Raw genomic sequence first — 53,548 nt, 5'->3', positions numbered from 1 at the left:
TGCGCGCCGCACCGGCCGGGGCCAGCAGCACGACGCTGTTGCCGGCAAGCAGCGTGTTTCGCCGGTCGGGGCGCTCATTGCCGATATCGACAGGGAAGCGGATGGTGAATTCGCTGCCTTTGCCCTTTTCGCTGGCAACCGTCAGCGCGCCGTTAAATTCGCGCATGATACGGGCGGAGATGGCAAGGCCGAGCCCGGTCCCGCTGCTCTTGTCGGCTACGCCCCCACCCTGCTCGAACTCGCCGAAGACGCGCGCCTGCTCCTCCGTCGTCATGCCGGGGCCGCTATCGGTGACGGTGATCGAAATATCGTCGGCGTCGAGCGATACGCGGATGAAGACACCACCGACCTGGGTGAACTTCACGGCATTGCCGATGACGTTGAAGAGAACCTGGCGCAGCCGCGCCGGGTCGAAGCTCATATTTTCGGGCACGTCGGACGACACTGTGGCGCCGATCTCGATACCCTTTTCATGCGCCCGGTGGGCGAGCATCTCGACGACGCTTTCCAGAAGCTTGCGCAGCGATTCCGAGCGCGGGTGCAGCGCGAAGCGGCCGACCTCGATGGTGGAGAAGTCGAGCAGGTCCTCGACGAGTTGCGTCAGCGCATGGCCGGACTGGCGGATGTTCGCGAGATAGTTCTGCTGTTCCTGCGTCAGCCGTGTCTCGGCGATCAGATGCGTCATGCCGAGGATACCGGAAAGCGGTGTGCGCACCTCGTGGCTGACGGTGGCAAGCAGTCTCGATTTGGCGGCGCTGTTATATTCGGCCTTCTGCCGGGCCTCTTCGCGACCCTGCGCGATGAGCCGCTCGTCGGTCACATCGCGGGCAACGCTCTGCAACAGCAGGCGGCCATTTGCCGGGTCGCGGGTGACGACGTCGCGCCAGAGGAAGATGCGCTGGCCCTCCGGTGTCGAGATCTCGACATCGTAGCAGTGCGGTATCGGCCCGGGGCGGAAGGCAAGCCCGATCTCCTCGCAGGTTTTTCCTTCCGGACGCAGCCGCCCGCTCAGGCGGCGAAAAGTATCGTTGGCGGAGATGATGCGCCGGTCCATGGTCCTGCTGACCGTGATGTCGCCGAGCACGTCGTGCACGTCGGCAAACAGCTTTGCGCCAGCGTTCCAATCCTGCAGGGATTTGCCGGGGCCCTGCCCTGTCTTGCGCAGTCGAACCATCAGCAGGGCATAACTGGCGACGACGGCAAGGCCAAGAACGACAAGGCCGCCCGAAAGAAGCAACGGATCGCCGGCATGGGCAAGCAGCATCAAGATCATTGCGGCAAGAAGGCCGGCGCCGCCCAGCCAGTAGAACAGCAGGCGCCTTGTCGGTGCGGTTCCCCTCTGACGATCATCGGCTCCCTGAGCTGTCGATGCGCCGGGTCGTGAGGAAGAGGCCTCCATCCGCTTCTCATGCGGCTTGGCGGCGGGTCCACCGAAGGCGGCGGACAATCTTTCCTGCAACTGTCCCAGGTTCTGCATGCTATCTGGATAACATGAGGCCCGTTCCGAATGCCTTCAGGATTTCGATAAGATTTTAGCGGCCGGCCTTTTTTGGCAGCACCAGCTCGTCGAGAATGACGCAACCGGCGCCGATGGTGATGAAACTGTCGGCGAGATTGAAGACCGCGAAGGACCAGCTCTCGGTGTAGAAAAGAATGTAATCGATCACATGTCCATAGGCGAAGCGGTCGACGAGGTTGCCGATCGCGCCGGCGATGATCAGCGCATAACCGAGATGAGCGATCCAGCGGTCCTTCGCGGTGCGGTGCCACAGCCAGATGACGAAGGCGACGATGACGAGCCGCATGCCGACGATGAACCAGCCGTCCATGCCAGACAGCATCGAAAAGGCGACGCCGAGATTGTAAGTGCGGTAGAGCGCCAGCATCGGAACGACCGGCACCGCCTCCTGCAGCGGCAGAGTGTGATCGACGGCGATCTTGACGACCTGGTCGATCAGAACGGCGACGACGATGAACAAGAGGATCGGTGCCGGGCGCGAAAACAGCGCGGGGCGTGCATGCGTCTGTTCGGTCATTTGCCCTCGGCAAGTGAGAGGAGATGGCGGCGCGCCTCGAAAAGCATGACGGCGGTGGCGACGGCGAGGTTCAGGGAATCGGCGCGGCCCTGCTGCGGTATGCGGGCAAGCGCGTCGGCCTCCCTGGCCAGTTGCTCCGGCAGGCCGGATTGTTCGTTGCCCATCAGGAGCACGACCGGCTTTTTCCGGTAGTCGATCGTCCGGTAATCGACCGCGCCGGCAAGATGCGTCGCGACGACGGAAACGCCGGCCGATTTCCGCCAGGCGATGAATTCCTCAGCTGTCGCCCGCGCGACCGGAACGGCAAAGACCGAGCCCATGGTGGCACGCACGGTTTCGAGCGAAAAGGGGTCGGTCGTTTCTCCGAGCAGAATGATGCCGGAAGCGCCGGCCGCATCGGCCGTGCGGATGATGGTGCCGAGATTGCCGGGGTCACGCACCCGGTCGAGCGCCACCCATGTCTCGCCCTCCTTTGGCCGGATCCCCTTGAGCGGTGTCCAGCGCTGCTCGAAGATGCCGACGACCATTTGCGGATTGTCGCGGCGGGTGATTGAGGCGATCACTTTTTCGCTGACTTCGAGCACCAGCCCGCCCGAGGCGACGGTCCTTGCCGCCATCTGCTCGACCAGCGGCTTGCCTTTGGCGGCCTTGGCATAGACCAGCGTGCGGATCGCCCAGCCGAGTTCGATCGCATCGATGACGAGCTTCAGCCCTTCGGCGAGGAAAGTGCCGCTTTCCTCGCGCGACTTCTTGTTCGTCAGCGCCTTGATGTCCTTGATGATCGGATTGGCAAGCGAGGTGACTTCCTTCACCTGTCCGACCCTGCGCGGTCCCTGATCGTGGAAGTCCTTGCTCATTTCGGTACCCAGCGGGAAAAGAGGGAGGTGGAGAGCGCGCGGCCCTGCGTCTTGCCGTCGGTGCCGGCTTCGCGAATCACCAGCTCGCCGGATTCGACCACGCCGCCGGCGCCGCGCATCGTTTCGCGCATCAGCTCGTGGATCGAATAGAAGCTGGCGCGGATCGAATAGGCCGTCAGCACCAGGCCCACTGCCTTTGGCGACAGGATCTCGCGGCAGACGTCGAGCATCAGGGGCAGATGCTCGAAGAGATGCCAGACTTCGCCATTGGGGCCACGGCCGAATTTCGGCGGATCGGTGAGGATGATGTCGTATTGGCTGCCGCGGCGTTCTTCGCGCAGGATGAATTTCATCGCATCCTCGCAGATCCAGCGGATCGGCAACTTCTCCATGCGCCCAAGCGCCTGGTTTTCCCTTGCCCAGCCGATCGCCTTCTTCGAGGCGTCGACATGGGTAACCTCGGCGCCGGCTGCGGCGGCGACAAGCGAGGCGACGCCGGTATAACCGAAGAGGTTCAGCACCTTCAGCGGTCGGCCGGCCTTTTCGACCTGCTCTTTCATCCAGCTCCAGTGGACGATCTGCTCGGGAAAGACGCCGACATGACGGAAGGAGGTGAAGCGACCGAGGAAATCGACGCCGAGCAGATTGAGCGGCCAGGTCTCGCCGAGCGCCCCTTTCGGGAAGCGCCAGCGGCCGGTGCCTTCCTCGTCGGTGTCGCCGGTGAAGACGGCATCGACCTTTTCCCAGAGTTGGGGCGCCAGCGAAGGCCGCCACAGCGCTTGGGCCTCTGGGCGGATGATGCGGTAGGGGCCGTATTGCTCGAGCTTTTCGCCGTTGCCGCTGTCGATCAGGTGGAAGTCGCCGGCCCCGAGCGATTCGAGGATGACGGGCACGCGCTCAGTCGGACGCTCGCCGCTGCGTGTCATCAGGGGACGCACGACGGCGGCAGGCACAGCAGCCTCGCGCACCGCCTCGCGGGTTGCCGCCGGCCGCGCGACCGGCTTTGGCGGCCGGCCTGCCCGATCGTCCCTGCGGCTTTCACCGGAAGGACCTGATGTTTTCTTCTGGCCCGGCCGGCCTTCTCTTTGTTTCAACGTGCTCTTCCGCATCTCTGTCGGGGTGGCTTATCGGCTTTGCGTCCGCCACAGCGCCGTGCGTCTTTTTGAGACGCGCAAAGGACGCTGCAGCACTTGAATTATGCAGTAGCCCAGAAAACCGTGCCGGATCAACTGCGCAGCCGACCTGACCCGGGCAAACGACAGGGTCTCCCGGCGCGGCGCCTATTTCAAACCCTCGGAGGTCTGTGTGCGAAGCCAGCTTTCCGCCGCATAGAGGGCTGCGACATGCATCGATTGCATGATGACGGCGCCGGACTGCAGGTCGCTCAGGATGGCACCAAGATCCGCAAACAGCAGGTCGACCTTCTCGCCGGGGTCGAAAGATGGTTCGCCGGCCCGGCTGAGACCCAGCGCCAGCCAGCTCGTCACCACGTTGCTGTGGCTGGCGGCATTCGGATAGGAGGTGAGCAGCTTGACGAAGGTCGAGGCTTCATAGCCGGTCTCTTCCCGCAGTTCGCGCCGTGCCGCCGCCATCGCCGCATCGCCGGTCTCGCTATCGCTGGGTTCGACGCCGCCGGCGACGAGACCGGCCACGATCTCGCCGCGGCCGTGCCGGTATTCCCGCGTCAGCAGCACGCGCCCGTCGGGCATCAGCGGAATGACGTTGATCCAGTCAGGATAATCGAGCACATGGAATGGCGCGATGACGGTTCCATCGGCGGTGACGCAATCGTCGCTCCGGACCCGGATCCAGCGATCTTCATAGGTGATGCGGCTTGCCGTCACGCTCCACGGCTTCAGTTCGTCGTTCATCGGCCCATCCCCTATGTGTGTCAAATGTGTGCCAGGTCGGAACCCGGCAGATAACATTCCGTCCCGCCTTGGCAAAGCGCTTTCCCGCTGGGATAAGATGAGCTGACCGGAGATGGGGCTATCGAATGGATTTCACTGGCGAAGAACGCATCGCCGCGCCGCGGGACGTCGTCTGGGCAGCGCTCAACGATCCCGAGATCATGCGCGGCTGCATTCCAGGCTGTCAGAGCATCGAGCGGCTGTCGCCGAGCGCTTTCGAGGCGACGATCAAGGTCAAGTTCAGCCTGCTGTCTGCGACTTTTCATGGGTTGCTGACGCTTTCCAATGTCGATGCGCCGAAGAGCTACACATTGTCGGCCGAAGGCAAGGGCGGTCTTGCCGGCTTCGCCAGGGGCAGCGCCGATATCGTGCTTGAGGAAAGGGGGGCCGAGACCATCCTGCACTACCGGTCGAAGGCCGAACTCGGTGGCAGGCTCGCCCGGCTCGGTGCCCGCCTGCTCGATTCGACCTCGCAGAAGCTCGCCGAAGGGTTCTTTTCGGATTTCAATGCCGCCGTCGTCGCGAAGACGGCGGCCGGTTAGGCTTGGCGCGGGCTGAGGGTTTGTTTAAATCGACGTCATGACGTGGACCATCAGGCCGCCGCGGGCGGAAGACCAGGAAATGCTCGCGGAGATTTATCTTTCCGTGCGCCGCGAAACATTCGTCTGGGTCGATCCCGGCAAGTTCTATCGCGAGGATTTCGCCGTTCATACCAACGGCGAGACGGTCTTCGTCTGCGCGCATGAACGCGGCAGCGTCGCCGGCTTCCTGTCACTCTGGCCGGAGGACGACTTCATCCACATGCTCTATATCAGCCCTGAATTCCAGGGACAGGGCGCTGGCACGGCGCTGCTGTACGCCCTGCCGGAATGGCCGCAACACCGGTACAGGCTGAAATGCCTGGTGAAGAACCGGCGGGCGAAGGCGTTCTACCTTTCCCACGGGTTCCAGGTGACCGGCAACGGCGCCTCGCCGGAGGGTGACTATGAGGAATTGAGCTTTTTTCCGGTTTGAGACGCCGCCAAAGCTGGCCGTCGACATGCCAATCCGGTTTTATCGCGCCGGCAGCTGCCCGGCGATTTCCTCGGCACGGTTTTTGTGGCGGTCGGCCTCGCCTTGCCAGCGAATGGCTTCCTTGGCCTCGGTGCGGGCGCGCTTGCGGTGTTTGCCCTGGCTGAACCAGGTGGCGGCCGCGCCGATCAGCATGCCGGCGATCAGCGCGATGAACAGGAAGACGAAGAAGGGCGCGGAAACTGCAAGCACCTGGTCTTCGGGCCGGAACGGATTGAAGGCGAGCGTGACGATCTGCCGGTTGGCGACGCAAAAGACGATGAGGATGACGCCGAGCGGCAGCAGAATCAACAGGTTGACAATCTTCTTGGCCATTTGAGGTCTCCACGCGGCAGATTGCGCCGGTCTTTTTGCAGGGCGCGTTTCATGCTTGCAGCGCTATGTGTCCTTGATAGGACACGCAAAGCACGATGCGTTACCAGAATAGGAAAACGGCCCTCGAGTTCAAGTGCGGTTTCGCCGCAGGCAGCGACGGTTCAATCCTCTTCGTCGGCCTGGCCGGGATTGAGCCGCTCGCGCAGTTCCTTGCCGGTCTTGAAGAAGGGAACCCACTTCTCCTCGACGAAGACGGTATCGCCGGTCCGCGGGTTGCGGCCGGAGCGGGAAGGGCGGTTCTTGACCGAAAAGGCGCCAAAGCCGCGCAATTCGACACGGTTACCCGCAGCCAGTGCATCCGTGATCTCGTCGAGAACCGCGTTGACGATATTCTCGACGTCGCGATGATAGAGATGCGGGTTGCGTGCCGCAACAATCTGCACCAATTCGGACTTGATCACTTTCGCCCCCTTAAATTATTGATTTCTTATCAATCATGGCCAACCTGCCAAACTGAAAGCAGCCCGTCAAGAAGCAACTTTGGGGGCAGGATTCCATTGATATCCTGGGTTTTCATGAGATCATCATAACCGAAGATCGTAATCAACCGAGAAACAGCCCCAGCGAGCAGAAAGGGCGTATTGCTCTTCTTGTCCCAGTCCACCATTGGCAGATCGCTGTCGACGCCGCGTGACGTCAGATAGGCGCGGATCTCAGCCTCGCCGCCAATTGCATCGACGAGTTTCACCTTCAGCGCCTGGCGGCCGGTATAGATGGTGCCGTCGGCCAGTTTCAGCACCTCGTCGCGCCGCAGCTTGCGCCGGTCGGCAACCAGGTCGACGAACCAGTTATAGCTGTCGACCACCATGCTGCGGATCATCGCCTTGGCCTCTTCGCTCGCCTCGTGGAAGGGCGAGGGCTCGGCCTTCAGCGGCGAAGACTTGATCTCCTGCAGCGACACGCCGATCTTGTCGAGCAGCGGCTGGATCTGCGGATACTGGAAGATGACGCCGATCGAGCCGGTGATCGAGCTGTCGCCGGCAATGATCGTATCGCCGGCGGTGGCGATCATGTATCCGGCGGACGCGGCAAGCGTGCGCACGTCGGAGACGACAGGCTTCTTGGCCGATATCGCACGGATCGCCTTGAAGATTTTTTCGCCGCCATAGGTCGTACCGCCGGGCGAGGAGATCGAAATCACCGCCGCCTTCACCTGGTCGCTGGTCTCGACCTTCTTCAGCCGCTCCAGAAGCTCGTCGTCGTCGACGATCAGTCCGGATATCGTCACATGGGCGATATGCGGGCGCTGCGTCCCGGCATCGCCGAGGGCAAAGCGGTAGAAGGCGAAACCAAGTGCCACGATGAGGGCCACCGCGAAGAGGCGCCAGAAGCCGAGCTTGCGGCGCAGCCGCCGGCGATCCGCAATGATCGAACTGTCCATGGAAACCTCCAGCGCTGGCACCGGCTTCGGCATGCCGCCGATCAATCCGGTGAAATAGGGTGGCAGCGGCCCGTACGAATGCCACTTTTGAATGTTTTTCCGTTTTGTTGCTTGTTGCAGAAAAAATTCCATATTGGCAAGCCAATGTAATAATGCGAAACGAACTGTGATTGGCGGCCGGCTTTGTTATCGAGGCGCGGCGATCACCGCACATGGACGAGGCCTATGCTCGATACCCTGAAGAACAACGGACATGCCGCCTATTCAGGGTCAGGCAGGAGCGCCTATGGCGACGCGTTGTTCCATTCCGCCCGCGTGCGGCGGCTGAAGATATTGCTGCCGGTGGCCGCCCTCATCATCGCGGCGAGCCTCACCGCGGTGGCGTTGGTCAGCATCTATCTGCCCGAGAATGTCAAGATGGAAGGCGCCAAGATCGAGAACGGCAAGGTCGTGATGGAAAAGCCGGCGATATCAGGACGCAATTCCGACGGCATCAACTATTCGATGCTGGCCGAAAGGGCTCTGCAGGATATCCGCAATCCCAATCTCATCACGCTCGAGACGATCAAGGCCGCCGTGCCGATGAATGACGGCCTGATCGCCCGCGTCGTCGCCTCGACCGCCGATTACAACCGCGCCACCGACAACCTGCATATGACGGCCCCCTTCACCCTGGTGCTGAGCAGCGGCCTCAATGCGAATTTCCAGTCCGCGCAGCTCGACATCAAGGGCGGAAACATGCGGAGCGACGACCCCGTTACCATCACCAAGGACAATGCCTCCATTGTTGCGAACACGCTTCAGATAACCGATAAGGGGCGGGTGATCACATTCGAGGGGAATGTTCGAATGAATGTCGATCCGTCCACCATCCATAAACAGGGCACCTAACCAGCCGGGTCATCCATGACAAAAGATTGTCGCATTTCCACTTGCAAGACAGGCATGGCATTCATTGCCGGCGCATTTGCCCTTATTCTGACGGCCTCGGGCGCGGGTGCGCAGTCGACCACGATGTCGGGCATGAAGCTTTCCAACGACCAGCCGATCCAGATCGAAAGCGACAAGCTTGAGATCCATGACCAGGAACACACCGCGCTCTTCACCGGCAAGGTCAAGGTCGTCCAGGGCACGACGACGATGCAGTCCGGCAAGATGACCGTCTATTACAAGGACAAGGCGGCAAAGCCGGCTGCTGACGGCGCGCAACCCGCTGCCCAGCCGGAGCAGTCGGCCTCGCTTGCATCGGGAAGTGCTGATATCGACAAGATCCTGGTGACGGACAAGGTCCTCCTGACCTCTGGCACGCAGACGGCGACCGCCGATGACGGCAATTTCGACATGGCCTCGCAAACATTCACCCTCACGGCAAATGAGGGGAACAAGGTTATTCTGTCGGACGGGCCGAACGTCTTCACCGGCTGCAAACTGACGGTTCACATGCAGACTGGCCAGGCGGAGCTTGAAAGCTGCGGCGGGCGTGTCCAGATTCAGCTCGATCCGAAATCGAAGCCGAATACACCGCAGCAGAAGCAGAACTGAGAAGCCGGCCTCCCACGTGAAATTATCATCGCTATCCACCATGTTCGGCAAGCCCGGGCCACAAGCTGCGGGTGCCGCCGACAAGAGCCGCTATCAGGGAACGCTGATCGCACGCGGTCTGACGAAGACCTATGCGACGCGGCGCGTCGTCAACGGCGTTTCGCTGGTGGTGCGCCGTGGCGAGGCCGTTGGCCTGCTCGGCCCGAACGGCGCCGGCAAGACCACCTGTTTTTATATGATCACCGGCCTTGTGCCGGTGGATGAAGGCACAATCGAGATCGACGGCAACGACGTCACGACCATGCCGATGTACCGCCGGTCGCGCCTTGGCGTCGGTTACCTGCCGCAGGAAGCCTCGATTTTCCGCGGGCTGACGGTGGAAGAGAATATCCGCGCCGTCCTCGAAGTGCATGTGAAGGACAAGGCCGAGCGCGAGCAGAAGCTGAACGAGCTGCTGGAGGAATTCCATATCCAGAAGCTGCGCAAGAGTGCCGCCGTCGCCCTGTCCGGCGGTGAGCGCCGCCGCCTCGAAATCGCGCGTGCGCTTGCGACCGACCCGACCTTCATGCTACTCGACGAGCCCTTCGCCGGCGTCGACCCGATCTCGGTCGCCGACATCCAGAATCTCGTTCACCACCTGACGGCACGCGGCATCGGCGTTCTCATCACCGACCACAATGTGCGCGAGACGCTGGGTCTCATCGACCGCGCCTACATCATCCATGCCGGTGAGGTGCTGACCCATGGCCGGGCGAACGACATCGTCAACAATCCGGAAGTGCGCCGGCTCTACCTCGGCGACAATTTCAGCCTCTGATGCCGGGCCGCCCGCAGAAATTCACCTTGTCGGCATAGTTCCGCTTGACCAAATCCGATAAAAAAGCAATTTTTGGGCCAACTTGGATTTCCGCGGCCTGAAGCCTTGATTGGACGCGGTTTCCCGGAGGAATTGAGGGGAGTTTCGCGTCCGTCATGGCACTGTCCGCCAATCTTTTCCTGCGCCAGACCCAGTCCCTGGTGATGACACCGCAACTGATGCAATCCATCCAGTTGCTGCAGATGACGCATTTTGAACTCACCCAGTTCATCGCCCAGGAAGTCGAGAAGAACCCGCTGCTCGAATTTCCGTCGAATGACGGCGAGGGGGGCGGCGAACGCGGCGAATCCGAAGATGGCGAGTATGCTCATCAGCCGGAGGATGCCGGGTCGGATGACGGTTACGACAACCGGACCGAGGCGCTTTCCAGCGACTGGTATGACAATGGCGGCAGCGCCAGCACGAGCCGGCTGAACGACGAACTCGACGCCAATTACACCAATGTCTTTCCTGATGACGGTGCCCCGCAGCGCCTCGATGCGCCGGAGCTCGTCAGCCAGTGGAAATCGATGCCGGGCAGCGGCGAGGGCGCCGACTACGATCTCGATGATTTCGTCGCCGGCCAGGTGTCGCTGCGTGATCATCTCGCCCAGCAGATCCCCTTCGTCCTGCCTGACATGGCCGACCGGCTGATCGCGCAGAATTTCGTCGACCAGCTCGACGACTGCGGTTATCTGCAGGCCGATATCGTCGAGGCGGGCGAGAGGCTGGGCACGAGCCTTGCACAGGCCGAACGGGTGCTCGCCACCCTCCAGAGCCTCGATCCGCCGGGTGTTTTCGCCCGCAGCCTCGCCGAATGCCTGGCGATCCAGCTCAGGCAGAAGGACCGGTATGACCCCGCCATGCAGGCTCTGGTCGAAAACCTCGAACTCCTGGCGCGGCGTGATTTCGCCACGTTGAAGCGGCTCTGCGGCGTCGACGAGGAAGATCTTCTCGACATGCTCGGCGAGATCCGCCAGCTCAATCCCAAGCCCGGCAGCGGTTTCGAGGCAGGTGTTTCCGAAGCGATCATGCCGGATGTGGTCGTCAGAGCCTCTTCGGACGGCGGCTGGCTGGTCGAGCTCAATCCGGATACGTTGCCGCGCGTGCTGGTCAACCAGTCCTATTTTTCCCGTGTGACGAAGAACGGCGAGGACCACGCGTTCCTCTCCGATTGCCTGCAGAGCGCCAACTGGCTGACGCGCAGCCTCGACCAGCGGGCAAAAACCATCATGAAGGTGGCCAGTGAAATCGTCCGCCAGCAGGACGCCTTCCTGCTGCATGGCGTCGATTGCCTGCGCCCGCTGAACCTGAAAACGGTCGCCGAGGCGATCAAGATGCATGAATCCACCGTCAGCCGCGTCACGTCGAACAAATATATGCTGACGCCGCGCGGCCTCTTCGAACTCAAATATTTCTTCACTGTCTCGATCAGCGCGGTCGCGGGCGGCGACAGTCATTCGGCCGAGGCCGTGCGTCACAAGATCCGTGCGCTGATCCTGCAGGAGAGCCCGGAGGCGGTGCTTTCCGATGACGATATCGTCGACATGCTGAAGAAGGGCGGCGTCGATCTCGCCCGCCGCACGGTTGCGAAATACCGGGAGGCAATGAACATCGCCTCTTCGGTCCAGCGCCGCCGCGAGAAGCGGGCACTCGCCAAGGTCGCGGGCTTCTGACGCAGCAATGCTTCGACCTCGATCGAAGCATCCGGCCTGAAAATCCCGTTATTCCTCTCCGGTGCCCTGCGCCTTTTCAGACGCGCAACGGCGCCGCAACCCTTTGAATTGTCTTCAATGAAGATCGAAATGCCGACGATGACGCCGCAAAATCCGAACCTTGCCAGGGAGCATTTCCTGCTGCTGGTGCTGGCGACCCTCTGGGGTTCCTCCTATAGCTTCATCAAGATCGGCGTCGAGACTATCCCGCCGCTAACGCTGATCGCCGCCCGCACGCTGATTGCCGGCGGCATTCTGCTTGCCGTGCTGCGCCGCCGGCGTGTCCGCCTGCCGCGCGATGGTGCGACCTGGCGCCGGTTTTTCGTTCAGGCCTGTCTGAACAGCGTCGTCCCCTTCACGCTGATCGCCTGGGCAGAACAGTCCGTCGATGCCGGATTGGCGGTGATCCTGAATTCGGCAACGCCGATCTTCACCTTCCTGCTGACCGTGCTGATGACCCGCCATGAGCAGGTGACACTGCGAAGGCTTTTCGGCGTCATCGCGGGGCTTGTCGGCATCTGCCTTGTCATCGGCGTTGAAGCGCTCGGCGGTCTCGGCGAAAGCCTGATGGCGCAGCTGGCCATCATCCTGGCGACCATCTGCTATGCAGGTGCCGCGATTTTCAGCAAGAACTTCAAGGGGCTCGATCCCGCAGTGCCGGCGGCCGGCTCGTTGATTTCAGGCGCGGTCATTCTCCTGCCTATGAGCCTTGTCGTCGATCAGCCATGGGAACTCAATCCGTCGGCGGCATCGATGCTGGCGCTACTTGCCCTCTCCGCCTTTTCGACGGCCCTTGCCTTTACGATCTATTTCCGTCTCGTCCAGACGCTGGGTTCGGTCGGAACCACCTCGCAAGCCTATCTCAGAGTGCCGATCGGTGTTGCGATCGGCATCGTCTTTCTCGGCGAAAGGCTGAGCCAGACGGCCTGGGTCGGACTCGTCTGCGTCATATCAGGTGTCGCCGCCATGACGATCCCCGCAAGAAGGGACGCAACGCAAGCGCGAAACGCGTAAAGTGGATGGGCTGGCGATTGGCGATATGCCTTGCCCGACAAGGTATCCGCCACACGTGCCGCCGAGGGTGATTCGGCGCCCTATTGACTTTTGGGCATGCTGTGGCTAGAAGCCCGCCGCAATCGATGCCGCGAACGGCGTCTGGAGTTATCCCCAGCATCAGAAGGGTACCAAGGACCCGCAGGCCTAAGCCGATCTTGCTTGAGATTGTGCGAAGTGCTTGGATGAACCTGAGGCTTGGCGTAAACTGATACCCGCAAACGACCATAAGAAGGGAAACTCCATGAGTGTGCGTGTATCCGGGAAACATATGGAAATTGGTGAATCCTTCCGTCAAAAGATCGAGGACCAAATTGGTATGGCCATCACGAAATACTTCGACGGGGGATATTCCGGCCAGGTGACCGTGGAAAAGGCGAGTTCTCGTTACTCGGCGGACTGCAAGCTTCATCTCGACAGCGGGGTGGTACTGCATGCGGCTGGCGAAGCGACCGACCCGCAGTTGGCTTTCGACGCCGCCTCGCAGCGGATCGAAAAACGGCTGCGGCGTTACAAGCGCAAGCTGAAGGACCATCACGCCGGAAACCATCTGAATGGTTTTGCAGAGGTCTCCTACACGGTTATGGATTCCGTTCCTGATCACGATGATGAAATCGCCGACGATTTCGCTCCGGCCATCGTTGCTGAAAGCACGAAGCAGCTGAAGACCATGTCGGTCGCCACCGCCGTGATGGCGCTCGACATGACCGACGAGCCGCTTCTTCTGTTCCGCAGCCCCGGCAAGGAACATCTGAACATCGTTTACCGTCGGCACGACGGAAATATTGGCTGGATCGATTCAGCCAGTATCAAAGGCTGAGATCAGCGTGGTGAGCGGCGGTGTTCCGCCGCTCCTTGCATTTGATCCCGGCGACAGAAGGAAAAAGAAATGGCATTGGCAGATTTGCTCCATCAGGATGCGATCATTCCCGCCCTCAGAGTAAATTCCAAGAAACAGTTGCTTCAGGAATTGGCTGCAAGAGCCGCCAGGATCACCGGGCTTTCCGAACGGGAGATCTTCGACGTTATCCTGCAGCGCGAACGCCTGGGCTCGACCGGCGTCGGCAACGGCATCGCCATTCCCCACGGCAAGCTGGGAAACATCCATTCGATCGTCGGTATCTTCGCCCGGCTGGAGCAGCCCGTCGATTTCGAGGCGCTAGATGATCAACCGGTCGATCTCGTGTTCCTGCTGCTTGCGCCGGAGGGCGCAGGCGCCGATCATCTCAAGGCTCTGTCGCGTATCGCCCGCGTGCTGCGCGATCACGATCTGGTCGCCAAGCTGCGCGCCACCGATTCCTCCCAGGCGATCTATGCCTTCCTCAACGAAGAGCAGACGTCGAACGCTGCCTGACGCACGCCGCGCGATAACGCATCTATTCTCGCATGCAAAAGGCGCCTGATCTCTCAGGCGCCTTTTTACATTATGAGGGGTTAATCGATCAGAACTCTTCCCAGCTGTCTTGCGCCACGGCCGCGGACCCGCGCGACGGGACAACGGAGCGACGGACCGCGGGGGCGCGAGGCGAAGGGGCCGCGGCTGTCGGCGCCCGCATCTTTTGCGCGACCGAGCCAAGCGCTGCGGCGTTCTCCGAACCCGAGACATTGAAGCGGGTGGCGAGCGCCTTCAGCGTCTGTGCCTCGTCGTTGAGTGCGACGCTGGCGGCGGTCGCTTCCTCCACCATCGCCGCATTCTGCTGCGTTACCTGGTCCATCTGGTTCATGGCCTGGTTGATTTCCTTCAAGCCGACAGCCTGTTCGCTCGCCGATGCCGAGATCTGCCGGATGAGGTCGTTGATGCCCATCACCTGTTCGGCGATCTTGTGCAGCGTGCCGCCGGCGCGCCCGACGAGATCGACGCCTTCCTTGACCTGGACGGCCGAGCTGTTGATCAGCGTCTTGATTTCCTTGGCGGCATTGGCCGAACGCTGCGCGAGTTCACGTACCTCCTGGGCGACGACGGCAAAACCCTTGCCGGCTTCCCCGGCACGCGCCGCCTCGACACCCGCATTCAGGGCGAGCAGGTTGGTCTGGAAGGCGATCTCGTCGATGACGCCGATGATCCGCGAAACCTCCGTCGAAGATTGTTCGATCCCTTGCATCGAGGCAATCGCCTTCTGCACCACTTCGCCCGACTTTTCCGCATCCTGGCAGGCGAGGTTGACGTTGTCGGCCGCCGTGCGCGCATTCTCGGCGCTGGAATCGACCTGCGCGGTGAGCTCGTTGAGCGCCGCCGCCGTCTCTTCCAGGCTTGCGGCCTGCTGCTCGGTGCGCTTGGCGAGGTCGGAAGCGCTGTTGCTGATTTCGCCGGTGCCGGAGCCGATGTTGGCGACGCTGAGGTTCATCGTGTTGATCGTCTCTTCGAGGCTCGCAAGGGCGGCGTTGAAATCCTGTTTCAGCTTGCCGTATTCGCCGGGGAACTCATCGGTGATGCGGTGGCTGAGATTGCCTTGCGACAGCGCGGAAAGGCCGGCGCCGACGATCGAGACGATATGGCGCTGCAGCGACACCGATTCCTGGCGTTCCGATTCCGAGCGGCTGCGCTCGGTCTCGGCGGCCTGGCGCTGGTTGGCGGCCTCGTCTTCGATGCGGCGGCTGTCGGCGAGCGTGAAGCGGAAGCCTTCGAGCGCCTTGGCGACCGAACCGACTTCGTCGCTGCGGTCCTGGGCGGCGATTGGTTCGCCATATTGGCCGTCGCTCAGCGCCCTGACGCTGGCGACCAGCCCGCCGAGCGGCCGCTGCACGAAAGAGCGGACCGCGAAATAGAGCGCCAGCATGACCGCGCCAAGCACGATCAGCCCGTTGATGATCATCATATAAGTCTGGTCGCGCACCGGCGCGTTGATCGCCGTGTGCGGCACGTCGACGAGCACGACCCAGGTGGCGTTGACGCCGGGGACCGCGAACGGATAGACGACGCGATCGAAGGGATCGAGGCCGTCATAGCTGAGGTTCCTGACGAGGCCGGGCTGCTTGCTCGACAGCGCCGACTTGACGATGTCGGTACCCTCGCCGTCATATTCCTTGGTCATCAGGTCGGGGATCGGCGCGACGATCCAGTTGCCGGCCTGCGACAGCAGCGTGACTCGGCCCGAACCGAAAGGATGCAGCGCCTGCAGCTTGTCGGTCAACGACTTCAGCGAAATATCGACGCCGCTGACGCCGATCATCTTGCCATCAGACATGACCGGATAGGCAATCGAGGTCAGTAGCGTCGGCACATCCGTTCCCTCGGCCATATAGGGCGTGGTGATCGCGCCCTTGCCGCTGTCGGCGGCAAGCTTCCACCATGCGGCGGTATAGTCATTGTCGAAGGTCGAATATTGGATGCCGCCGTCCTTGGTCTTCGACCAGTAGGGCGTGAAGGCGCCGTTCTTGTTGGTGCCTTCGTCATTGTTGTTGGCAATCTCGGTGGTCTTGCCGTCAAGCGCGCCGAGTTGTTCGCAGAACCAGCTGCCGAAGGCGAAGGCGTTCTGCTCGAGATTGGCCTTCAGCACGTTGATCATGCCCTTGCGGTCGAGCGATTTGCCGTCATGGCCACGGCCGATGACGCCCGACATGGTGCGAGCGGCGCTGGCGAGTTCGCCGACATGGGCGGCGATTTCGTTGGCGATCGATTTCGCCTCGAGGTTGGCCTGATCCATCGTCAGCGTCTGGACGCGATCCCGGGTCTGGCCGATGAGGAAAAAGTTCGAAACAATGAGAACAAGCGCGATAGCGATGCCGGTGATGACGATAAGTTTCGCGGCAAGCGATTTCATGCGAAAAATGAACATGGGGCCCTCGGGCAAGGATGCGCCGAACGGGCATTCTCCGGCGCAGGAGCAAAGGCTTCGCCCCGTCATGGAGCAGCCGCCTACAGCGCCGCGCGTCTTTTCGAGACGCGCAAAGGACGCTGTAGCACTTTGAATGGCTGCATAATTTTATCCTTAAATCGATTCCGATTTAAGGAATTATGCAGTGGACAGCTGGATTCCAAAAGTGCAAGGAACCGGCGACCACGGGCAACATCGCCGGAGATCTCTTAAATTTGAATGAAACTCGATCGATCGAGACAAGGAAAATCGCCGGAACGCCCTGAATTACAGGGAGTTTTGCCGGCGGTTTCGCAAAGAGACGCCCCTATATCCTGTCTGCGACTTCCTCGCTCAAGGGGATCGAAGGTTGCGCCCCTGCCTTGAGGCATGCGAGCGAACCGGCAACCGCCGCACGACGCAGCGCCGAGACAAAATCGAGGCCGTCGTCGAGGCTCGCGGCGAAATAGCCGCAGAATGTGTCTCCTGCGCCGACCGTATCGACAGGTTCGATCTTGAGACCCTGCGCTCGTGAAATCGCCCCGTCGCGGATGGCGATGACCCCGTCGGCGCCGAGCGTCACGATCAGCGTCTGGCCCGTCTCCGCATGCAGGCGCGCAAGGGCTGCCTCGCGCGCTTGGGCGTCCATGCTCTCCTGCCCGGCGAGCCTCTCGAATTCGGTCTCGTTGGCGATGACGATATCGGCAAGCCGGCCGAGACGCGGCGCATCGGGGATCAGCGGCGCGAGGTTGAGGATGCTGGTGACGCCCTTGGCGCGGGCAGCCGACAGCGCGCGCTCGACGGCAGCAGCCGGTACTTCGAGCTGCAGCATCAGGATATCGCCTTCGTTCATGCGGCCGATCGCCGTCTCGGCATCGGCAGGCGCGACTTGGCCATTGGCGCCGGGAACGACGGCAATCATGTTCTCGCCGTCGCCGCGGACAAGGATCAGCGCCGTACCTGTTGGACCGTCGACATGGTTGATGAGGGACAGGTCGGTGCCTGCATCATCGAGCAGGGCCAGCGCCTCCGCAGCAAAGGCATCCTTGCCGACGGCGCCGGCCATATGCACGTAGCGGCCGGCGCGGCGCGCTGCCAGCGCCTGGTTGGCGCCCTTGCCACCGGCGGCCGTCGCAAAGCCGTTGCCGGCCACCGTCTCGCCGGGCTTCGGCAGGCGCTCGGTCGTGGCGATGAGATCCATGTTGATGGACCCGAAAACTGTGATCATGAATGTGTCCCGTCTTCTGGAGCATGCGGACGACATCATGCTCCTACTGTTTCATGCGGGCGAGACACTGCCCGAAGCGATCACTCCTCGTCAACCACCCGGAGCTTCAGAAGACCGGTGCGGCTTTCTACCGATTTGGCCGCGGCCTCGCCGTCGCGGGCGGAGCTTGCATCGCCGCCGCCCGCCTCGAATTCCAGCGCTTCGATCTTGGCGCCGCGCCTGGTGAGCTTGTCGGCTGACGTGACCACCATGTCGATATCCTTCTGCGCCATGGCGAAATGGCCCTGCAGCTTGCGCACCCGCTCGTCGAGGCGGCTGAGGTCGTCCATCAGTATCGCCACTTCACCCTGGATCAGATGCGCCTGCGCCCGCATGCGCTGATCCTTGAGCACGGCCTGGATGACCTGGATCGACAGCATCAGCAGCGACGGTGAGACGATGACGATGCGTGCGCGGTGCGCCTTCTGCACCACCGGCTCGAAATGCTCGTGGATCTCGGCGAAGATCGATTCCGACGGCACGAAGAGAAAGGCCGTATCCTGGGTCTCCCCCTGGATCAGGTATTTCTCGGAAATGTCCTTTATATGGACCTCCATGTCGCGGCGGAACTGCTGGCCGGCGATCTTGCCGGCCTCGGGGTTGCCGGCGTCGCGGATCGCATTCCAGGCTTCGAGCGGAAATTTCGCGTCGATGACAAGCGGCGGCGCGCCGTTCGGCATGCGGATCGTGCAGTCCGGCCGCGAACCGTTGGACAGTGTCTGCTGGAAGGCGTAGGCGCCCATCGGCAGACCGTCGGCGACGATCGTTTCCATCCTGGACTGGCCGAAGGCGCCGCGCGTCTGCTTGTTGGACAGAATGGCCTGCAGCCCGACGACATCCTTGGCGAGCGTCTGGATATTGTTCTGCGCGGCATCAATGACCGCCAGCCGCTCCTGCAGCCGCTGCAGGTTCTCATGCGTCGATTTCGTCTGCTCGGTGATCGTCGAACTGACGCGCTGCGACATGCCGTCGAGGCGTTGGCTGATCGTCTGGTTGAGTTCGCTCTGCCGCGCGCCGAAGACCTCGGTCATCGCCGCGATGCGGCCCTGCATCTCCGCCTGGATCTTCAAAAGCTCGGCCATGCGCGCTTCGTTTTCCTCAGCACGAAAGCTCGCTTCCTCCGCCTGCTCGCGGCGAAGGCTGACGCCGCGCAGCAGAAGCACGATCACCAGCAGGGCGAAGGCGGCGAGAACGCCGCCGACAAGCGCCACCATGGCCGGGCTGATCGAGGCAAGGGCAAGGGCGAGCGATTCGGAATGTATGGTCATGCCGCGAGCATAACAGAAGAAATGGCGATATATAGATCAAAACGTGAACGGAATGGGGTGGCCTCAATATCCTCGCAAGCGACCGCTCTTCCTCCCGTGGGGAGAAGTCCGCAACATGGGTGCGATCACCCAGCAGAATTCAGACATGGTCGAGCAATCCTCGGCGGAAACCAGCCGGCTCAAGGACGAGGTGGAGACCCTGATCGAGCTGCTGCGGCGCTTCCGCGCCCGGCCGGAGGGCCGCTCCGCCGGTGCTGGTCGACGGGCTGCCTGAGGCCAATATGGCAAAATTCCAGACGGGGATGCAAAAAAGCGTATTCCGCGCCTACCGGATAATTCCATAGTCGGAAAAGATGGGTTATGGGAACGCCATGACCATCAAGCCACTCATCATTCTTCCCGATCCCGTTCTCCGCCAGCTGTCCAAGCCGATCGAGCGGGTGGATTCCGACCTGCAGCGTCTTGCCGACGATATGCTGGAAACCATGTACGACGCGCCGGGCATCGGCCTTGCCGCGATCCAGATCGGCGTGCCGCGCCGCATGCTCGTCATCGACATCGCGCGCGAGGGCGAGGAAAAGCAGCCGCAGGTCTTCATCAATCCTGAGATCGTCAAATCCTCCGACGAGCGCTCCGTCTATGAGGAAGGCTGTCTTTCGATTCCGGATTATTATGCCGAGGTCGAACGGCCGGCCACCGTCTCGGTCAAATATCTCGACCGCAACGGCAAGGAGCAGACCGTAGAAGCCGACGGGCTGCTTGCCACCTGCCTGCAGCATGAGATCGACCACCTGAACGGTGTGCTCTTCATCGATCACATCTCGCGGCTGAAGCGGGAGATGGTGATCAAGAAATTCACCAAGGCGGCGAAGTCCAAGGCGCTCTGACGCTGCGTTGAAAATTCACCGGCCAGGCACTATGATATCACTGATATCATGACGGAGGTGCCGAATGGGTGATTTTCTGATCAGAAATATTTCCGAAGCAATGAAGCGAGACATTGCGGAATCGGCGCAGCGGAGCGGCAACAGCCTTTCTGACGAGGCCAAGGAGCTTTTGCGGGAAGCGCTGAAAAGAAAAACAGAAGCAAGGCCCGAGACTTTGTCGGCGTACGAAGCAATACGCGCCGCTTTCGTCAGCGAAAACGCAGTCGACGATGAATTTGCTGCAATCATGGACAAAATCGAGGCCGAGCGGAAAAAGGATTTCGGCCGGCCGTTCGAGTATTTCGAATGATCGTTCTCGATACGAATGTGATTTCCGAGTTCGCCAGGCCATTGCCGAATGAAAAGGTGAAGACCTGGATATTGCGGCAGGATAGCTCGAGAATCTGGCTTTGCACGGTTGGCTTGACGGAGCAGATTTACGGAGCCGAAAGGGTTTTCTTGAAGACAGGATCGGACCGCTTCTTTCGCGCGATCGAGAATTTGGTGAAAGGCCAGTTTCGCGACCGGATCGCCGGCTGGGATTTGGAAACGGCCATGGCAACCGGTCGCTTGCGGGCGAAACGCGAAAGCATGGGGCGGCCGATTTCTGTCCAGGATGCTATGATTGCCGCCATCTGCCTTACGAACGGCGCGACGCTTGCTACCCGCAACACCAGAGATTTCGAGGGGCTTGATCTCAAGCTCGTAAACCCGTTTGAAGACGGCTGATCCTCAATTGGCGAGATAAAATGTCTCTTCGCATCATCTTCATGGGAACCCCGGAGTTCTCGGTTCCAACCCTGCGCCTGCTCGTCGATGCCGGCCACCGGATCGTTGCTGTCTATACGCAGCCGCCACGGCCGGGCGGTCGGCGCGGGCTTGATCTCCAGAAATCGCCGGTGCATCAGGCGGCAGAACTGCTCGGCCTCCCGGTCTTCACCCCGGTCAATTTCAAGGCCCCCGAGGAGCGTGAAAGGTTTCGCGCGTTCAATGCCGATGTCGGCGTCGTCGTTGCTTACGGGCTATTGCTGCCGGAAGCGATTTTGAATGGCACCCGGGATGGCTGCTACAACGGTCATGCCTCGTTGCTGCCGCGCTGGCGCGGTGCCGCACCCATCCAGCGGGCGATCATGGCCGGCGACGCAAAGACCGGCATGATGGTGATGAAGATGGACAAGGGCTTGGATACCGGTGCCGTAGCGCTGACCCGCGAGGTCGAGATCGGCCCGAACATGACGGCCGGCGAGCTGCACGACCGGCTGATGCTCGTGGGCGCCAAGGCGATGGCAGAGGCCATGGTGAAGCTGGAGATGAACGATCTGCCGCTGACGCCGCAGCCGGAAGCCGGCGTGCTTTATGCCGCCAAGATCGACAAGGCCGAGACCCGCATCGATTTTTCCAGGGATGCCAAGGACGTGCACAATCACATCCGTGGCCTGGCGCCGTTTCCGGGGGCCTGGTTCGAGCTCGAAATCGGCGGCAAGCCGGAGCGGGTGAAAGTGCTGGCGTCCGAACTGGCTGAGGGGCAGGGTGCTGCCGGGCAATTGCTGACGGATGATCTTGTGGTCGCCTGCGCTTCGGGCGCGGTGCGGCTGACCAGGCTGCAGAAGGCCGGCGGCAAGCCGCTGGCGGCGGCCGATTTCCTCAGGGGCACGCCGCTTGCGGCGGGCACGAGGCTTTCCTGATGCCGCGTTTCCGCATGACCGTCGAATATGACGGCCGCCCCTATGTCGGCTGGCAGCGGCAGGAAAATGGCCATTCGGTGCAGGGCGCGATCGAGGCCGCGGTGCTGTCGCTGACCGGCGAGGCAGTGTCGGTCCGCGGCGCGGGACGCACCGATTCCGGCGTCCACGCCATGGGGCAGGTGATCCATGCCGATCTTTCGAAGGCGTGGTCGCCCTACCAGCTGCAGAATGCCTTGAACGCGCATCTGCGGCTCGCCGGCGAGCGGGTCTCCATTCTCGACGTCGAGGTGGCTCCCGAGTTCTTCGATGCGCGTTTTTCGGCGCTGCGGCGCCATTACCTCTATCGCATCGTCAGCCGGCGGGCGCCGCTGGCGCTCGAAGCCGGCAAGGCCTGGTGGGTGCCGAAGGTGCTCGATCACGAGGTCATGCACGCCGCCGCCCAGCGGCTGGTCGGTCGGCACGATTTTTCCACCTTCCGCGCCGCCCATTGCCAGGCAAACAGCCCGGTGCGCACGCTCGACCGGCTGGATGTGACGCGTAACGGCGAGCTGATCGAGATCCGCGCCACGGCGCAGAGTTTTCTCCACAACCAGATCCGTTCCTTCGCCGGCACGCTGAAGCTTGCCGGCGAAGGCAAATGGACGCCTGATGATGTCGAGGCAGCGCTTAAGGCGCGCGACCGCAAGGCCTGCGGCCCGGTGGCGCCGCCGGACGGGCTCTATTTCATGCAGGTGGATTATCCCGACGTGATCCCCGATCGCCGAAGGCCGGTCACCGATAATGATGACGGCGCCGAAAGCGATGATCTATCGGAGGCTTGATCAGGCAGGATAGATGCCGAGGAAGTGTTGCAGATATTCCGAAAGGATCATTGATGGCACGAGCAGCACCAGTGTCAGCGCCCCGGTCATCAGCGCATGACCGTGGCAGATCATCCGGAGAATGCGCGCCAGGACGAAGACCTGCGCCAGCATGAAGGCGAGCAGCAGCAGCGAGACGAGGCCGACGGAGCCGGGCAGAAAGAACACCAGCGCCAGCAGCAGCCCGTTAATATAGGAGAGCGGCACGCCGAGCCAGTTGACGCTGACGACGACGGGGGCGAAACGCTCGCCCATGCGAAAAGCAAGCAGCAGCAACCCGGCAAAGACCAGCGGCACGAACCAGTTGGCGACCTCGACGAGGCCGAGCCTGATGTAGAAAGGAAAATCAACATCGGCTTCCGGCGGCATCGCCCGCAGGAAGGCCTGTCGCCACCAGAGCCAGGAAATCCCCATCGGCGGCAGGCACCAGGCCATCGCCCAGAACGAACGGTTGACGCCGCGCTCGGACATGTCGAGGTAGCGGAAGCCGCGCGGATCCAGCCGGATCAGCAGCCAGAGGCCGGCCAGATAATATTGGACCTCCCTAAAGCCCGGCATTGGCGAACCAGCGGGCGATGAAGATTTCGTAGATCGCCGTCAGCATCTCCAGATCGGCGACAGCGACGCGCTCATCGACCATGTGCATCGTCTGACCGACGAGGCCGAACTCGACGACCGGGCAATAATCCTTGATGAACCGCGCATCCGACGTGCCGCCGGTGGTCGAAAGCCGCGGCGATTGGCCGGAAATGCTTTCGACGGCTGAAGACAGCGAGGCGATCAGCGCATTGTTGCGCGTCAGGAAGACATGGCTCGGCCGGTCGGCCCAGACGATATCATAGGCCACCGGTTCGCGGCCCGGCCGCAACGCGCCGTTGCCCGCAGCGGCGTCGAGACGACGCAGGATTTCGGCACGCAGCGTTTCGGCGGTCCAGCTATCGTTGAAGCGGATGTTGAAGCTTGCCGATGCCTTGGCGGGAATGACGTTGGTTGCCGGATTGCCGACATCGACCGTGGTCACTTCGAGGTTCGACGGCTGGAAATCGTCGGTGCCGCCGTCAAACGGCGGGTTCATCAGCGCGTGCGTCAGTTGCAGCATGCCGCGCACCGGATTGTCGGCAAGATGCGGATAGGCGGCATGGCCCTGGACGCCGTGAACGGTGATCCTGCCCGACAGCGAGCCGCGCCGGCCGATCTTGATCATGTCGCCCAGCCTGTCCGGATTGGTCGGCTCGCCGACGAGGGAGGCATCCCAGTGCTCGCCGCGTTCGGCCGCCCATTGCAGCAGCTTGATCGTGCCGTTGATCGCCGGGCCTTCTTCGTCACCGGTGATCAGGAAGGAGATCGAGCCGTTGGGCGGCCCGTTTTTCTCGATATGACGGGCAACGGCGGCGACGAAACAGGCAATGCCGCCCTTCATGTCGACGGCGCCGCGGCCGAAAAGCTCGCCCTTCGAAATCTCGGCGCCAAAGGGCGGATGCGTCCAGGCGGATTCGTCGCCGACCGGCACGACATCGGTATGGCCGGCAAACATCAGATGCGGCCCGTCCCTGCCGAGGCGGGCATAGAGGTTTTCGATGTCGGGTGTTCCCTCTTCGCTCGCCTTCACCTTGTCGACGGAAAAGCCGAGTGGCGCAAGCATCGCCTCCAGCGCCGACAGCGCGCCGCCTTCGGCGGGCGTCACGGACGGGCAGCGAATCAGCGTCTGGAGATTGGCGACGGGGTCGGTAGCGGTCATGGCGGTCGAACTATCCGGCGGGAATGGCAAAGACATGGCAAGGCGGGGCCGCCTCGCGTAAAAAGACGCCGTCTGTTTACCGGATCAACGTCCCGGTGTCATCAATCTCTGAGCAGCTCGTTGATGCCGGTCTTCGAGCGTGTCCTTTCATCGACGCGCTTGACGATGACGGCGCAGTAGAGATGCGGCGCCGGCAGGCCGTTGCCCATCGTCGCATTGCCCGACGGCATCGAGCCGGCGACGACGACGGAATAGGGCGGCACCTCGCCATAGGTCACCTCGCCGGTGGCGCGGTCGACGATCTTGGTCGACTTGCCGATATAGACGCCCATCCCGAGAACCGAGCCTTCGCGGATGATGCAGCCTTCGACCACCTCGGAACGGGCGCCGATGAAGCAATTGTCCTCGATGATCGTCGGGCCGGCCTGCATCGGTTCCAACACGCCGCCGATGCCGACGCCGCCGGAGAGATGCACATGTTTGCCGATCTGCGCGCAGGAGCCGACCGTCGCCCAGGTATCGACCATCGTGCCTTCGCCGACATAGGCGCCGAGATTGACGAAGGAGGGCATCAGGATGGCGTTCGGGGCGATATAGGCCGAGCGGCGCACGACGCAGTTCGGCACGGCGCGGAAGCCGGCGGCGCGGAAGTGGTTCTCGCCCCAGTTCTCGAATTTCGAAGGAACCTTGTCCCACCAGGTGGAATTGCCCGAGCCGCCCTTCACCACGTCCATGTCGTTGAGGCGGAAGGACAGCAGCACGGCCTTCTTCAGCCATTGATTGACCGTCCAGACGCCGTCGGCGGAGCGTTCAGCAACACGGGCCTTGCCGGCATCGAGCAGATCGAGCGCTGATTCGACCGCATCACGAACCTCGCCCTTCGTCGACGTGTTCACATTGTCGCGATTGTCGAAGGCGGCTTCGATGATCTTTTCGAGGGATGCGAGGTCGGTGGCGCTCATGAGAATTCCTTAAACTTCGATCTTTATCGTGGAGACGGGGTGTCTCCGGAATTGTGGTTGGCGGGGTTTACCCTGCTCTACAGCATGAAGCCGTAGAACGGAAAGATTTTTCCGACAAGATGATACCTGGATTCAAGACGTTATAGCGACATATCCGGCTTCGAAGCCGGCAATACTGAAAGGCATTTCGACATGGCGAAGGGACGAAACGGCGGTTCGCGGCGCAAGGATGGCGTATGGGACCCGCTGAAGAGCAGCTCGACCGACAGGCAGCGCGCCGAAGCCGTGCCGAAGACGCCGCAGACGCTGTCGCCTGCCTACCGCCTTGCCTATGTCGACGAGGATTTCCTCTGCCGCGAGGAATTGCGGCCGATCCGCCTGCAGCTGGAGTTGTTGAAGACAGAGATGATGCTGACCGAACGCGGCATCAAATCAACAGTCGTCATGTTCGGCGGCGCCCGCATTCCCGCCCCCGGCCAGAGCGCCTGGGCAGCCCGCAACGATATCCAGCGGGTCAACCTGGAGGCGGCCTCCGTCTATTATGACGAGGCGCGCAAATTCGCCCGGCTCTGCTCGAGATATTCGGCCACCCTGAATTTCCACGAATATGTTATCGTCACCGGCGGCGGCCCCGGGGTGATGGAGGCAGGCAATCGCGGCGCGGCCGACGAGGGCGCGCCTTCGATCGGCCTCAACATCGTACTGCCGCACGAGCAAGCGCCGAACGCCTATGTGACGCCGGAACTCAGCTTCAACTTCCACTATTTCGCCGTCCGCAAGATGCACTTCATGGTGCGCGCCAAGGCGATCGCGGTCTTTCCCGGCGGCTTCGGCACGCTTGACGAATTCTTCGAATGCTTGACGTTGATCCAGACCGGCCGCATGGAGCGCCTGCCGCTGATCCTATTCGGGGAAGCGTTCTGGAGGAGCATCATCAATTTCGAGGCATTGGCCGAATTCGGCACGATCGCGCCGGACGACTTAAAACTGATCAGCTTCGTCGATACGGCAGAAGCGGCATGGAAGATCGTCCAGGATTTCTACGAACACCGCGAGTAAGGGCTCAAGCGCGCGGTTCGGCCGAACGACACGCATTCACAATTCCCCCGCTCCTTTCTGCCGGAGCGGGAATGGAGCGGGAGGAATGGTTCGTTCGGCTTTACAGAAGCGGCCGGTCCGGCATGTCGTCGATCGAGATGACGCCATCCTTGTTGCGGTCCATCCGCGCAAACAGCTTGTCGAAGGCAGCTGTGGCTTCATGTTTGGAGATCTGGCCGTTCTGGTCGGAGTCGATCCGTTGCATCATCAGCGAGGCGCGCATGAAGTTGCCGCCATGGCGCATCCAGCGATGTCCGTCACGACCGTCGTGGCCGTCGCGCGGCGGCTGTCCCTGGTCGTTGTTATCGGCGGTTTCAGGTGCCGTGGGTGCGGCGTTCGCATCCTTGTTTTCGCCGGCCTTCTGCTTGCGCTGATCTCTCATCGCCTGCGTCTGCGTTTTCCGGTACTCACGGATTTCGCCCGGTGTCAGCGAACCGTCCTTGTTGGTGTCGATCGCAGCGAAGATTTTGTCGATGCCGGCGGTCGCCTCGTCCTTGGAGATCTGTCCGTCCTTGTTCGTGTCGAACTGCTTCAGCATGCGGACATAGGTGATTTCGCGGAAGGCAGCGGCGCCCGGACCGGGCCGGCCCATGCCGGCATGCTGGCGCGGTCCGTCGCCCGGTGCGGCAAAGCCTGCCCCGGCGGCTGCGCCGAAGATGAGGGTGGAGGAAAGCGCTGCCAGTATCAGCTTGTTGCGGTACATCGTGTTTGCCTTTCGTAAGGTGTCCCCTCACGAAAGAAGATATGGCAGCAGCCACGGAAGACCCAGTTAAACATCGGTAAGCTAAGTGAAAACTTGGTAATGCTTCAGCCGATAATCCTGCGGAGAAAAGCGGCGAGATCGTCGGTGACGAAATCGATATGATCCTCCTCGCCGCTGGTCTTTTCCCACCATTCGACGACCGTCTCTTCCAGATTGCGCGGTACGAGCAGCACGGTCTGCATGCCGAGCGCCTTCGGCACCGTCAGGTTGCGCGGCAGATCCTCGAACATCGCCGCCTTGGTGGTTTCGACCCGCTTCAGCGCCGTGAACTTGTCGTAGGTCGCCTGCGCCGGCTTCGGCACGTAGTCGGCAGCGACGATATCGAAGATGTCGTCGAAATGCTCGAGGATGCCGAGCGCCTCCGCCGTCATTTCGGCATGCTTGACGCTGCCATTGGTGAAGATGAACTTGCGCCCCGGTAGCGCCTTGATCGCCTCGCCGAGTTCCGGCTGCGGCGTCAGCGCCGTGTAGTCGATCGCATGCGCCTTTTCGAGAAAGTCGTTCGGGTCGATGCCGTGGTGGATCATCAGGCCCTGCAGCGTCGTGCCATGCTCGAGGTAATATTGCTTCTGCAGCTTGCGCGCCTCTTCCCGCTCCATCTGCAAGAGTGCCGCGACATAGGCAGTCATGTTCTTGTCGATCTGCGCGAAGAGATTGACATGATGCGGATAGAGCGTGTTGTCGAGGTCGAAGACCCAGTCTGTGACGTGCTGGAAATCGGCTTTATCAGGCGTGCGGTCGATCTTGGTCATGGCGGTCTTATGGCACGGCTTATCCGCCAAGGAAATCGGCAAGAAGAATAGACGCCCGTTTTTCGGCGGACGGCGCCGGCGCGGAATGCTAAAAACGGCCATGCTTTTCGAACGCCCCGACGATGATACGCTTTATGATGCCCTGATCGCGCGCAGTGCCGATTATGAGGGGCAGGCCTATGTCTGCGTCAAGACGACCGGCATCTTCTGTCGTCTGACCTGCCCGGCGCGCAAGCCGAAGCGGGAAAATACGCTCTTCTTCGACACGATCGCCGCCTGCATGCACTCGGGATTCCGCCCGTGCCAGCGCTGCAGGCCGCTGGAGCAGCCGGGCAGGGAGCCGATCGTCGACGAGCTGCTTGCCGCGCTCGATCGCGAGCCGCAGCTGCGCTGGACCGAGGATGAGCTCATGCGCCGGGGCCACGATCCCTCGACCGTGCGCCGCGCCTTCAAACGCGGGCTCGGCATGACCTTCCATGATATCGTCCGCTATATCCGGCTGGGTAAAGCGGCCCGGCAACTGGCCGATGGCGCGCGCGTCATCGATGCTCAGCTTGAGGCGGGATACGACTCTCCAAGCGGTTTCCGGACGGCTTTCCAGCGGCTCGTCGGCAAGGCGCCGGCGCTGTCGCAGAACCGCGAACTACTCTCTGCCGACTGGTTCGACACCCCGCTCGGGCCGATGGTGGCCGTTGCCGACAAGACGCATCTGCATCTTCTCGAATTCCACGACCGCAAGGCGCTGCCGACCGAGCTCGAGGCGCTGCAAAAGCGCGTCCGCTCCTCGGTCGCGATCGGCCGCACGCCGGTGATCGACCGGATCGAGGCGGAAATCCGGGATTATTTCGAAGGGCGGTTGACGGTTTTCAGGACGCCATTGGCGCTTGGCGGCACGCCCTTTGAAAGGCACGTCTGGGCAAAGCTCATGGAGATTCCTGCCGGCCAGACGCGCGCCTATGGCGATCTTGCAAGGGAGATGGAAAGGCCGGAAGTGGTGCGTGCCGTCGGCCGCGCCAATGGCGCCAACCAGCTTGCCATCATCGTGCCATGCCATCGCATTCTCGGCGCGGACGGCTCGCTGACCGGATATGGCGGCGGGCTATGGCGCAAGCAATGGCTGCTGCGGCATGAAGAGAAGATCAGCACGCAAGCAAAGATGGAGGAGACAGCATGAACCAGAACGAAAAGGCCAAGGCATTCGGCGCATTGCACCGCAAGGGCGATCCGGTTGTTCTCTACAATATCTGGGATGCCGGGACGGCAAAGGCCGTCGCCGATGCCGGCGCCAGGGCGCTTGCCACGGGAAGCTGGTCGGTGGCCGCTGCCCACGGTTACGCCGACGGCGAGAAGCTGCCGATGTCGGTGCTGGTCGAAACGGCAAAATCGATCACCGCTGTCATCGATCTGCCGCTTTCGGTCGATTTCGAAGGCGCCTATTCGGCCGAGCCTGAGGGAGCGGCCGCCAACGTCGCCAAGCTGGTGGATGTCGGCGCCGTCGGCATCAATTTCGAGGATCAGATGATCGGCGGTGGCGGGCTCTATCCGGCCGAGAGGCAGGCGGCCCGCATCCGCGCCATTCGCGCCATGGCGGAAGGCAAGGGCATTCCCTTCTTCATCAACGCTCGCACCGATCTCTTCCTGGCCGAGAGCGATCTTTCCAAACATGCCGGTCTGGTCGACGAGACGATCGAGCGCGGCAAGGCCTATGCGGCGGCCGGCGGCAGCGGCTTCTTCGTGCCTGGCTTGATCGATCCCGCCTTGATCGAGAAGATCTGCGCGGCATCGCCGCTGCCGGTCAACATCATGATGCGGACAGGCGCCCCGAATGTGAAGGCGCTCGCCAAGCTCGGCGTCGGCCGCGTCAGTTATGGTCCGGGGCCTTACCGGTCGATGATGGAAAAGCTGAAACAGGAGGCGGCGGCGATTTATAGCCCGCTCTGACGCCGAAAGTCCGAGGGCCGCAGATCTCGTGCAAAAGGCTGCGGCCCCGGAATGAAATCCCGTTCCGCTCAGGAACGGAAGCGCAGATTCCGTCGGCTGAGCTGGCTGACCGAGGTGCAGCCCATCAGCTTCATGCCGCGCTCGATCTCGGTGCGCATCGTCTCCAGCGCCCGTTCGACGCCGGGCTGTCCGGCAGCGGCAAGCGGGAAGAGATAGTAGCGCCCAAGCCCAACGGCCTTCGCCCCTAGCGACAGCGCTTTAAGAACATGCGTCCCCCGCTGCACGCCGCCATCCATCATCACGTCGATCCGGTCGCCCACGGCGTCGACGATCTCGGCCAGCTGGTCGAATGCGCTGCGCGAGCCGTCGAGCTGGCGCCCGCCATGATTGGAAAGCACGATGCCGCTGCAGCCGATCTCGGCCGCGCGCTTGGCGTCTTCGACCGACATGATGCCCTTAAGGCAGAATGGCCCGCCCCATTCGCGCACCATCTCCGCCACGTCGTCCCACGACATCGAGGGGTCCAGCATCTCGGTGAAGTATCGGCTGATCGACAACGCGCCGCCATCCATCTTGACGTGGTTTTCGAGCTGCGGCAGCCGGAAGCGCTCATGCGTCAGCCAGTCGATCGCCCAGGAAGGCTTGATCGCGAACTGGGTCACGCCGGCAAGATTGAGCTTGAAGGGAATCGCAAAACCCGTGCGCTTGTCGCGCTCGCGGTTGCCGCCGGTGATGCTGTCGACCGTCAGCATCATCGCCTGCACGCCGGCATTTTTTGCTCGCGCCATCATCTCGCGGTTAAGGCCGCGGTCCTTGTGGAAATAGAACTGATAGACCTGTGGCCCGCTGCTGATCTGTCTCGCTTCCTCCAGGCTGATCGTCCCGAGCGAAGAGACGCCGAACATCGTGCCGTGTTTTGCCGCCGCCGCCGCGACCGCCCGCTCCCCCTGGTGGTGAAAAAGGCGCTGCAACGCCGTCGGCGAGCAATAGACCGGCATTGCCAGCTTCTGCCCCATGACGGTCACCGACATGTCGACCTCGGCCACTCCGCGCAAAACGTCAGGCACCAGATCGCAAGCCTCGAAGGCCGCCGTATTGCGCCGGTACGTCACCTCGTCATCGGCGCCGCCGTCGATATAGTCGAATATCGGCCCGGGAAGACGCCGTTTGGCCATGCGCCGGAAATCGTGAAAATTATAGCAATCTGTCAGGCGCATTTCTTTCCTCGATATCCTGTTCCCGTGTGAGAAAGATCCGCCCTTCGTGGTGAAGGGCGCAGCCTCGATCAGGGAACGATCAGCGTCCCGACGCCGTGCTCGGTGAAGATCTCGAGCAGCACGGAATGGGCAGTCTTGCCGTTCAGGATGACGACACCCTGCACGCCGGCTTTGATCGCATCGATGCAGGTCTCGACCTTGGGGATCATGCCGCCCGAAATCGTGCCGTCGGCGATCAGCGCATGGGCTTCGGCGACGGAAAGCTCCTTAAGGAGCTGGCCGTTCTTGTCGAGCACGCCCGGCACATCGGTCAGGAACAGCAGACGGGTGGCGTTCAGCGCGCCGGCAATGGCGCCGGCAAAGGTATCGGCGTTGATATTGTAGGTGGCGCCGTCACGGCCGGGGGCGACGGGCGCGATGACCGGGATCATCTCGGAGCGGGCGAGCAGATCGAGCAGCGTCCGGTCGACCTCGACCACTTCGCCGACGAAGCCGAGGTCGAGCACGCGCTCGATGTTCGAATCCGGATCCTTTACGGTCTTGCGCGCCTTTTCGGCGAAGACCATGTTGCCGTCCTTGCCGCAAAGGCCGATCGCCCATTCGCCGGTCTGATTGATGAGGGCGACGATTTCCTTGTTGATCGAGCCGGCGAGCACCATTTCGACAATCTCGACCGTCTTCTGGTCGGTGACGCGAAGCCCGCCCTCGAACTTCGATTCGATGCCCATCTTGCTCAGCATGGCGCCGATCTGCGGGCCGCCGCCATGAACGACGATAGGGTTGACGCCCGATTGCTTCAAGAGCGCGATGTCGCTGGCAAAGGCCTTGCCGAGCTCGGGATTGCCCATGGCGTGGCCGCCATATTTTACGACAATCGTCTTGTTCTCGTAACGCTGCATGAAGGGCAGCGCCTTGGCCAGAAGCCGCGCCTGCATTTCGCTTTCGGTTTCGTTCATGGGAACCCCGCAGAATTGTTCGCGGCCTTTTATCGCAAGTTTCTGACAGAGGGAATAATCCAGCGGGCAATAGTTTTTCGTATCTGGCGGAAGCCGACGGCCGCTACCGTCCGGCACAGCGCAAGCTTGAGATGAGGAACGGCATGCAAGGCGATGAGATTTCAGACCTGATCGGCCGCGTCGCAATGAGCGATCGCAGGGCCTTCGTTGCCCTTTACAACCAGACTGGGCCGAAACTTCTCTCGATCTGCCTGCGTATCTTGAAGGATCGCTCGGAAGCCGAAGAGGTCCTGCAGGAAGTCTATATCGGCATCTGGCAGCGTGCTCGCAGCTTCTCCGTCGCTTCGGGTTCGTCCGCGGCCTGGCTGGCTGCGATTGCCCGCAACCGGTCGATCGACGCGCTGCGGGCGCGCAAGCCCATCGCCGACGAATTGGATACGGTCTATGATCTTGCCGATGCCGGACCCGACCCGGAAAGACAGACGATGACGAAGGATGAAGGAAGGCGGATTGACACCTGCATGGAAGAGTTGGAAGCTGATCGTGCGGTCGCGGTGAAACGGGCTTATGTCGAAGGGCTGAGCTATCAGGAACTGGCCGATCAGTTTGGTGTCCCGCTGAACACGATGCGGACCTGGCTCAGGCGCAGCCTCTTGAAACTGAGAGAGTGCATGGAACGATGACATCGCCCGACAAAAGCAAGGGAGACCGCTCCCGCGACGAGGTTCTCGCCGGCGAATATGTGCTTGGCGTCCTGTCGTTGCAGGATCGCCGGGTGGTCGAAGAGCGGATGCGCCACGACCGGCCTTTCGCTGCGATCGTCAGCCGCTGGGAAACCAACCTCTCCGCCTTCAACGACGAGTATGAAGGTGTCGTTCCGAACCGGGAAACCTTCAAGCAGATCGAGGCGCGGCTTTTCGGCGATGGCCAAAAGCCCGCATCCTTTTCGCAAGGGCTTTGGAATTCCGCCGTTTTCTGGCGCTCGCTGAGCTTCGCCTGCATCGTCGTCGCCGTCAGCGCCGTCATCTTCGCCTCCGGCATGGTGCCGCACCCGCAGGGGCCGGCACCGCTGGTGGCTTCGCTTTCGGGCCAGAACAGCACCATCAATCTTCTCGCCTCCTACGAGCTGCAGAGCGGCCGGCTGAAGATCGTGCCGGTCGCCGCCGGCAAGCCGGCGGAGAAATCGCTGGAACTCTGGCTGGTCCCGGGCAGCGGCCTGCCGAAATCGCTCGGCGTCTTCCAGCCGGGCGAAAGCGGCGAACTCGTCATTCCCGCCGATCTGCGCAGCCAGGTCGCCGATGGTGCAACACTTGCCGTCAGTCTCGAACCCTTCGGCGGCTCGCCGACCGGCCAGGCGACCGGCCCGGTGATCGCAAGCGGGCCCCTGCGCCGACCATAATCTGCGTCGGCCATAAATCATTTTCTCCTGCCTGAAACTCTTCCGCGCGGCCCTCCGTAGTTCGAAATGTCCGGACGACGCTCAGGCATAAAGCCCGCGGATGGTGTCCGGTGAGGAGAAAATCATGATCAAGTCCGTATTGCGCGGCTTCGCGCTCGCCGCCGCCATGTCCGCCGTCGCCTTTGCCGCCGCCAAGAATCCGGTGGTCGGCGGTGCTGCGATGTTCGATAGCAAGAACATCATCGAGAACGCCGTGAATTCCAAGGATCACACGATGCTGGTCGCCGCCGTCAAGGCCGCCGGCCTGGTCGGCACGCTCGAGGGCAAGGGCCCCTTCACCGTCTTTGCGCCGACCAACGAAGCTTTTGCCGCGCTGCCGAAGGGCACCGTCGACACGCTGCTGAAGCCCGAAAACAAGGCGACGCTCACCAAGGTTCTGACCTGCCACGTCGTTGCCGCCGATGCGATGGCCAAGACCGTTGCCAAGATGATCAAGGATGACGGCGGCGAGCACGACATCAAGACCGTCGGCGGCTGCGTGCTGAAAGCCAAGGAGAGCATGGGCAAGATCACGCTGACCGATGAAAACGGCGGTGTCTCCCATGTGACGATCGCCGACGTCAAACAATCGAACGGCGTCATCCACGTCGTCAACAAGGTGCTGCTGCCGAAGATGTAAGCCCGCTGGTATCGGCAGACGCATTGGGGCGCTCCTTGGGGGCGCCCCAAAACACAGATTGATGAGGTGGCTAGCGCATAACCCCGAATATCGGAATCGATTTTCGGAAAGGATTCCGCGCAGATTCACAGTGATAGAGCGTCCTTAGCGCATCTGAAAAGACGCGCGGCGCTCTATTGGGCCGCCTCAGCTCTCGGGAAGACGAGGCTGACACTCATGCCGGTGTCAGGGGACGAGGTGACTTCAACCTCGGCGCGGGCATTCTGTTTCAGCGACTGTACGATCATCGCGCTGAGCTTCCCGGGCTGCGGCCAGGTCACATCCTGGGGAAGACCGACCCCGTTATCAGCAACGGTAATCCTGCAGCCGGTATCGCTGACGACACAGCGAAGCGTGATCTCGCCGCCATCGCGCCCCACGAAAGCATGCTTCAGCGTATTGGTGAGGAGTTCATTGATGACGAGGCCGGCCGGCATGGCGACATCGACGGAGACCGGCCAGGTATCGACCTTCATGTCCAGCCGGATCCCTTCCACGGCATGGGCCGCCATCACAGAAGCGGCAATCTGGCTCGCATAGGTGCCAAGATCGATCGTGGCGCCCTTCTCTTCGTCCGACAGCGAGCGATAGAGCAGAGCCAAGGCTTCAATCCGCCCGGCAAGGCGTGCAAACCTTTCGCTTTCCTCATTCTGTTGAGCATTGCGCGCCTCCATTCGGATGAGCGCCGTGATCATCTGAAGATTGTTCTTCACGCGATGCTGAAGTTCCCGCAGAAGGACATCTTTCTCCGTCAGCAGTTCGCCGAAGCTCTCAGCGGCCGTCGTCTCATTGCGGGCAGCAAAAGCCACCAAACGGAAAAGCGGGGTGTCATCATCGTCAACGATGGTATTCGACCAGACATCGACAATGACGGTGCTCTCGGGTTCGGCCACCAGCGAGAAGGCACCGATATACTCCTCCGCAGAAGTCACGGCGGCGGTGAGCGGCACCTCTCCGGAGACGGCGGTGGAGCTCAATTCAATTTCCGGCCAGGGTTTTCCCTGGACCTCGGTTGCCTCCAGCGCCGTCAGCCGTTCGAATTCGAGGTTGACGTAAATCAGCGGTTCATTGCCACTGAGTTCGGAGACAGCCACCGCGAATGGGACATGATCGAGAAAGTGCCGAAACCGGCTATCATCAAGGGCTTCGGCAAGGTGAGGCAGGCTGCCCACACCTTCGGGCGAAAGGGGCTGGTCTTTGGTGTCAGTCATCAACGATCACTCAAGGGGCGACTTTTCGTGCACGGGCGTGATTTGACGGTTGCTTGAAAAACCGGGAGGAGGCAAGCGCAATCGGTGCTGACCAGCCTCCGCGATCGGTTTCGTGATCGCAACGATTATCTGTCGGCGTCTTTCTGGAGTGCTGCAAAACGGCGCGGAACAGCCACTCAGAGCCAAAGCTCTTCGCGCTTTAGGTCCTTGTTTTCTGCATAGTTTTGCGCCACTTTTTTAAGCTCTGTCATACGTAAAAGATGTCAGCAGGGTCGTGACGAAATTGCTTGCCCTTTCCTTGACCAGGACTTCCGTCCATTCATCAGTCCCGCGCAGCCGCAGATCCGTGTGAATACTATCGACCGCCGCTTCTTCGATACGCTTGATATGGCTCCTGAACGAAGCTTCGCCGCCGCCGTGATACATGTCTCTGATCACCATGCGCAGGATTTCCTGAATGGCAATCTGCCATGCCGTATTGATCGATTGAATTTCGTTCGCAGTCTCTGCCATTGACGCTTCCTTGGTGCGAGTGAATGCCAGCACGCCTTCGGCCATGCTGCAGCGCGTGATCTGCAAGCCCGTCACCTCAGGCGCGTTCTAAATATCGAGCCTTGTCGATCGGCTTGAGATCTCAGCGGGCTCGCGCGCGTTTCGCAATGAGGGCAGAGGTTGCCGACACCCGGTTACTATGTTCCCGCGCAAGCCGGGCCTCCCGAAGCCGCAACGTCTTTGCCTGTTGCGATTGGGCGTCGGATTCGAGCTCTTCGGCCGCCTGGTTCTTCGCGAAGAACTGGGTCTGGACGTTGCCGAAGGCTATCTCCGCCCGCTGGCGAGATCTGCTGTATGTCTCTGTCATCTTGGGTCCGATGCTGGAGGGCTCGACACGCGAGCGAAAACGAAAAAGGCCAGGCAAATCGCCTGGCCTTGGATTGATAACGTGCTTCCGGCAGTGCCAGTACATCCGTGGTCAAAGGGAAGCAGATACCGATTTAAGCGTTCTGGAGATTGCAAGCGGACATCTTGCCCGACTTGTTGTCACGCTCGAGGTCGAAGCCGATCTTCTGGCCTTCGACGAGTTCGCGCATTCCGGCCCGCTCGACGGCGGAGATGTGAACGAAGGCGTCAGCGCCGCCATTGTCAGGCTGAATGAAGCCGAAGCCTTTAGTGGAATTGAACCATTTAACTGTGCCAGTGGTCATGATGATGAACCCTTTCATAGCAACATTGAAGAACCGCGACGCCAAGGCGATGCGGATGGTGATAACGATTTTTGAAAGGAAGTTCGTTCAGAGCGCGGTGCCAATCGCGCGATAACCAAGCCAGCAAGCAAAATTCGACGATCGCTATCTAGCTTAACGCACCCGCGTTGTCAACTATTGGTTTTCTGGAGGCGTATTATTCAACTCGTGGCTGTTGCTGAGGCATTTACACCAAACCGAGCGCCGCGCCCCGGGGCGCACGCCCTCTACTTCCAGCGGGCGATGCCGACGGTTTCGGCGATCGCCTGGCGCAGATCGTCCAGCCCATCGCCCTTTTCGGACGAGGTGGACAGCACGCCCGGATAGGCAGCCGGGCGTTTGCGGATCTTTTCCGCCGTTTCGGCAATGAGCTTCGGCACACCGGCCGCCTTGATCTTGTCGGTCTTGGTCAGCACGATCTGGTAGGAGACGGCGGCCTTGTCGAGCAGATCAAGGACGTCGTCGTCGTTCTTTTTGATGCCGTGGCGGCTGTCGATCAGCACATAGACGCGCTTCAGCGTTGCGCGGCCACGCAGGTAATCGAAGACGAGTTTGGTCCACTTGTCGACCTGCTCCTTCGGCGCCTGCGCATAACCATAGCCCGGCATGTCGACGATCGCCGTTGGTGGCAGGTCGCCGCCTTCGCCGGAATAGCCGTCCGGAACGAAATAATTGAGTTCCTGCGTACGCCCCGGCGTGTTCGAGGTGCGAGCCAGGCCCTTCTGGCCGACCAGCGCATTTATCAGCGACGACTTTCCGACATTCGAGCGACCGGCAAAGGCCACTTCCAACGGCCCTTCCGGCGGCAGGAAATTCAGGGACGGTACGCCGCGGATGAAGATCCACGGGTGGCCGAAGAGCGGCTTTTCGGTTTCGGACATGCGGGCTCGGCAATCTCTGGGTTGGGTCTTTTACCGGGCTTCATGGTTTTGCGGGCGGATGTCAAGCTTTTCAGGCGCCTGCGCCGCATGCCTTGTCTCCTTCGTCCGCTGCCCGGAAATGAAAAGCCCCGCCGGAGCGGGGCTTGGCAAGCGTCATTTCGACGGCGCCGTTTTTCGTCGGAACAGACCCTTTAGATTGTCGAAGAGTTCGACCTTGACGCCGTGGCGCTTCATGATCACCGACTGCTGCACCACCGAAAGCGTGTTGTTCCAGGCCCAGTAGATGACCAGTCCGGCCGGGAAACTTGCCAGCATGAACATGAACACCAGCGGCATCCAGGTGAAGATCATCGCCTGCGTCGGATCGGGCGGCGTCGGGTTCATGCGCATCTGCAGGAACATTGTGATGCCCATGATCAGCGGCCAGACGCCGAGATGCAGAATGGTCGGCGCTTCGAAGGGCAGCAGGCCGAACAGGTTGACGATCGTCGTCGGATCGGGCGCCGAAAGGTCCTTGATCCAGCCGAAGAAGGGCGCATGCCGCATTTCGATGGTGATGTAGATCACCTTGTAGAGCGAGAAGAAGATCGGAATCTGCAATGCCACCGGCCAGCAGCCGGCGATCGGATTGATCTTCTCTTCCTTGTAGAGCTGCATCGTCGCCTGCTGCAGCCCCATGCGGTCGTCGGCGAATTTCGCCTTCAGCTCCTCCATCTTCGGCTGCATGCGCTTCATGTTCGCCATCGAAGCGTACTGCTTGCTGGCGAGCGGGAAGAACAGAGCCTTGACGACGATCGTCGTGCACAGGATCGCCACACCGAAATTGCCGAAGTAGCGGAAGAAGAAGTCCATCAGCTTGAACATCGGCTTGGTGATGAAATAGAACCAGCCCCAGTCGATCAGCCGGTCGAACTTCGGGATCGAGTAGCTGGCCTCATAACCGTCGATGACGGGCACTTCCTTGGCGCCGGCGAAGACGAGGTTCTTGAGCTCGATCGATTGGCCCGGCGCAACGGTGAAGGCATCTTCCTTGTAGTCGGCCTGATAGCGCGGCTGACCGTCGGCAAAGTGCGAGAAGCTTGCCTCATAGGGAGCACTCTGCGGTGGAATGATCGTCGCCGCCCAGTATTTGTCGGTGATGCCGAGCCAGCCACCGGTGGATTTGGCCGGCTTGACGGCTTCCTTTTCGGCGGCGGTATATTTGGTTTCGACGAGGCCGTCATCGCCGATGACGCCGATGAAGCCTTCATGCAGCACGTAGACGGAGGGCGTCGTCGGCTTGTTGTAACGCGTGACACGACCGTAGGAATTGAGCGAGGCGGCAGCCTGGCCGGCATTCGCGATCTTGTCGGCGACGGTGAACATGTAGCGTTCGTCGACGGAGATGGTGCGGGTGAAGGTCAGGCCCTTGTCATTGGTGTAGGAAAGCGTCACCGGCGTCTTTTCGGTGAGCTTGGCGCCCTCCGGAGCCGTCCAGAGCGTCGAGGGCCCGGGAACGCTGCCCGTCGCGTCGCTGCCGATATAGCCGAGTTCGGTGAAATAGCCGTCCTTGGTTTCGGCCGGGCTGAACAGCGTGATGATCGGGCTCGAGTCGTCGACGGTCTCGTGGTAGCCCTTGAGCTTCAGGTCGTCGAGGCGGGCGCCGGCAAGGTTGATCGAGCCGGAGAGGGCTGCGGTGTCGATGACGACGCGCGGCGTCTTTGCCAGCGCCTGCTCGAGCGTCGCTGTTGCGGCCGCCTGGCTGGAAGGTGCCGCACCGCTCGGCTGGGCCGGCGTCTGGCCGCCGGCTGCCGGCTGCTGCACCTGCTCGGTCTGTTGCTGCGCCTTCTGAGCTTCCTGCGTCTTGCGCTGGGCCTCGATGCGCGGATTCATATAGAGAAACTGCCAGCCGAGGACGATCAGCACCGAGAGAGCGATCGCAATGAAGTAATTGCGGTTGTTTTCCATCATACGTTCCTGGGGCGTCCGTCTCCGGAGCGCCGGTGTTTCGGCCTGGTTTCCACGCGGGATTTCAGTTCCGCGGCCAATTCCTGGAAGGACGCGTCAAGCACGTCCCTGCGCGCGACAACCACATAGTCGTGTCCGGGCTGCATTGCAAACCCCGCATGAAGCCGCACCGCCTCTTTCAGGCGGCGGCGCATGCGGTTCCGTTCGACCGCGTTGCCATGTTTTTTGGTGACTGTAAAACCGACGCGTGCCTGGCTGTCGGGTTCCTTCCGGTCGAGGACTTCGAGAAGGAAGAGGCCGCCCCGGCGTTTTTCGCCCTCGCGCGCGGCAAGAAACTGCGGGCGGCTCTTCAGCCGCCCGACAGTGTGTTTCTTCTCACTGGTCGTCAATTCGCCCGCCATCTCTTCCCGGGCAACCCGGTCTTACGCCGACAGACGATTGCGGCCCTGCGCGCGGCGGGCTGCGATGACCTTGCGGCCACCCTTCGTGGACATGCGCGCACGGAAACCGTGGCGACGCTTGCGAACAAGCTTGGATGGTTGGTAGGTACGCTTCATTTATTTTAAACACCGCGGAGTGCGGCCCTTCTTGAATTTGCATAATGCAAGGAGCGTTGTTTTTCGAACGGGCGAGCCATGAAAGGCTTGAGTGACCGAACGTGCGCGGGCTTATAAGGACGAAGCCCGTAAAAGTCAATTATGCCGGATCAATTCACTCTGCGCTGCCGGCCTCGAAAGTAATTTCGAACTTTGGTGTTAAGAAATATGGCATGCCCTGAGTGGTTGTAATTTTCGTCGCGGCAGATCGATACCCTCCGGTTTTCAGGCGCTTACGCCTGCCGGGCGCATTCGGCATGGATCACTTCCAAAGCCATAGTCGTAAATATTAGAAATCTAACTTTAATAAATTTCGCCGATATTCAACGCATCGACTGGGAATTTGCTTTCCAGGCAGTGGCGTAGCTAGGAGCATTGCATTGAAGATCCGGGGCAAAATTAATCTGCTGGTTTGCGTGATGGGCGCGGTCGCACTTCTGATCGGCGCAACGGCATTGTCCGCCATGCACGAATACAGTCGCAACCTGACGGCTTACGAGCAGGCCGCCGCCCGCGCCTATGCCGGCGAGCGGCTCAACCGTTTCGTCACGGCTGTGGTCATGGAGGCGCGCGGCATCTATGCCGCCAAAACGATCAAGGACACGCCGAACTTCGCCAAGGGCCTGATGGCCGACCTCGACGAGATCGACAAGGTCATTTCGGGCTGGGCGCCGCTCGTTCCCGAGAGCGAGAAGGCCGATTTTGCCAAGCTTGTCGCCCGCGCCGCGGAATTCCGCACCTTCCGCACGGAAACGGCCCGCCTCGGCGCGGAAGTCGGCCCCGACGCCGCCGGCCAACAAGGCAACAATGACGCCAACCGCGCCAACCGCAAGGCGTTCCAGGCGGAAATCGATGCCGTCGTCGCCACCGACAAGGCAGCACTGGAAACAGTCAATGCCGAGATCGAGAGCTTCCGCTCCTGGGTGCTGATGCTCGTGCTCAGCATCACCGGCATCGGCATCGCGGTCGGCATCGGCATGGGCTTCTATATCGGCACCAGCCATCTCAGCCGCCCGATCAAGCGCGTCACCCGTGCGATCAAGGAAGTCGCCGACGGCAATTTCGACGCCGAGGTTCCCTTTGCCGGCCGTCCGGATGAAATCGGCGAGATGGCCGCAGCGGTTGCGGTCTTCAAGGCGAACGGCCTTGCCGTCAAGCGCCTGAACGCCCAAGAGGCGGCGATGCGCGCCAAGAGCGACGACCTGCAGTCGAGCATGTCGGTCGTCGTGGCCGCGGCTGCGGCCGGCGATTTCGGCCACCGCATCAGCAAGGACTACGAGGACGATAACCTCAATCAGTTCGCCGGCAACATCAACATGCTGCTGTCGAGCGTCGATGCCGGCATCGGTGAGACCCGCCGCGTCATCGCAAGCCTTGCCGAAGGCGACCTCACCCAGACGATGAGCGGCAACTTCCAGGGCGCCTTCGCCGAGCTGCAGCAGAACGTCAACAATACCTTCGTTACCCTGCAGGCGACGATGCGCGAAGTGCGCGAGACGACGGAAGCGATGAACGGCAACACCGCCGAGCTGCGCAATGCCAGCGATGACCTGTCGAAACGCACCGAGCAGCAGGCAGCCGCCCTCGAAGAGACCTCGGCGGCCCTCGACGAGATCACCGCCGTCGTCCAGAATTCCACCGAGCGGGCGCATGAAGCGACCATCATGGTGTCCGAAGCCAAGGAGAATGCCGGCCGCTCCGGCGTCGTCGTGCGCAATGCCGTCGAAGCCATGGGCCGCATCGAGCAGGCCTCACGCGAAATCAGCCAGATCATCAACGTCATCGATGAGATCGCCTTCCAGACCAACTTGCTGGCACTGAATGCCGGTGTCGAGGCGGCACGCGCCGGCGATGCCGGAAAGGGTTTTGCGGTGGTGGCGCAGGAAGTGCGCGAACTCGCCCAGCGTTCGGCAACGGCTGCCAAGGACATCAAGGCGCTGATCACCAAATCCGGCAACGAAGTGCAGGTCGGCGTCAAGCTGGTCCAGGCGACTGGCGAGGCGCTGGCCGAAATCGGCACCCGCGTTATCGCCATCAACGACCATATCCATTCGATCGCGACGGCTGCGACCGAACAGTCGACCGGCCTCAAGGAGGTCAATACCGCCGTCAACCAGATGGACCAGGTGACACAGCAGAACGCTGCGATGGTGGAAGAGACCTCCGCCGCCACCCACAGGCTGTCGGCCGAAGCCGGTGGCCTGGTGCGCCTCATTGCCCGCTTCAAACTGTCGGATGATGCGCCGGCACCCGTGGCGCTCGTCCGCAACGAGCCTCATCGGCCGGTCGCCTCGCCCGCCCGCCGCGCGATCGCCAAGGTCGCCCGCGCCTTCGGCGGCAATGCGGCCGCAGCCGAGCAGAGCTGGGAAGAGTTCTGATCCTTCCTGATCACGCGCCTTCAAACGCCGCCTCCGGGCGGCGTTTTCTTGTGGCGACATGACGCTGCTCGCAAAGATTTGAAAGCGGAGCATCTTGGTCTAATATAGAGCTCAACGGTAAGGGCGGCCTGGGTGCAGCCGATCGGGCGAGACGAGAATGCCGATTCAAGATCAGGGCGATAATCCTTCGGCGGAAAGCCCGGCGGCCGGAGAGGCCGCAAGGGCGCCGTGCCCGTCTGCCGGCCTGTTCGGCGGCCTTTCCGGCAAGCTGCTCTGGCTCACCGTCTTCTTCATCATGCTCGCCGAAATCCTGATCTTCTTTCCCTCGGTCGCCAGCATGCGCGTGCGCTGGCTGCAAGACAGGCTGAATACGGCCGCCGCCGCCGCCATCGTCATCGATGGGCTGCAGCCGGTCGAGTTGCCACGCGCGCTGCAGAAAGAGACGCTGGAAGCGACCGGCACCAAGGCGATCGTGCTGCGCAAGGACGGCACCTCGCGGCTGCTGGCGACGACCGATATGCCGACCTCCGTCGATGAAGCCTACGATCTCACCGACGTGCCGGCGGTAACGGCGATACGCGACGCGCTCGACACGCTGGTCTTCGGCGGCAACAGGATGATCCGCGTCTATGGTCCCGTCGGCGACACCAACACCGGCGTCGAGGTGGTGATGAAGGACCGGCCGCTGCGCAGGGCGATGCTCGTCTATTCCCGCAATGTCCTGTTGTTGTCGGTGCTGATCTCGCTGTTCACGGCAACGCTGATCTTCTTTGCGATCAACCGCATCCTCATCGGCCCGATCCGCCGGCTGACCGGCAGCATGCAGCAATTCTCCTCCGATCCGGACAACCCGGCCCATATCTATATCGGTGATGGCGGCCGCGACGAACTGGCCGTCGCCGGCCGCAACCTCACCTCGATGCAGATGGAGCTGCAAAAGACGCTGAAGCAGCAGAAGAACCTTGCCGCTCTTGGACTTGCCGTCTCCAAGATCAATCACGACATGCGCAATATCCTGGCCTCCGCGCAGCTGATGTCGGACCGGCTGGTCGATGTCGATGATCCGATGGTCAAGAGCTTCGCTCCGAAGCTGCTGCGCACCATCGACCGCGCCGTCGGTTATACCACCGAGGTTCTGTCCTACGGCAAGGCGAGCGAATCCGCGCCGCGCCGCCGCCATATCCGCCTTTTGGAACTGACCCAGGACGTCAAGGACATGCTGGCGATCGATCCGCAGAGCGGCATCGAATTCGCAGAGCAGATCGGCGCCGATCTCAAGGTCGATGCCGATGGCGAACAGCTTTTCCGCGTCATCCACAATCTCTGCCGCAACGCGCTGCAGGCGCTGACCTCGCCGGGCGAGGGCGGCCCGGGCTCCGTCAGGCGCATCACCGTTTCCGCCCAGCGTGTCGGCAGCGTCGTCAGCATCACCGTGGATGATACCGGTCCCGGCATGCCGCTGAAGGCGCGCCAGAACCTCTTTGCCGCCTTCCGCGGCTCGGCCCGTTCCGGCGGCACCGGCCTCGGCCTCACCATCGCCCGCGAGCTGGTACTTGCCCATGGCGGCACGATTGCGCTGGTGGAAAAACCGACGGTCGGCACGCAGTTCCGCATCGAGATCCCCGATCGCCCGGTTTCGCTGGAGGATTACCGCAGCCGGACGCATATCGAGAAGTGACGTGATTTCCGAAGGCGCGGCTGCTGGCAGACAAAGACGCGATTTTTTCAGAAATGCTCTTGCATTGTCCCGAAGGACGTTTTAGAGGATCGCCACGCAAGCGGCACCGCCGCATTTTGCACGCACCCGTAGCTCAGCTGGATAGAGCACCAGACTACGAATCTGGGGGTCAGGAGTTCGAATCTCTTCGGGTGCGCCATTCTTCCCTATTAGTTAGCCCAGAGCCGCAGGCTCACAGTATGACCGGGCACGCACGGGCGGCATCATTGCCAGAGCCCCCCGGCCTCATTCCTTGATCGGGATTCCGGCTTCGATCGCAGCGTCGATGAACGCCTGCCGCGCCTCTTCCCGGTTTCGTTTGCCCGACATGACATCGGCGCAAACCGCACAGGCTCTATCCAAGGCGGGACCCTCTTCGGTCGGCCAGTCTTCGACCAGCGCCCATGTCGCGGCCTGGGTCGTCTGGATCACCACCCACTGATCCGGGCCTTCAAGGGCGAGTGTTACCGGCTTCTTCCAAATGGTTTGCATGATCTCAGAACCTCCGCTGCGTGCTCTCCGCCGCTGCAGCCTGCACACATAGGGCGATTCATCCAGCATGGCGAGTGCGGTATGAACCAGATGCTTTTCTCGATCAGTGAACTGCAGGGATGTGCCTTTCGAAAAGGGTTTCGGGCCGCCGTTTTGCGCACTGATGCGACGCCTCTTAGAACTCCTGAACGAATTCACACGCCAGCAAGGTTTTGCCTGGCAGGGCGTTGCCTTGGCGGGCAACGATGGAGACCTTTCCGGGGCCGGCCATTCCGGGTTCCGGCTGCAGATCTGCCGGCAGCTCGCGCGAATAGCCCTTGGTGGATGTGCCGAGCAGCTCCGAGGTCTCCCGCTTCAAACCGTATTTTGCGGCCAGATCGTCAGCGCGCTCGCCTTCGACCAAAATTCCAACCGCGTTGCTTGCAAAGAAAACCTCGGTCGATTTAAAGCCGTCGCGGCTGATCTGGTGCGGGAGTTTGTAGATCGCCGCGCCCAAGGATGACGTGTCCGGCTTCGCCAGAGCTTCCACGACGTCATAGATCTTCATTGCCGATGTCATCGTATAGGGTGGCTTGCAAAGGGCTGCGTCAAAGAACTTGTCGTTGGCCGAATCGGCCAGAACCTGCCCGGCCTGAAATGCCGCAAATGCGATGCACGCGGAGAAGGCGGCGTAGCGAATGAATTTGGCGTTGTGCATGAAACATTCCCGAGAAAGTGGCTGTCGTGGCTTTGCGTGTTGCGAATGCCTAGGGGATTCGAAGTAATTATGCTACCCAAAGTTTAATCTCTAGACGCCACTCTTCTATTCCGTCTGGCCGTGCTGGTAAGTAGGATGAGTGGCATCTGACGCGGAGACAGAGATATCGCAGCGCCGATCCGAAGGCAGGAAAGTCGTGATCGCAGCCTATATCGATGAAATCATCATGTTTTGCGCCGGCCTCTGGATGGCGTCCGTCGGCTTTGGTTATCTGCCGTTTCCCGGCAATCCGGCCAACCGGCCGCCGGTGGTTCACCACTTCAAGTGGATGGGTCCCTTGCTGCTTGCGATCGCCATCGTTCTTGCCGCCGCCTCTTAGAGCCGCGTGCTCATGCTGGAGTGAAGCAATGACCAATATGCTGGCCTGCACCTCGTGTGGATTGGACAAAACAGAATCGATCGTCCATGGCGGTTCCTACATTCTCCGATGCGCCGCCTGCGGCGAAACGATTGTCGCCACATCATTTATGGCGATGCTCGACTCGGATCACCTGTGTTCGGCCTTCATCGATCTAGGTCCCGGAAAACACCCATCGCCAGAGACGCTCGTCGCGCGTGGACCGCTCCGGCAGATCGCAACGGCAATCAGCGCTGCGGCGAGTGACGGAACTCTGATACGTCTGATCTCCGAAGTGAGAGATTGAAGTCCTCCTTAGCGTTGGCTTAGCCGTTTCACTTTGCGGCTGCGATAGAGCCGGCAGCTGGGAGGGGCGCCCTCATGGGCGTAACCGGACGAGAATCTTGGCTTCGGGGAGGGTCAACTGTTCCGCCATGTCTTGCAATAGCTTCGAGTCCGGTTCGCTTATCACAATATGGCCGCCCGTGATCGGCGTCAGGATCCGGGGTTCGATGACAATCTTGTCGTTGATCAGCACCTGCGTTATTTCTCCCACCGCCGCCTGCGTAAAATCCTGAAATTTTGCAGCGCTTGCGGGTGTGAGCATGATATCCAACTCAGATCCAAAAGATGTGGGGGCCGAAACCACCTCCGCACTCTTCACCTCAAGCGAGACAGGCGCGATCGCCTTCGGTCCGTCATTGTCTGCAGCAACGGTCGTATCCTGCGATGCCGTCGGTGGCGCAGGCGGTGTCGAAAGCTCATCCAGGATGCCCGGCCCGGCCTTGGCCGACGGCAGCGGCTCGATATGCAAATCGGGCGTCTGCAACTCTTTTGCCGTCAGCACGGCGGGGAGCGGCAAGCTGGCCGGCATATCCTCGCGTTGGATGTGGGTGTAGGTGCGCAACGTCGTCCCTCCTGTCGTAGCGGTCACGATCTCCGACGCTTCGAGCGTCGAACCATCGTTCAGGGACACCACGAGCTCGACGCTTCGGCTCTTGCTGGCGCGTTTGACGGAAGCTAGTTGATCGGCCGTGAGGTTCTTTGCCCGCTCGGCAAAGCCCGTCATCAAATTTGCGATCGCCTGCTGCTGCGACTGGCTGAACGCTGCGGCGTCGGCTTCCTCCGACAGCGAAAGGGTTGCCGTGCGTGCGGTTGCGTCGGTGGATTCCAGGGTCCAGGTCGATGTCACCGGAACACCGACGCCGCCATAATCTTCGTCCCGCGAGGTCGCCGAGGTCTGACCAATCTCCATAGTCTCTGCCTGATAGGATTGCCCTGTGGCAAGCAGTTGCGCCTCCGGCACCAAGGCGGCAACAATCTGAAGAGGGTTTGCCTCCAGCTTAGCGATGATGTCATAGACCCCGCTTTGTCGCGCCGCGGAGGCGCCAGCCGCGGGAACTCCACCCGGTCCATTGGCCGCCACCTCCCGCATGTGCGCCACGATCTGATCGACACCGGAGAGATCGCGCGGGTTGCCGTTCAGGTCGGTTTCGAGTTCGAGCGCAGCGGTGCCATAGGCCGTGAGGGAATTCCGATAGAGCAGGTTCATCTGATAGCTGTCGGAAGGGCCGGTAATGCCTTCCGGCAAATCGGCGCTGAGGGACCAGCGGACCCGCATGCCGTCTTCATCCCGCGACAGGACCGTCATACGCTGGCGAAACGCGCCGCGCACCGTCATGGCCGAGGCGCCTGGCTTGTCGAACCAGAACGACATATCGGTCTCGTTCGCTTTTTGAACGCGGTAGCTGCGCTCGACGCCCGGCGCCGGCGCATAGCCCGGGATCGTGACGCCGCCGGCGGACCATGCCGGAGTGGAGAGTGTGAGGCACAGGCAAAACCAGACAAATCTCTTCCAGTGCAGTGATGTCATGCGGGCAGGGCCTCTGAACATTGAAGGTTGTGGGGCGCCTTCCGGCTGCCGGTCGCGAGCATATTTGCTAATGAAGATGGGTAGTGCCGACGCTGCAATAATCGTTTTGCGCGAAACTCCTTCAGGTTTTCAAGATTGAGATCGGGAGATCAAGCCTCAGCTTCTTTCTTCGGCTAAAGTCTCTCTCCCCCTTCGGATTCTCTTTTCCACGACGCGCCGTTGCAAATGAGGTAGGAGCATTCGTCCTTATTGCCCTCGTCCCATCCCGGCCAGCAGATCACGACGCGATGGAATTTGGAGTTGCAAAGCCCGTGGTTTGCCAGCGCACGCGGATCATTCAAGAAATACGGGCTTATGGTTTTGTCGCGGGTCCATTCAGGCACCGCCTTCCAATCAGCGGCGCCACCCTCGTCGCTCAAGGGGGCGACCTGGCAGGACTTCCAGTTGGACAGCACGATGGTCTGATCGCAGGGAAAGGCTTGGACGGCGCTTGCCAGTAAGATCGAAAACAATGCCGGCAATCGCCGGACACAAACGACCACGTTCTTCTCCCCCATACCGCTTATTCGCATCGCGCTTCTACCCCCGAGATTCATTGCAGCGATCCTAGCAGAAGGGACTGGATAATAGAAGATCGCAACTAAGAATATTTTCCTAGTTCATGGATCGTTCTTGCGCTAGGTTGCCGCAATTGCAACCACGGACTGTTAGATGTTGAGCAAATTTTTTCTCAGAGATGAGGTGATGGCGCGGAGCTCTGGCCGTCACGCGCTGCGTGAACCGAGTTCCCGCAACAGGCTCCGGAGGGCGGGCGGATACCGATCGACAACACGGGCGAGGGGCTGATGGCGGAATTCAACCCTCGCGACAAAAGCCGAACCAGTCAGGGAAAGACGCGGGCGATGGTGCGCAAGCATACCGCTCCGCCGGGCGCGGCAGATGACGGCAGTCTTCGCTGGCAATGGTTCACCATTCAGTTGCTGGAATCTGCGGCCTTCACGACATTGAGTGCGAACGCCTGCCGCGCCTCCTTCCGCATCGTCATCGAGCACACGTCGCACGCCGCCTTGGAAAACGGCAAGCTGATCGTTACCCATTCTCAGTTCGTGTCCTACGGCGTGACCGGCGAATATGTGGCCGATGCGATCGACGAGCTCGAATATAAGGGGCTGATAAAAGTACGCCGCGGCCGGGCGGGCAGCGGTGTCGCGCATCCCAACCGGTTCACGCTGATTTTTGTCGGTGACCATGAAGGGGCGCCACCCACCGACGAGTGGAAGCGATGCACGGCGGAAAGATGCCGAAAATGGTCCGAGACCGACCGCAAGCTTGCCGCCGACAAACGCGGTCGCGTCGGCAGGAAGAAAAAAACCTCACTTCGGAATCCCGAAATCCCCCCGCTTCGGGATTCCGAAGTGCAATATAGATCTTGGTGGGCTGTCCCTAGCGAAGACACTTCGCCACGATCAGGAACTCCGTCTCCCGTCCCCAGCCGAAATTGGCGGGCAAGCCGTCTGCCTAGTTTCGCGCAACCTTCCTGATGTATCCGCAGGTCTGACGATCTTTGAGGCGCTTCAGCCGGAGGAATGCATGACGGTGCGAATTTTTCGGGCTCTGGCCGCCCTGGCGATGATGACAGCGCTTGCCGGCTGCATCGACCATGCCAATGATCCCGTGCTCCTGGCGGTCGGCGTGCCTGTCAATCCGCCCGCTGTCGCGCACGGTCTTTGCATGGCCGACGGCAACGCCATGTATGACGAGTCGAGGAAGCAGTATCAGCTGCGCGCCCAGCTGACCGGATATGCCGGGGCCGATGAGCTGGAGGCCGAAACGATAGCGAGCGCCGCCGCCCATCGCCAATATGTCGCCTGCCTCTCCGGCCAGGGTTACCGGACATTATACGCGAATTGAGAACAGAGAATTCAAGTTTCCTCACAAGCGCCGTTTGAGCCCTCTTCCTGATCGCAGCTTTTCACGATTTTGGCCGATTCAGTCACGCCGGATCGCCTGCAATCACGATTGTTGGCGTGCGACAACGGAACTCTGCGCGCCAAGAAAGCATTTTCCTTACGTAGATCCAGTAACGAGGGTTTATCATGAAAATGCTCAGTCTTGCCCCATCCACCGTCGCGCTTGGTCTCCTTCTTGGCCTCGCGCCGATCGTTTCCGCGCGGGCGGCGACCGTACAGACCGTTCCGACACGGATCTTCTCGGACGTGAAAATGGTGCAAAATAAAGAACATGCCGGTACATGGCGTGGCTATCAAGGCTTTCGCACGGAGCGTCCCGGCACCCGCCGCCATTCCGATGGCTACTGGTATCCGCTTGCCGCCTTCGGCGCCGAGGCCGGCACCACGGGCTCCGTCCGCCAGCCGGTGAACAGGCCGGCACGCCCGGGAATGTGCAACCCCAAGTTTTCCGGATCGATCGGTCCTGGCAGCATGCCGTGTGATAACGGCTATTGAGCCGGCAAATGAAGCAGGCGGCGACGAGCCGCCTCTTTCTCGATCGGGCCGCCGCTCACATGTCCGTGACCTCTTATTTGACACCGTGGTATGTGACAGATCGCCTTCCTAACTCCGGGGCGTAAATTCCCAGGATCTTCCCAAGGAGACGATGATGACCACGACTTTCAAGAACGGCCTGATGGCCGCTGCCTTCGGCGCCATCCTCGGCCTCTCGGCCTTCTCGGCCACGGCAGCTCCCCTCCAGTCGAGCGCGACAGAGCAGGGTGCAGCCACGCGCCCGGTTGTGAGCCAAGAAACCAGGGTTGAGCACGACAGGCGCACGACCGGTTCGTTCGGCGAGCGCGCCTCGGAAACCACAGGCTCGACACATTATATGATGAACCCGAAGAAGTCGCTCAACATGGATTGCAAGCTCGGCTTCAAGCCGACCAGCAGCTCCAGCTGCAATTACTGACGAGGCGCTCGGCCGTTCGCCATCGCGCGGCCCCTCTGAGCTGAAGGGCGGCCTCCGGGCCGCCCTCAGTTTGTTGGCAGACCTCGCTCTTCCCTCGGCGATGTTGCATCGAATGCAAAAATGCAATAAGTACAGAATCGCGCAAACTGTTGAGGGTGGTGTTGCGAAAAGCCGCAGCCAGGAGCGATTGACGCGTCTGCCTTGGAATTGCCATGCTCGCCGCGATGGTCGCATTTCGTAATCAATCGAATTTCAGACAGGTGGGATAATCATGACTGCAAAGTCCGCACGCGCCGATTTCCTGCATTTTTTCCGCTCATGGATCAGCAATCCGCTTCGGGTCGCCGCGATCGCGCCGTCGGGGGATTCGCTTGCCAAGATCATGACCAGTGAAATTGCCGCACTCGACGGTCCGATCATCGAGCTCGGCCCGGGAACCGGCGTCTTTACCCGGGCGCTGCTGGCGCGCGGGGTCAGCGAGACGGATCTGACCCTGATCGAGTACGGCCCGGAGTTCATCAATTCGCTGCAGGCGCGTTTCCCCACGGCGCGCGTGTTGCAGATGGATGCCGCCCATCTGGCCCATGCCGATATTTTCGAGGGCGAACCGGTTGGTGCGGTTGTCAGCGGCCTGCCGCTGCTCTCCATGCCGCCCCGCAAGATCGCCTCGATCATGGCTGGCGCCTTTGCCTATATGCGGCCGGGCGGGGCCGTTTATCAGTTTACCTATGGTCCGCGCTGCCCGGTGCCGCGGCCGATCCTCGACCGTCTCGGCCTGAAGGCGGTGCGCATCGGCGGCACGGTGCGCAACCTGCCGCCGGCGTCTGTCTACAGGATTTCGCGCAGCAAACCGCTGGAACTGTCGCGCGAGCGCATCAGCTATCGCGAGAGCGAGACTGAAATCGACGATGTCGCCGCCTTTTCCAACGAAACCGGCGGCTGAACGATGATGCCGGGCCGGAATGGCTGAGAACAAGCGGACGGAGACGACCGAGGGCAGGCGGGAACGCAAGCGGCGGCAGACGCGCGAGCGCATCGAGCAGGCGGCCATGACCCTCTTTCTGCAGCGCGGCTTCGAGGCCACGACGATCGAGGACATCACCGAGGCGGCCGATGTCTCCAAACGCAGTTTCTTCGATTATTTCCCCTCCAAGGAAGAGGTGGTTTCCGCCTGGCAGGATGCCTTCGCCGATCGCCTGATGGCGGCGGTCGCAGCAAGGCCGGCGGCAGAATCCTCGGTCGCGGCGGTCGAGGCGGCGATCACCGCAACCGTCATCGCCTCCGTCGACGAGCCTGGCCTGGCGCTTGGCGAACTCATCCATCGCACGTCGGCGCTGAAGGCCCGCGACCAGCTGAAATACGCCAGGCTCGAACAGAAGCTCGCCGAGGCGTTGCTGCTGCGCAAGGGAAATGATCCAGAGAAGCGGTCGCGCATGCGTCTCCTTGCGGCGATCGTCATCGGCGCGCTGCGCGTCGGCGGCGAACTCTGGCAGCAGCGCCCGCCGGGCGCCTCGCTTGAGGATTTCGCCCGGGAGATTTTCGCCGACCTCTGGAAGATGCTGGCGGAATTCGGCGACGAGGCAAAGACCAGGCTGTGACGCAGGCCGCCTGAGGATCAATGCGCTCTCCCGAGGCGTCGGTTCGATGTCGATGTTTCCGCTCATCCCTGTCATCAGGGCCCTTTCATCGGAACTGGGCCGTCCTATATGTGCAAGCGTCGCAGCGGCCACATTCTGCTGATCCCCGCGATAGGCGGACCTTCACCATGCCGGGCATCGCTTTCGATCAGGGCAGACATTCGCGCTCGAAGGCATCTCCGAAAGCCTCGGCATCCGTGCCGCGGCTGTTGACCCGCCTCCGACCGTTCCACAGATTTCAATGATTGATTGATAAGAGGAAAGACCATGTCCAATCACAACGCAGCCCAACACAACGCAGCAAAGTCAGGCACCTTCAAGATCGGCGGCGATATCGAGATCAATCGTCTCGGTTTCGGCGCCATGCGCGTCACCGGCAAGGGCATCTGGGGCGAGCCTTCCGATCATGCCGAATCCATCCGTACGCTGAAGCGTCTGCCGGAACTCGGCGTCGACTTCATCGATACGGCCGATTCCTACGGCCCCGATGTCTCCGAATGGCTGATCAAGGAAGCGCTGCATCCCTATGGCGGCAAGTCGGTCATCGCCACCAAGGGCGGCCTGACCCGCCACGGTCCCGATATCTGGCTGCCTGTCGGACGTCCGGAATATCTGATCCAGCAAGTGCATAAGAGCCTGCGCAATCTCGGTGTCGAGCGGATCGATCTCTGGCAGCTGCATAGGATCGACCCGAAGGTGCCGGCCAAGGAGCAATTCGATGCGATCAAATCGCTGCTCGATAGCGGCCTCATCCGCCATGCAGGTCTGAGCGAAGTGTCCGTTGCCGACATCGAGGCGGCCTCGAAGCATTTCAAGGTCGCGACCGTCCAGAACCGCTACAATCTCGTCGACCGCACCAGCGAGGACGTGCTCGATTATTGCGCCAAGCACAATATCGGCTTCATCCCGTGGTATCCGCTCGCCGCCGGTGACCTCGCCAAGCCAGGCTCACTGCTCGATACGATCGCCAAGAAGCACAATGCAGCACCCAGCCAGATCGCGCTCGCCTGGGTGCTGAAGCGCAGCCCGGTCATGCTGCCGATCCCCGGCACCTCCAAGGTCAAGCATCTCGAGGAAAATGTCGCAGCCGTCGACATCACCCTCTCGAACGAGGAATTCTCCGCCCTCGACGGCGAAGGCAGGAAGGTCTTCAGGGCTGCTTGACGAGGTGAGGAACGGAAGGTCGCGGCTTGGCTCCCTCTTCTCCCCAGCGGGGAGCAACCATGTTTCAATTTTGCCGGTACTGTGGCGTCCATTCGGTCTTTCGGATGAGGATGGCGTTGGCGAGAATGATGAGTTTTCGGGCGACGGCTATGACGGCGCACAGGTGTTGCTTCCCGTTGCTGCGCAAGCGCGCATAGAAGGAGGCCAGATCCGGATTGTGCCGGGTTGCCGTGAAGGCGCACATGAACAGGCTCT

60 protein-coding genes, 1 tRNA gene and 3 pseudogenes (1 of these 64 cut by a window edge) are annotated in these 53,548 nt (G+C 61.4%); 33 read left to right on the top strand and 31 right to left on the bottom strand.

Translation table 11 applies throughout. The features are described from left to right. The 5 genes from HFO99_RS08325 to HFO99_RS08305 all read right to left on the bottom strand — a co-directional run. A protein-coding gene (locus tag HFO99_RS08325) for an ATP-binding protein (protein ID WP_222360497.1) crosses the window boundary here: on the bottom strand, positions 1–1,477 show its 5' portion. The gene continues 806 nt to the left of window position 1, outside the view; 1,477 of the gene's 2,283 nt are visible here — the first part of the coding sequence; the start codon lies at positions 1,475–1,477; the stop codon falls past the left edge of the window. A 55-nt stretch (positions 1,478–1,532) separates the two neighbouring features. Then, positions 1,533–2,036 carry a signal peptidase II gene (gene lspA, locus HFO99_RS08320; protein ID WP_222248304.1) on the bottom strand — a complete coding sequence of 168 codons (504 nt, stop codon included), beginning with the start codon at positions 2,034–2,036 and terminating at the stop codon, positions 1,533–1,535. Continuing rightward, positions 2,033–2,893: a TrmH family RNA methyltransferase gene (locus HFO99_RS08315; RefSeq protein ID WP_222248303.1), complete on the bottom strand. Its 861-nt coding sequence runs from the start codon at positions 2,891–2,893 to the stop codon at positions 2,033–2,035. Before HFO99_RS08315 ends, lspA begins: the two co-directional genes overlap by 4 nt. Then, positions 2,890–3,987 carry a class I SAM-dependent methyltransferase gene (locus tag HFO99_RS08310; RefSeq protein WP_222360495.1) on the bottom strand — a complete coding sequence of 366 codons (1,098 nt, stop codon included), beginning with the start codon at positions 3,985–3,987 and terminating at the stop codon, positions 2,890–2,892. Before HFO99_RS08310 ends, HFO99_RS08315 begins: the two co-directional genes overlap by 4 nt. A gap of 186 nt (positions 3,988–4,173) precedes the next feature. Next, positions 4,174–4,821: an NUDIX hydrolase gene (locus HFO99_RS08305; RefSeq protein WP_222360494.1), complete on the bottom strand. Its 648-nt coding sequence runs from the start codon at positions 4,819–4,821 to the stop codon at positions 4,174–4,176. Positions 4,822–4,889: 68 nt separating this feature from the next. On the opposite strand from HFO99_RS08305, the gene HFO99_RS08300 reads away from it, so the two are divergent. After that, positions 4,890–5,345, top strand: coding sequence for an SRPBCC family protein (locus HFO99_RS08300; RefSeq protein ID WP_222360492.1), 456 nt, complete (start codon positions 4,890–4,892; stop codon positions 5,343–5,345). Positions 5,346–5,382: 37 nt separating this feature from the next. After that, complete coding sequence (locus HFO99_RS08295; RefSeq protein WP_222332418.1) at positions 5,383–5,817, top strand: GNAT family N-acetyltransferase; 435 nt, start codon at positions 5,383–5,385, stop codon at positions 5,815–5,817. A gap of 39 nt (positions 5,818–5,856) precedes the next feature. On the opposite strand, the gene HFO99_RS08290 is transcribed toward HFO99_RS08295, so the two are convergent. The 3 genes from HFO99_RS08290 to sppA all read right to left on the bottom strand — a co-directional run bounded on the left by HFO99_RS08290 (position 5,857) and on the right by sppA (position 7,630). Then, entirely contained in the window at positions 5,857–6,189 is a 333-nt protein-coding gene (locus HFO99_RS08290) for a LapA family protein (protein ID WP_222360489.1), read from the bottom strand. Positions 6,190–6,350: 161 nt separating this feature from the next. Beyond that, positions 6,351–6,650 (bottom strand): integration host factor subunit beta, encoded by a 300-nt coding sequence (locus HFO99_RS08285; RefSeq protein WP_003544934.1) that lies wholly within the window; start codon positions 6,648–6,650, stop codon positions 6,351–6,353. Positions 6,651–6,679: 29 nt separating this feature from the next. After that, entirely contained in the window at positions 6,680–7,630 is a 951-nt protein-coding gene (gene sppA, locus HFO99_RS08280; protein ID WP_222248296.1) for a signal peptide peptidase SppA, read from the bottom strand. A gap of 225 nt (positions 7,631–7,855) precedes the next feature. Between sppA and lptC the strand changes: the two genes are divergently transcribed. The 7 genes from lptC (at position 7,856) to ptsN (ending at position 14,150) form a co-directional block, all read left to right on the top strand. After that, entirely contained in the window at positions 7,856–8,521 is a 666-nt protein-coding gene (lptC, locus tag HFO99_RS08275; RefSeq protein WP_222360487.1) for an LPS export ABC transporter periplasmic protein LptC, read from the top strand. Positions 8,522–8,536: 15 nt separating this feature from the next. After that, the gene (locus HFO99_RS08270) at positions 8,537–9,172 is read left to right on the top strand and encodes an LptA/OstA family protein (protein WP_222299069.1); all 636 of its coding nucleotides are present in this window, start codon (positions 8,537–8,539) and stop codon (positions 9,170–9,172) included. Positions 9,173–9,212: 40 nt separating this feature from the next. Further along, positions 9,213–9,989: an LPS export ABC transporter ATP-binding protein gene (gene lptB / locus HFO99_RS08265; protein ID WP_003556077.1), complete on the top strand. Its 777-nt coding sequence runs from the start codon at positions 9,213–9,215 to the stop codon at positions 9,987–9,989. Between the two features lie 155 nt (positions 9,990–10,144). Beyond that, on the top strand, positions 10,145–11,704 hold the full coding sequence (gene rpoN, locus HFO99_RS08260; RefSeq protein WP_222332416.1) for an RNA polymerase factor sigma-54: 1,560 nt from the start codon (positions 10,145–10,147) through the stop codon (positions 11,702–11,704). Between the two features lie 129 nt (positions 11,705–11,833). Then, complete coding sequence (locus HFO99_RS08255) at positions 11,834–12,757, top strand: DMT family transporter (protein ID WP_222360945.1); 924 nt, start codon at positions 11,834–11,836, stop codon at positions 12,755–12,757. Between the two features lie 283 nt (positions 12,758–13,040). Next, positions 13,041–13,616, top strand: coding sequence for a ribosome hibernation-promoting factor, HPF/YfiA family (gene hpf / locus HFO99_RS08250; protein ID WP_017958734.1), 576 nt, complete (start codon positions 13,041–13,043; stop codon positions 13,614–13,616). 69 nt (positions 13,617–13,685) lie between these two features. Next, positions 13,686–14,150, top strand: coding sequence for a PTS IIA-like nitrogen regulatory protein PtsN (gene ptsN, locus HFO99_RS08245; protein WP_018070085.1), 465 nt, complete (start codon positions 13,686–13,688; stop codon positions 14,148–14,150). An 88-nt stretch (positions 14,151–14,238) separates the two neighbouring features. On the opposite strand, the gene HFO99_RS08240 is transcribed toward ptsN, so the two are convergent. From HFO99_RS08240 to HFO99_RS08230, 3 genes are all read right to left on the bottom strand, one after another. Then, positions 14,239–16,572 (bottom strand): methyl-accepting chemotaxis protein, encoded by a 2,334-nt coding sequence (locus HFO99_RS08240; protein ID WP_222360485.1) that lies wholly within the window; start codon positions 16,570–16,572, stop codon positions 14,239–14,241. 346 nt (positions 16,573–16,918) lie between these two features. Beyond that, positions 16,919–17,818: a ribokinase gene (locus tag HFO99_RS08235; RefSeq protein ID WP_222360482.1), complete on the bottom strand. Its 900-nt coding sequence runs from the start codon at positions 17,816–17,818 to the stop codon at positions 16,919–16,921. A gap of 80 nt (positions 17,819–17,898) precedes the next feature. Then, a complete protein-coding gene (locus HFO99_RS08230; protein WP_222332413.1) occupies positions 17,899–19,125 on the bottom strand; it encodes a DNA recombination protein RmuC in 1,227 nt (408 codons plus the stop codon). A 106-nt stretch (positions 19,126–19,231) separates the two neighbouring features. On the opposite strand from HFO99_RS08230, the pseudogene HFO99_RS08225 reads away from it, so the two are divergent. From HFO99_RS08225 to truA, 6 genes and pseudogenes are all read left to right on the top strand, one after another. Next, positions 19,232–19,399 (top strand): annotated as a pseudogene (locus tag HFO99_RS08225) (globin-coupled sensor protein); the annotation flags it as partial. Between the two features lie 97 nt (positions 19,400–19,496). After that, the gene (gene def, locus HFO99_RS08220) at positions 19,497–20,012 is read left to right on the top strand and encodes a peptide deformylase (protein WP_222332412.1); all 516 of its coding nucleotides are present in this window, start codon (positions 19,497–19,499) and stop codon (positions 20,010–20,012) included. Positions 20,013–20,076: 64 nt separating this feature from the next. After that, the gene (locus HFO99_RS08215) at positions 20,077–20,361 is read left to right on the top strand and encodes a FitA-like ribbon-helix-helix domain-containing protein (RefSeq protein ID WP_222360480.1); all 285 of its coding nucleotides are present in this window, start codon (positions 20,077–20,079) and stop codon (positions 20,359–20,361) included. After that, positions 20,358–20,780, top strand: a complete 423-nt coding sequence (locus tag HFO99_RS08210; RefSeq protein ID WP_222248282.1) for a type II toxin-antitoxin system VapC family toxin — start codon at positions 20,358–20,360, stop codon at positions 20,778–20,780. Before HFO99_RS08215 ends, HFO99_RS08210 begins: the two co-directional genes overlap by 4 nt. A 20-nt stretch (positions 20,781–20,800) precedes the next feature. Next, positions 20,801–21,736 carry a methionyl-tRNA formyltransferase gene (fmt, locus tag HFO99_RS08205; RefSeq protein ID WP_222360461.1) on the top strand — a complete coding sequence of 312 codons (936 nt, stop codon included), beginning with the start codon at positions 20,801–20,803 and terminating at the stop codon, positions 21,734–21,736. Further along, positions 21,736–22,557, top strand: coding sequence for a tRNA pseudouridine(38-40) synthase TruA (truA, locus tag HFO99_RS08200; RefSeq protein ID WP_222360459.1), 822 nt, complete (start codon positions 21,736–21,738; stop codon positions 22,555–22,557). The genes fmt and truA overlap by 1 nt, the downstream gene beginning before the upstream one ends. Here the strand turns inward: truA and HFO99_RS08195 are convergent, their stop codons facing one another. From HFO99_RS08195 to dapD, 3 genes are all read right to left on the bottom strand, one after another. Further along, positions 22,558–23,154 (bottom strand): hypothetical protein, encoded by a 597-nt coding sequence (locus HFO99_RS08195; RefSeq protein ID WP_222332408.1) that lies wholly within the window; start codon positions 23,152–23,154, stop codon positions 22,558–22,560. Beyond that, positions 23,141–24,334: a succinyl-diaminopimelate desuccinylase gene (gene dapE / locus HFO99_RS08190; protein ID WP_222360457.1), complete on the bottom strand. Its 1,194-nt coding sequence runs from the start codon at positions 24,332–24,334 to the stop codon at positions 23,141–23,143. Before dapE ends, HFO99_RS08195 begins: the two co-directional genes overlap by 14 nt. A 101-nt stretch (positions 24,335–24,435) precedes the next feature. Beyond that, positions 24,436–25,296, bottom strand: a complete 861-nt coding sequence (dapD, locus tag HFO99_RS08185; RefSeq protein ID WP_222332406.1) for a 2,3,4,5-tetrahydropyridine-2,6-dicarboxylate N-succinyltransferase — start codon at positions 25,294–25,296, stop codon at positions 24,436–24,438. Positions 25,297–25,488: 192 nt separating this feature from the next. Between dapD and HFO99_RS08180 the strand changes: the two genes are divergently transcribed. Next, on the top strand, positions 25,489–26,355 hold the full coding sequence (locus HFO99_RS08180; RefSeq protein ID WP_222332405.1) for an LOG family protein: 867 nt from the start codon (positions 25,489–25,491) through the stop codon (positions 26,353–26,355). 100 nt (positions 26,356–26,455) lie between these two features. Here HFO99_RS08180 and HFO99_RS08175 read toward each other — a convergent pair whose 3' ends face one another. Beyond that, on the bottom strand, positions 26,456–27,097 hold the full coding sequence (locus HFO99_RS08175) for a calcium-binding protein (protein WP_222332404.1): 642 nt from the start codon (positions 27,095–27,097) through the stop codon (positions 26,456–26,458). A gap of 104 nt (positions 27,098–27,201) precedes the next feature. Next, on the bottom strand, positions 27,202–27,909 hold the full coding sequence (locus HFO99_RS08170; RefSeq protein ID WP_222248267.1) for a pyrimidine 5'-nucleotidase: 708 nt from the start codon (positions 27,907–27,909) through the stop codon (positions 27,202–27,204). A gap of 100 nt (positions 27,910–28,009) precedes the next feature. Here HFO99_RS08170 and HFO99_RS08165 point away from each other — a divergent pair, with 100 nt between their 5' ends. Next, positions 28,010–29,083, top strand: coding sequence for a bifunctional transcriptional activator/DNA repair enzyme AdaA (locus HFO99_RS08165; protein ID WP_222299082.1), 1,074 nt, complete (start codon positions 28,010–28,012; stop codon positions 29,081–29,083). Continuing rightward, on the top strand, positions 29,080–29,850 hold the full coding sequence (locus tag HFO99_RS08160; protein WP_222360455.1) for an isocitrate lyase/phosphoenolpyruvate mutase family protein: 771 nt from the start codon (positions 29,080–29,082) through the stop codon (positions 29,848–29,850). Before HFO99_RS08165 ends, HFO99_RS08160 begins: the two co-directional genes overlap by 4 nt. Positions 29,851–29,918: 68 nt before the next feature. Here the strand turns inward: HFO99_RS08160 and HFO99_RS08155 are convergent, their stop codons facing one another. Both HFO99_RS08155 and argB read right to left on the bottom strand, forming a co-directional pair. After that, the gene (locus tag HFO99_RS08155; RefSeq protein WP_222299084.1) at positions 29,919–31,067 is read right to left on the bottom strand and encodes an alpha-hydroxy acid oxidase; all 1,149 of its coding nucleotides are present in this window, start codon (positions 31,065–31,067) and stop codon (positions 29,919–29,921) included. Positions 31,068–31,135: 68 nt separating this feature from the next. Next, positions 31,136–32,023: an acetylglutamate kinase gene (gene argB / locus HFO99_RS08150; RefSeq protein ID WP_018068726.1), complete on the bottom strand. Its 888-nt coding sequence runs from the start codon at positions 32,021–32,023 to the stop codon at positions 31,136–31,138. 143 nt (positions 32,024–32,166) lie between these two features. Here argB and HFO99_RS08145 point away from each other — a divergent pair, with 143 nt between their 5' ends. The 3 genes from HFO99_RS08145 to HFO99_RS08135 all read left to right on the top strand — a co-directional run bounded on the left by HFO99_RS08145 (position 32,167) and on the right by HFO99_RS08135 (position 34,101). Further along, positions 32,167–32,706: a sigma-70 family RNA polymerase sigma factor gene (locus HFO99_RS08145; protein ID WP_222299085.1), complete on the top strand. Its 540-nt coding sequence runs from the start codon at positions 32,167–32,169 to the stop codon at positions 32,704–32,706. Further along, positions 32,703–33,422 carry an anti-sigma factor domain-containing protein gene (locus tag HFO99_RS08140; RefSeq protein ID WP_222360452.1) on the top strand — a complete coding sequence of 240 codons (720 nt, stop codon included), beginning with the start codon at positions 32,703–32,705 and terminating at the stop codon, positions 33,420–33,422. Before HFO99_RS08145 ends, HFO99_RS08140 begins: the two co-directional genes overlap by 4 nt. A 124-nt stretch (positions 33,423–33,546) precedes the next feature. Continuing rightward, on the top strand, positions 33,547–34,101 hold the full coding sequence (locus tag HFO99_RS08135; RefSeq protein ID WP_222360451.1) for a fasciclin domain-containing protein: 555 nt from the start codon (positions 33,547–33,549) through the stop codon (positions 34,099–34,101). A 173-nt stretch (positions 34,102–34,274) separates the two neighbouring features. Here the strand turns inward: HFO99_RS08135 and HFO99_RS08130 are convergent, their stop codons facing one another. The 8 genes from HFO99_RS08130 to rpmH form a co-directional block, all read right to left on the bottom strand. Beyond that, on the bottom strand, positions 34,275–35,351 hold the full coding sequence (locus tag HFO99_RS08130; RefSeq protein WP_222332401.1) for a sensor histidine kinase: 1,077 nt from the start codon (positions 35,349–35,351) through the stop codon (positions 34,275–34,277). 237 nt (positions 35,352–35,588) lie between these two features. Next, a complete protein-coding gene (locus HFO99_RS08125; RefSeq protein ID WP_025392943.1) occupies positions 35,589–35,864 on the bottom strand; it encodes a hypothetical protein in 276 nt (91 codons plus the stop codon). Positions 35,865–35,985: 121 nt separating this feature from the next. Then, the gene (locus tag HFO99_RS08120; RefSeq protein WP_222299088.1) at positions 35,986–36,210 is read right to left on the bottom strand and encodes a hypothetical protein; all 225 of its coding nucleotides are present in this window, start codon (positions 36,208–36,210) and stop codon (positions 35,986–35,988) included. A 133-nt stretch (positions 36,211–36,343) separates the two neighbouring features. Further along, the gene (locus HFO99_RS08115) at positions 36,344–36,553 is read right to left on the bottom strand and encodes a cold-shock protein (RefSeq protein WP_003588915.1); all 210 of its coding nucleotides are present in this window, start codon (positions 36,551–36,553) and stop codon (positions 36,344–36,346) included. A gap of 266 nt (positions 36,554–36,819) precedes the next feature. Beyond that, a complete protein-coding gene (gene yihA / locus HFO99_RS08110) occupies positions 36,820–37,473 on the bottom strand; it encodes a ribosome biogenesis GTP-binding protein YihA/YsxC (protein ID WP_222299089.1) in 654 nt (217 codons plus the stop codon). 153 nt (positions 37,474–37,626) lie between these two features. Beyond that, on the bottom strand, positions 37,627–39,420 hold the full coding sequence (gene yidC, locus HFO99_RS08105; RefSeq protein ID WP_222360449.1) for a membrane protein insertase YidC: 1,794 nt from the start codon (positions 39,418–39,420) through the stop codon (positions 37,627–37,629). Then, positions 39,420–39,821, bottom strand: coding sequence for a ribonuclease P protein component (gene rnpA / locus HFO99_RS08100; RefSeq protein WP_064245136.1), 402 nt, complete (start codon positions 39,819–39,821; stop codon positions 39,420–39,422). The genes yidC and rnpA overlap by 1 nt, the downstream gene beginning before the upstream one ends. 21 nt (positions 39,822–39,842) lie before the next feature. Then, positions 39,843–39,977, bottom strand: coding sequence for a 50S ribosomal protein L34 (rpmH, locus tag HFO99_RS08095; RefSeq protein ID WP_003545006.1), 135 nt, complete (start codon positions 39,975–39,977; stop codon positions 39,843–39,845). A gap of 419 nt (positions 39,978–40,396) precedes the next feature. Between rpmH and HFO99_RS08090 the strand changes: the two genes are divergently transcribed. The 3 genes from HFO99_RS08090 (at position 40,397) to HFO99_RS08080 (ending at position 44,271) form a co-directional block, all read left to right on the top strand. Further along, positions 40,397–42,394, top strand: a complete 1,998-nt coding sequence (locus tag HFO99_RS08090; protein ID WP_222360447.1) for a methyl-accepting chemotaxis protein — start codon at positions 40,397–40,399, stop codon at positions 42,392–42,394. Between the two features lie 157 nt (positions 42,395–42,551). Continuing rightward, the gene (locus HFO99_RS08085) at positions 42,552–44,072 is read left to right on the top strand and encodes a sensor histidine kinase (RefSeq protein WP_222360445.1); all 1,521 of its coding nucleotides are present in this window, start codon (positions 42,552–42,554) and stop codon (positions 44,070–44,072) included. 122 nt (positions 44,073–44,194) lie between these two features. After that, positions 44,195–44,271: transfer RNA gene (locus HFO99_RS08080), tRNA-Arg, on the top strand. An 86-nt stretch (positions 44,272–44,357) separates the two neighbouring features. Here HFO99_RS08080 and HFO99_RS08075 read toward each other — a convergent pair. Both HFO99_RS08075 and HFO99_RS08070 read right to left on the bottom strand, forming a co-directional pair. Further along, positions 44,358–44,603, bottom strand: a complete 246-nt coding sequence (locus HFO99_RS08075) for a DUF982 domain-containing protein (RefSeq protein ID WP_012755837.1) — start codon at positions 44,601–44,603, stop codon at positions 44,358–44,360. A 175-nt stretch (positions 44,604–44,778) separates the two neighbouring features. Then, positions 44,779–45,300 carry a hypothetical protein gene (locus HFO99_RS08070; protein ID WP_222332396.1) on the bottom strand — a complete coding sequence of 174 codons (522 nt, stop codon included), beginning with the start codon at positions 45,298–45,300 and terminating at the stop codon, positions 44,779–44,781. A 196-nt stretch (positions 45,301–45,496) separates the two neighbouring features. Here HFO99_RS08070 and HFO99_RS08065 point away from each other — a divergent pair, with 196 nt between their 5' ends. Together HFO99_RS08065 and HFO99_RS08060 are read left to right on the top strand one after the other, a co-directional pair. After that, entirely contained in the window at positions 45,497–45,679 is a 183-nt protein-coding gene (locus tag HFO99_RS08065; RefSeq protein WP_222360443.1) for a hypothetical protein, read from the top strand. A 28-nt stretch (positions 45,680–45,707) separates the two neighbouring features. Continuing rightward, entirely contained in the window at positions 45,708–46,004 is a 297-nt protein-coding gene (locus HFO99_RS08060; RefSeq protein ID WP_222360441.1) for a hypothetical protein, read from the top strand. Positions 46,005–46,076: 72 nt separating this feature from the next. Here the strand turns inward: HFO99_RS08060 and HFO99_RS08055 are convergent, their stop codons facing one another. Together HFO99_RS08055 and HFO99_RS08050 are read right to left on the bottom strand one after the other, a co-directional pair. Then, on the bottom strand, positions 46,077–47,570 hold the full coding sequence (locus HFO99_RS08055; protein ID WP_222360439.1) for a hypothetical protein: 1,494 nt from the start codon (positions 47,568–47,570) through the stop codon (positions 46,077–46,079). Positions 47,571–47,743: 173 nt separating this feature from the next. Then, on the bottom strand, positions 47,744–48,166 hold the full coding sequence (locus HFO99_RS08050; protein ID WP_222332393.1) for a hypothetical protein: 423 nt from the start codon (positions 48,164–48,166) through the stop codon (positions 47,744–47,746). A gap of 249 nt (positions 48,167–48,415) precedes the next feature. On the opposite strand from HFO99_RS08050, the pseudogene HFO99_RS08045 reads away from it, so the two are divergent. The 7 genes and pseudogenes from HFO99_RS08045 to HFO99_RS08015 form a co-directional block, all read left to right on the top strand. Further along, positions 48,416–49,000, top strand: a pseudogene (locus tag HFO99_RS08045) (hypothetical protein); the annotation flags it as partial. A 160-nt stretch (positions 49,001–49,160) separates the two neighbouring features. Further along, on the top strand, positions 49,161–49,481 hold the full coding sequence (locus HFO99_RS08040; RefSeq protein ID WP_222332392.1) for a hypothetical protein: 321 nt from the start codon (positions 49,161–49,163) through the stop codon (positions 49,479–49,481). A gap of 185 nt (positions 49,482–49,666) precedes the next feature. Beyond that, positions 49,667–50,035: a cell surface protein gene (locus HFO99_RS08035; RefSeq protein WP_222332391.1), complete on the top strand. Its 369-nt coding sequence runs from the start codon at positions 49,667–49,669 to the stop codon at positions 50,033–50,035. Between the two features lie 154 nt (positions 50,036–50,189). Then, positions 50,190–50,492 (top strand): hypothetical protein, encoded by a 303-nt coding sequence (locus HFO99_RS08030; RefSeq protein WP_222332390.1) that lies wholly within the window; start codon positions 50,190–50,192, stop codon positions 50,490–50,492. Positions 50,493–50,763: 271 nt separating this feature from the next. Further along, complete coding sequence (locus tag HFO99_RS08025; RefSeq protein WP_222360437.1) at positions 50,764–51,435, top strand: class I SAM-dependent methyltransferase; 672 nt, start codon at positions 50,764–50,766, stop codon at positions 51,433–51,435. A 19-nt stretch (positions 51,436–51,454) separates the two neighbouring features. Then, a complete protein-coding gene (locus tag HFO99_RS08020; protein WP_222332388.1) occupies positions 51,455–52,090 on the top strand; it encodes a TetR family transcriptional regulator in 636 nt (211 codons plus the stop codon). A 306-nt stretch (positions 52,091–52,396) separates the two neighbouring features. Continuing rightward, a complete protein-coding gene (locus HFO99_RS08015) occupies positions 52,397–53,293 on the top strand; it encodes an aldo/keto reductase (protein WP_222360435.1) in 897 nt (298 codons plus the stop codon). 64 nt (positions 53,294–53,357) lie between these two features. On the opposite strand, the pseudogene HFO99_RS08010 reads toward HFO99_RS08015, so the two are convergent. Beyond that, positions 53,358–53,548: pseudogene (locus HFO99_RS08010) on the bottom strand (IS110 family transposase); the annotation flags it as partial.

The organism is Rhizobium leguminosarum (assembly GCF_019798305.1).
Classification (GTDB): domain Bacteria; phylum Pseudomonadota; class Alphaproteobacteria; order Rhizobiales; family Rhizobiaceae; genus Rhizobium; species Rhizobium leguminosarum_U.
Note: the sequence above shows the minus strand (reverse complement) of the source record. Positions and strands in the feature narration are given on the sequence as shown.

What these genes read in the sequence shown, in the direction of transcription:
- HFO99_RS08050 (WP_222332393.1), bottom strand. Translation starts at nt 48,166, where the DNA reads ATGAATCTCGGGGGTAGAAGCGCGATGCGAATAAGCGGTATGGGGGAG.
- HFO99_RS08085 (WP_222360445.1), top strand. Translation starts at nt 42,552, where the DNA reads ATGCCGATTCAAGATCAGGGCGATAATCCTTCGGCGGAAAGCCCGGCG.
- HFO99_RS08255 (WP_222360945.1), top strand. Translation starts at nt 11,834, where the DNA reads ATGCCGACGATGACGCCGCAAAATCCGAACCTTGCCAGGGAGCATTTC.
- rpoN (WP_222332416.1), top strand. Translation starts at nt 10,145, where the DNA reads ATGGCACTGTCCGCCAATCTTTTCCTGCGCCAGACCCAGTCCCTGGTG.
- HFO99_RS08155 (WP_222299084.1), bottom strand. Translation starts at nt 31,067, where the DNA reads ATGCGCCTGACAGATTGCTATAATTTTCACGATTTCCGGCGCATGGCC.
- HFO99_RS08135 (WP_222360451.1), top strand. Translation starts at nt 33,547, where the DNA reads ATGATCAAGTCCGTATTGCGCGGCTTCGCGCTCGCCGCCGCCATGTCC.
- HFO99_RS08180 (WP_222332405.1), top strand. Translation starts at nt 25,489, where the DNA reads ATGGCGAAGGGACGAAACGGCGGTTCGCGGCGCAAGGATGGCGTATGG.
- rnpA (WP_064245136.1), bottom strand. Translation starts at nt 39,821, where the DNA reads ATGGCGGGCGAATTGACGACCAGTGAGAAGAAACACACTGTCGGGCGG.
- lptC (WP_222360487.1), top strand. Translation starts at nt 7,856, where the DNA reads ATGCTCGATACCCTGAAGAACAACGGACATGCCGCCTATTCAGGGTCA.
- dapE (WP_222360457.1), bottom strand. Translation starts at nt 24,334, where the DNA reads ATGACCGCTACCGACCCCGTCGCCAATCTCCAGACGCTGATTCGCTGC.
- dapD (WP_222332406.1), bottom strand. Translation starts at nt 25,296, where the DNA reads ATGAGCGCCACCGACCTCGCATCCCTCGAAAAGATCATCGAAGCCGCC.
- lspA (WP_222248304.1), bottom strand. Translation starts at nt 2,036, where the DNA reads ATGACCGAACAGACGCATGCACGCCCCGCGCTGTTTTCGCGCCCGGCA.
- HFO99_RS08170 (WP_222248267.1), bottom strand. Translation starts at nt 27,909, where the DNA reads ATGACCAAGATCGACCGCACGCCTGATAAAGCCGATTTCCAGCACGTC.
- HFO99_RS08025 (WP_222360437.1), top strand. Translation starts at nt 50,764, where the DNA reads ATGACTGCAAAGTCCGCACGCGCCGATTTCCTGCATTTTTTCCGCTCA.
- truA (WP_222360459.1), top strand. Translation starts at nt 21,736, where the DNA reads ATGCCGCGTTTCCGCATGACCGTCGAATATGACGGCCGCCCCTATGTC.
- def (WP_222332412.1), top strand. Translation starts at nt 19,497, where the DNA reads ATGACCATCAAGCCACTCATCATTCTTCCCGATCCCGTTCTCCGCCAG.
- yidC (WP_222360449.1), bottom strand. Translation starts at nt 39,420, where the DNA reads ATGGAAAACAACCGCAATTACTTCATTGCGATCGCTCTCTCGGTGCTG.
- rpmH (WP_003545006.1), bottom strand. Translation starts at nt 39,977, where the DNA reads ATGAAGCGTACCTACCAACCATCCAAGCTTGTTCGCAAGCGTCGCCAC.
- HFO99_RS08030 (WP_222332390.1), top strand. Translation starts at nt 50,190, where the DNA reads ATGACCACGACTTTCAAGAACGGCCTGATGGCCGCTGCCTTCGGCGCC.
- HFO99_RS08235 (WP_222360482.1), bottom strand. Translation starts at nt 17,818, where the DNA reads ATGATCACAGTTTTCGGGTCCATCAACATGGATCTCATCGCCACGACC.
- HFO99_RS08240 (WP_222360485.1), bottom strand. Translation starts at nt 16,572, where the DNA reads ATGTTCATTTTTCGCATGAAATCGCTTGCCGCGAAACTTATCGTCATC.
- HFO99_RS08020 (WP_222332388.1), top strand. Translation starts at nt 51,455, where the DNA reads ATGGCTGAGAACAAGCGGACGGAGACGACCGAGGGCAGGCGGGAACGC.
- HFO99_RS08160 (WP_222360455.1), top strand. Translation starts at nt 29,080, where the DNA reads ATGAACCAGAACGAAAAGGCCAAGGCATTCGGCGCATTGCACCGCAAG.
- HFO99_RS08145 (WP_222299085.1), top strand. Translation starts at nt 32,167, where the DNA reads ATGCAAGGCGATGAGATTTCAGACCTGATCGGCCGCGTCGCAATGAGC.
- HFO99_RS08290 (WP_222360489.1), bottom strand. Translation starts at nt 6,189, where the DNA reads ATGGCCAAGAAGATTGTCAACCTGTTGATTCTGCTGCCGCTCGGCGTC.
- HFO99_RS08120 (WP_222299088.1), bottom strand. Translation starts at nt 36,210, where the DNA reads ATGACAGAGACATACAGCAGATCTCGCCAGCGGGCGGAGATAGCCTTC.
- argB (WP_018068726.1), bottom strand. Translation starts at nt 32,023, where the DNA reads ATGAACGAAACCGAAAGCGAAATGCAGGCGCGGCTTCTGGCCAAGGCG.
- HFO99_RS08165 (WP_222299082.1), top strand. Translation starts at nt 28,010, where the DNA reads ATGCTTTTCGAACGCCCCGACGATGATACGCTTTATGATGCCCTGATC.
- HFO99_RS08040 (WP_222332392.1), top strand. Translation starts at nt 49,161, where the DNA reads ATGACGGTGCGAATTTTTCGGGCTCTGGCCGCCCTGGCGATGATGACA.
- HFO99_RS08300 (WP_222360492.1), top strand. Translation starts at nt 4,890, where the DNA reads ATGGATTTCACTGGCGAAGAACGCATCGCCGCGCCGCGGGACGTCGTC.
- HFO99_RS08195 (WP_222332408.1), bottom strand. Translation starts at nt 23,154, where the DNA reads ATGCCGGGCTTTAGGGAGGTCCAATATTATCTGGCCGGCCTCTGGCTG.
- HFO99_RS08210 (WP_222248282.1), top strand. Translation starts at nt 20,358, where the DNA reads ATGATCGTTCTCGATACGAATGTGATTTCCGAGTTCGCCAGGCCATTG.
- yihA (WP_222299089.1), bottom strand. Translation starts at nt 37,473, where the DNA reads ATGTCCGAAACCGAAAAGCCGCTCTTCGGCCACCCGTGGATCTTCATC.
- HFO99_RS08070 (WP_222332396.1), bottom strand. Translation starts at nt 45,300, where the DNA reads ATGCACAACGCCAAATTCATTCGCTACGCCGCCTTCTCCGCGTGCATC.
- HFO99_RS08305 (WP_222360494.1), bottom strand. Translation starts at nt 4,821, where the DNA reads ATGTTATCTGCCGGGTTCCGACCTGGCACACATTTGACACACATAGGG.
- fmt (WP_222360461.1), top strand. Translation starts at nt 20,801, where the DNA reads ATGTCTCTTCGCATCATCTTCATGGGAACCCCGGAGTTCTCGGTTCCA.
- HFO99_RS08015 (WP_222360435.1), top strand. Translation starts at nt 52,397, where the DNA reads ATGTCCAATCACAACGCAGCCCAACACAACGCAGCAAAGTCAGGCACC.
- HFO99_RS08175 (WP_222332404.1), bottom strand. Translation starts at nt 27,097, where the DNA reads ATGTACCGCAACAAGCTGATACTGGCAGCGCTTTCCTCCACCCTCATC.
- HFO99_RS08075 (WP_012755837.1), bottom strand. Translation starts at nt 44,603, where the DNA reads ATGCAAACCATTTGGAAGAAGCCGGTAACACTCGCCCTTGAAGGCCCG.
- HFO99_RS08115 (WP_003588915.1), bottom strand. Translation starts at nt 36,553, where the DNA reads ATGACCACTGGCACAGTTAAATGGTTCAATTCCACTAAAGGCTTCGGC.
- HFO99_RS08125 (WP_025392943.1), bottom strand. Translation starts at nt 35,864, where the DNA reads ATGGCAGAGACTGCGAACGAAATTCAATCGATCAATACGGCATGGCAG.
- hpf (WP_017958734.1), top strand. Translation starts at nt 13,041, where the DNA reads ATGAGTGTGCGTGTATCCGGGAAACATATGGAAATTGGTGAATCCTTC.
- HFO99_RS08295 (WP_222332418.1), top strand. Translation starts at nt 5,383, where the DNA reads ATGACGTGGACCATCAGGCCGCCGCGGGCGGAAGACCAGGAAATGCTC.
- HFO99_RS08215 (WP_222360480.1), top strand. Translation starts at nt 20,077, where the DNA reads ATGGGTGATTTTCTGATCAGAAATATTTCCGAAGCAATGAAGCGAGAC.
- sppA (WP_222248296.1), bottom strand. Translation starts at nt 7,630, where the DNA reads ATGGACAGTTCGATCATTGCGGATCGCCGGCGGCTGCGCCGCAAGCTC.
- HFO99_RS08230 (WP_222332413.1), bottom strand. Translation starts at nt 19,125, where the DNA reads ATGACCATACATTCCGAATCGCTCGCCCTTGCCCTTGCCTCGATCAGC.
- HFO99_RS08130 (WP_222332401.1), bottom strand. Translation starts at nt 35,351, where the DNA reads ATGACTGACACCAAAGACCAGCCCCTTTCGCCCGAAGGTGTGGGCAGC.
- HFO99_RS08315 (WP_222248303.1), bottom strand. Translation starts at nt 2,893, where the DNA reads ATGAGCAAGGACTTCCACGATCAGGGACCGCGCAGGGTCGGACAGGTG.
- lptB (WP_003556077.1), top strand. Translation starts at nt 9,213, where the DNA reads ATGTTCGGCAAGCCCGGGCCACAAGCTGCGGGTGCCGCCGACAAGAGC.
- HFO99_RS08035 (WP_222332391.1), top strand. Translation starts at nt 49,667, where the DNA reads ATGAAAATGCTCAGTCTTGCCCCATCCACCGTCGCGCTTGGTCTCCTT.
- HFO99_RS08140 (WP_222360452.1), top strand. Translation starts at nt 32,703, where the DNA reads ATGACATCGCCCGACAAAAGCAAGGGAGACCGCTCCCGCGACGAGGTT.
- HFO99_RS08270 (WP_222299069.1), top strand. Translation starts at nt 8,537, where the DNA reads ATGACAAAAGATTGTCGCATTTCCACTTGCAAGACAGGCATGGCATTC.
- ptsN (WP_018070085.1), top strand. Translation starts at nt 13,686, where the DNA reads ATGGCATTGGCAGATTTGCTCCATCAGGATGCGATCATTCCCGCCCTC.
- HFO99_RS08060 (WP_222360441.1), top strand. Translation starts at nt 45,708, where the DNA reads ATGACCAATATGCTGGCCTGCACCTCGTGTGGATTGGACAAAACAGAA.
- HFO99_RS08055 (WP_222360439.1), bottom strand. Translation starts at nt 47,570, where the DNA reads ATGACATCACTGCACTGGAAGAGATTTGTCTGGTTTTGCCTGTGCCTC.